Consider the following 53,486-nt stretch of genomic DNA (forward strand, 5'->3'; position numbering starts at 1 on the left):
AGTGGGAAGTCGGCCGGTCCGACTTCCCACTCCACCGCTCCGGCGTTCCGGCGGGAGCCGTCAGCGGGCGAGCAGGGTGCGGGCGACCCGGGTGCGCTGCGGGGCGAGCTCGGCGGCGATCACGGCGGACTCGGCGGCGGTGGTGGTGACGGCCGCCGGTACCGCCGGGGCGCGGTCGAGCAGGGCCAGCCGCAGGTGGGTGGGCGGATGGGTGGTGTCCACGGCGGTGCGCTCCCGGGCGCTGTGCCGCAGCAGCCGCTCGCGCTCGCGTTCGTCCGTCCGTCTGCCCAGGCCAGGACGGCCTGGAACGGTTGGAACGGCCTGGAACGTGTTCTAGTCCCGTCCTGCGGGCCGTGCCAGAATCGGCCCGACCGCGGATCCGAGGCCGCGGGTCCGAGGCACCGAGGAACACCGGGAGCAGCCCATGCGCGCAGCCGTCCTGCACAAGACCGGCCAGGACACCCTCGACGTCCGGGAGGACGTCACGGCGGTCGGGTTCGGACCGGGCGCCGTACGGGTCCGGATGCGGGCGGCCAGCCTCTGCCACTCCGACCTCTCCGCGATGAACGGCGTCCTGCCGCAGCCCGCGCCGTTCGTCCCGGGGCACGAGGGCGCCGGGGACGTCGTCGAGGTCGGCGAGGGCGTCACCGGCCTCGCCCCCGGGGACCGCGTGGTGCTCTGCTGGATGGCCCCCTGCGGGCGCTGCGCGCACTGCGAGCGCGGCCGGGGCCACCTGTGCGTCGCCAGCCTGCGGCGGCTGGGCGCGCCCGGCTTCCGGTTCGAGGAGGGTGGCGTGGCGGTCGAGGCCTCCGGCTTCTACGGCACCGGGGCGTTCGCCGAGGAGGTCGTGGTCGCCGCCGACGCCGTCATCAAGGTGCCCGCCGACCTGCCGTACGAGGCCGCCGCGCTGATCGGCTGCGGGGTCACCACCGGCGTCGGCGCCGCCGTCAACACGGCCCGGGTCGAGCCCGGCGCCTCCGTCGCGGTGATCGGCGCCGGCGGGGTCGGGATCGCCACCGTGCAGGGCGCCCGGGTCTGCGGGGCCGCCCGGATCACCGTCGTCGACCCGGTCGCCTCCCGCCGGGAGCGGGCGCTCGCCTTCGGCGCGACCGAGGCCCTCGCCCCCGAGGAGCTGAAGGCCGTCGCGAAGGGCCTGCCGGGCGGCGGGTTCGACTACGTCTTCGAGGCGGTCGGCCGGGCCGCCACCGTCCGGGCCGGCTACGACGCGGCCCGCCGCGGCGGCGCCGTCGTGGTGATCGGCGCGGGCGCGCAGGACGACCTCGCGCAGTTCACCATGGGCGAGCTGTTCTTCAACGAGAAGCGCCTGCTGCCCTCGCTGTACGGCGGGGCGACGGTCTCCCGCACCATCGGCCTCGTGGTGGACCTCTGGCGGGCCGGGCGGATCGACCTGGACGGCATGGTCACCCACCGGGTCGGCCTGGCGGACGTCAACGAGGCGATCGCCCAGATGCGCAGCGGCGAGGCGCTGCGGACGGTCGTGACGCTGGGCTGAGCCCGGCACGGGTCGGGCCCGCCGGGGATCACCCCGGCGGGCCCGTTCACGCTTTGGCGCAGGTGCTCAGTTGTGGCCCGCGGCGCCACGGTGGCGACCGTGCGGGTCGGCCTCGGGGGTGTCGTCGGCGGCGGAGCGACCGCGGTGCCGGCCGTGCGACGCGGTGTCCTCGGCCGTGATCTCGTCGGCGTCGGTCCCGTAGCCGGTGGGGCCGGTGGTGTCGGTGAGGGTGTCGGACATCAGAAATCGTCTTTTCCGTGCGGAGGGTGCAGGTCATCGGCGCCCGGCCGGCGCTGTCGGCGCGCGGTCGGGTCCCCGATCGGGCGCTCGGTACGCGCCACAGCCGGTGATCGCGGCCCGTGCCCCGGCCACCCTAACGGCCGGAACGGACGAGATCCTATCGAGATCACGCCGGGCCTCCCGCGCGCGGCAGGGCCCGGCGCACGGCCGCCCGGGGCCCGGCGGCTCAGCCCGGGCGACCGGTGCGCAGGAACGCCGCGAGCAGTTCGTGCAGGACGGCGCCGCCCTCCTCGGCCAGCACCTCGTGGCCGGAGCCGGCCGCCTCGACGTACCGGAAGTCCGCGCCCTCGACCCGGCCGATCCGCAGCAACTCGTGCCGCAGCGAACGGGACTGGCCCACCGGCACCACCTCGTCCCGGTTGCCGTGCACCATCAGCAGCGGGGCGCTCAGCCGGTGCGCGAGTTGCAGGACGTCACGCGGGCCGCGGGCGTCGGCGATCGGCTCGCCGCCGCCCAGCCGGGTGGCCAGGGCCCGGACCGGGGCGGCCGCTTCGGCCAGCAGTCGGGCGCCGGACAGGAAGGGGGCGACGACCGCGCAGCGGGACACCTGCTCGGCCGGCGCGTGTGCGGCCGCCAGCAGGGCCAGGAACGCGCCGTAGCTGACCCCGAACAGGGCGGGCGGCTCCAGGCCGAGCGCCGAGCGCTGGCCCGCGAGGCCCTCCAGCAGGTGCAGCACGTCGTCCAGGTCGGGCCCGCCCCAGGCGCCCCGGATGGCCATCGCGTGCGCCACCCCGTAGCCGGTGGAGCCGCGCTGGTTCGGGGCGACCACGGCCAGGCCCTCGGCGGCCATCCGTTGCAGGGCCGGGTCGAACTCCAGCCGCCAGGCGTCCGCCGGGCCGCCGTGCAGCGCCAGGACGAGGTGCGGGCTGCTCAGCCAGGCGTCCCCGCCGTACACCACGGCCTCCAACGGCCCGGCCGGGCCGGCGAGTTCGAGGCTCTGCGCGGAATGCCAGCGGCCGCCGTCACCGGGCCGGGTGCTGCCGTCCAGCCGCCAACCGGGCGGCGGCGTACGGGAGGCGCGCGGACCGCCGGGCTGCCACGGCAGCACGGTGTCCCGCCACGGGCCGGGCAACCCCGAACCCAGCGGCGCCAGTTGGAGCGGCAGCGGCATCGGGCCGGAGGTGGCCGCGGCCGGGCCGTGCGCCGCCAGGGCGTCCACGTCCAGCCGGGCCAGCGCCGGCGGTTGGTCGGGGGAGGAGTACGGCAGCCACAGCCCGGCCGCCCCCCAGTGCCCGACCGCGCCGAACCGGCCGGGCGGTACCGGCAGCGGGTCGAGCCGGCCCGGCCGGCCGGGCGCGGGCCGCCAGAGCGCGAGCGTGGAGCCGGCCCCGTGGTCGATCTGCACGGCCACCCGGGGGCCGTCCGCCGCCTGCCGCAGCGCGACCGGCCGCAGCAGCATGCCCGCGACGTGCAGGCACTCGGGGAACCGCAGCGGCTCGCCACCGCCCAGCACGCCCCAGCCGAGCCGGTCGGTGCCCGGTGCGTCGCTGCGCACCATCGCGAACCGGCTGTCCGGGTCGAAGAGCACCAGCCGGTCGTTGCTCTGCTCGCCGATCTCCAGCAGCGGGGTGACCGCCCCGCTGCGCAGGTCCAGCACCACACTGCGGACCAGCCCCGCGCTCACCCGGTCCAGCGCCAGCAGCGTGCCGGTGTGGTCCAGCCAGACGCCGCCGCCGTGCAGGCCGGGGAGCTCGGCGACCTGTTCGGGCGCGCTGCCGTCCGCCCGGACCAGCCAGGCGGTGGTGACCGGGCGGCTGTCGGTGCCGAGCGCGAGCGCCACCGGCGCGCGCGGGCTGGCACCGGGGGTGGCCGGCAGCGGCAGCAGCCGCAGGCCGGGCAGCTGGATGGTGGCCAACGGCTGTTCCACGGTGGCGGGTTCACCGCCGGTGGGCTGGGCGGGGCCGGGGGCGAGCCGGACCAGGTCGTGCCGGTCGCCGTCGTGCCGACAGGCCAGCACCGAGCCGTCCGGCAGCGCGACCAGCTGCGAGCGAAGGCTCTCCGACCGGTTGCCGGGCAGCGGCAGTGCGACGGGCGCGGCCGGTCCGCCGTCCGGCGGCAGGCGCCAGCTCTCCGCGTACCAGCCGCCGTCGGCGGCCGAGGCCAGGCAGGCGGCGTGGCCGCCGTCGGCGGCGAAGGCGAAGCCCAGTCGCCGCAGCGCGTGCGTCACGGTCCGGGTGGCGACGTTCACGAGGCGCTCACCCCGTTGGGGTCGGTGCGGCGGATCCTGCCGGGCGCGCAGCTCGCGGAGTGGCCGTCGGTGGTGATTGGCTCCCAGCCTTCGGCCGGGAGGTGCCCCCATCGTGGTGGGCTCGCTCCTTCGCCTTGCGATGCCTGCGCCCTGACGCCGCGCGCGGATCCGACCAGGTCCGTGCCCTGGAGCCGGCGGACGGCCGGGGGCGGCAGCGGATCCCGCCGGAGCCGGGGGCAGCCGGGGCGGCGTCTGGAGGGCGGGGCGTTGCCGGGCGCGTCCTCGGGGCGACGGGTCGGCCCCCGGTGCGCGGTGGGCATGCCCCCGGGCTGCCGGGGGAGACCGTGCAGCAGCGGGGTGACGACGGGGGTGACGCCGGCCGGACCGGCGCTACCCGCAGCGGGGCCTCCGGGTTCCGGGCCACCTTCATCCGCGCCGCCCGGTTCGGTGCCACCTACATAGGTGCCGCCCACAGCAGGACCACCCGGTTCCGCGCCGCCCGGTTCGGCGCCGCCCGCATCCGCGCCACCGGCGAGGTGGGCCCGGACCTGCCGGAGGGCCCAGCGCCGTTCGGGCTGTTCGGCGCGCAGGCCGAGGACGGCGGGGGCGAGCCGGTGGGCGGTGGTGCCGGTGCGGGCGGCCAGGGCGAGCCAGCGGCCGAGGCGTTCGGGGACGGGCCGGGCCCGGGGGAGGTCTTCCGCGAGCAGCGGGTCGTGGCCGGTGGCGAGCAGGAAGAGGAGCCCGCCGAGGGCGTAGTGGTCGGCGGCGGGGGTGGCGGCGCGGGCGCCGGCCAGGGCGAGGCGGCCCGGTCCGTGTTCGGGGGCGCGGTAGCCGGGGGTGCCGGGCGTGCGCGCCGGGTGGCCCGCTTGGGCGGCGCGCCCGAGGCCGACCAGGCGCAGGGTGCCGTCGGGGCGGACCAGCACCGTGCCGGGGGAGAGGTCCGGTAGGACGAGCCCGTGGGCGTGTACCCGCTCGACCAGGTCGACCAGTGCGTGGGTGAGCGGTCCGGCATCGGCCCAGTCGACGCCGACGTGCCCGCCGATGTGCCCGCCGCGCCGCACGCGGGCGCCGACCCAGCCGCCGAGCGGCCGTCCGGCGATTCGTTCCTGCACCAGGAGGACGGAGTCGTTCCGTTCGATCAATTCGATCGGCTGCGGCGCCAGCCCCTGCCCGTCGAGCCGGGTGAGCAGCGCGGCCTCGTGCCGGAGCAGGTCGCGGGCGTCGGCGCCGGCCCGGGCGGTCCCGAGGGGTGCGCGGGCCTGCTTGACCACCACCTCGGCGCCGTTCGCGCTGTCCTGCCCGTGGAAGACGCCGCCGTCGGCGCCCTGCCGGACGACGGCGGTGATCGCGTACCGCCCGGCGAGCAGCGCCCCACCCGGGCGCCTGGCCGGCCGCGCCGCACCCGCCCCGGGCCGGTCCCGCCGCAACGCCCCGGGCCCCTCGCCGGTCCGCCCGCCGGCCGGCCGGTCCCCAGCCCCGAACGCCCCGGCCGCGACCGCGCCGTACCGGTAGTGCACCCGACTGCCGGGCCGGTACGGCCGGCCGGCGGGCACCGTCGGCCCGGGCAGCCCGGCGGTGGCCCGGTCGAGAGCCGCCGCCAGCCGCCGGAACTGCGCGTCGTCCGCCGGGTGGACGGTGATGAACGCGCCCTGGACGGCACCGGACGCGCCCGCCGGACCGATGCCGCCGGGCCGGGAGCCGAGCTCGCGCAGCCGCTGCTCCCCGGCGGCGAACCGGAACGGGCACGGGTCCTCGCCGATCACCCGGACGACGGCCGCGAGCACCGCCTCACCCGCCGCCGGGGCCGCGCTCACGTCCAGCTGCCACCCCCGGGCCGGTAACGGACCCGACGCGGACGGCCTGGCCGTGCACCAGGAGCCCTCGACGGTGACGTCCCAGTCACCGCCGCCTCCCCGGCTCCCGGCGTCGGCCAGCGCCGCCCGCGTCGCGTCCGGCCACGGACCGACCGCATCCGGTCCGTGGCCCGCCGAATCCCCCGCCCCGGCCGCACCCGGTGATGTGCCCGCACCCACTCGCCACCACATCCCCTTCGTCGTGGCCGCCGCCCACGGGTGCCCGACTGCTCCGGCACCCGGGCGTACGACCCGGCCCGATCGGTTTCCTCGGAAGGAACGGGAGCCCGGGGCGGGAGCGCCACACTCCCGCCCCGCCGCACTCCGACCGCACCCGCCTCCGCCAGCCGGCCTGCCACCCACCGGGGGCGAACGCGAGGCGAACATCGGGGCAACTCCCCTTCGCAGGAGTGAAGTTACTTTCGGGACAGGGGTGGCTCAACGCAGCGCCGGTCACTTCACTCATACGGGTGATCCGGAACCGGTTTCGCATTCCTCCGTGCGCCCCGGTGTGAGCAACGGGCGCCCGGCGCACGGACCGTGGCCCGCCCGCGGTAGCCCGCCCGGGCGCCCCCCGCCGCAGGTTGACGCGCACCCGTGCGCCGACGACACCCGCGTCCGAACCCGCACCACCGGGCCGGTGGCCGGATCCCGCCGAACGGCCGAGGCCCGACCGGCCCCGCGCGCACGGTAGTCTCGACAGGTGCCGAAACTGTCCGACGTCATCACCGCGCTCGAAGAGGTCTACCCGCCGCAGTGGGCGGAGTCCTGGGACGCCGTCGGCCTGGTCTGCGGGGACCCTCAGGCCGAGGTCGGCCGTGTGCTGTTCGCCGTCGACCCCGTGCAGACGGTCGTCGACGAGGCCGTCGAGTGGGGCGCCGACCTGGTCGTCACCCACCACCCCCTCTACCTGCGCGGCACCACCAGCGTCGCCGCCACCACCTTCAAGGGCCGGGTGGTGCACACGCTGATCAGCAACGGCATCGCCCTGCACGTCGCGCACACCAACGCCGACCACGCCGACCCGGGCGTCTCGGACGCGCTGGCCGAGGCGGTCGGCGTCCGGGTGACCGGCCCGCTGGTGCCGGACCCGACCGACCCGCTGGGCCGTCGCGGCGGCGGCCGGATCGGCCTGCTGGAGCCCCCGCTGCCGCTGTCCGCCTTCGCCGCGCAGGTGGCCCAGGGCCTGCCCGCGACCGCCACCGGGGTCCGGGTCTCCGGCGACCCGAACCGGCTGATCAGCCGGGTCGCGGTGTGCGGCGGCTCGGGCGACTCCTTCTTCGCCGAGGTGCGGGCGGCCGGTGTGGACGCCTACCTGACCGCCGACCTGCGCCACCACCCGGCGTCCGAGGCCGCCGAGGCGGCGCCGGTCGCGCTGGTCGACGCCGCGCACTGGGCCACCGAGTGGCCCTGGCTCGCCCTGGCCGAGCGGGCCTTGCAGGCCGTCGCCGACAAGCGCGGCTGGGCCGTGGAGACCAAGGTCTCCCACCGGGTCACCGACCCGTGGACCGCGCACGCCCCCATGTCCTTCCCCGCCTGACCCGATTCACAGGAGCCTTCCGCTTGAACGCCGCGCCCGCCGACCAGATCCGCCTGCTCGACCTCCAGGCCTTCGACTCGAAGCTCGACCAGCTGGCCCACCGGCGCCGGAGCCTGCCCGAGCACGCCGAGATCGACAAGGCCTCCGCCGACCACACCGCGCTCAAGGACCTCGTGGTCGCCGCCGAGGCCCAGAAGGGCGACACCGCCCGCGAGCTGACCAAGGCCGAGCAGGACGTCGAGCAGGTTCGCTCCCGTGCCGCCCGCAACCAGCAGCGCCTGGACTCCGGCGCGATCACCTCGCCGAGGGACCTGGAGAACCTCCAGCACGAGATCGGCTCGCTGGCCAAGCGCCAGGGCGACCTCGAGGACGTCGTGCTGGAGATCATGGAGCGCCAGGAGAGCGCCAAGAGCCGGGTCGAGGAGCTGTCCGCCCGCCTGGAGCACTCCACCGTCGTCCTGACCGAGGCCGAGTCCCGCCGGGACGCCGCCTTCGCCGAGATCGACGGCGAGGCCGAGAAGGTCAAGCGGGACCGCGAGACGGTGGCCGCCGTCGTCCCGGCCGACCTGCTCAAGCTCTACACCAAGCTGCGCGAGTCGCAGGGCGGCGTCGGCGCGGCCCGCCTCTACCAGCGCCGCTGCGAGGGCTGCCGCACCGAGTTCTCGATCACCGAGCTGAACGCCATCAAGGCCGAGCCGGCCGACAAGGTCGTCCGCTGCGAGAACTGCTCGCGGATCCTGGTCCGTACCGCCGACTCGGGCGTCTGAGCCGGTGGCGGCGCGCTTCATCGTCGAGGCGGACGGCGGGTCCCGGGGCAACCCGGGGCCGGCCGGCTACGGCGCGGTGGTCCGGGACGGCGACACCGGGCAGATCATCGCCGAGGCCGCCGAGTTCATCGGCCACGCCACCAACAACGTGGCCGAGTACAAGGGCCTGATCGCGGGTCTCAAGGCGGCCCGGGAGCTCGACCCGGACGCCTCGGTGGACGTCCGGATGGACTCCAAGCTGGTCGTCGAGCAGATGTCCGGGCGCTGGAAGATCAAGCACCCCGACATGCAGCCGCTCGCCGCCGAGGCGCGCACCATCCTGCCGCGCGGCCGGGTCACGTACACCTGGATCCCGCGCGAGCGGAACAAGGACGCCGACCGGCTGGCCAACGAGGCGATGGACGCGGGCAAGGCCGGGCGCCAGTGGGAGCCGCGCAAGCCCGCGGCGGCCAAGGCCGTCGCCACCGCCGTCGTGGCGGAGCCGCCGCTGGAGACGGCCGCCCCCAAGGCCGGCTGGGCGGCCGAGGCCGACCTCGGCACCCCGACCACCTTCGTGCTGCTGCGCCACGGCGAGACCCCGCTGACCCCGCAGAAGCGGTTCTCCGGCAGCGGCGGCACCGACCCGGAGCTGTCCGAGCGGGGCCGCTGGCAGGCCGAGCGGGCCGCCGAGGCGCTGGCCGCCCGCGGCAGCATCCAGGCCGTGGTCGCCTCCCCGATGCGCCGCACCCGGCAGACCGCCGAGATCGTCGCCGCCCGGCTCGGCCTGGAGGTCCGGTACGAGGACGGGCTGCGCGAGGTCGACTTCGGTGCCTGGGAGGGCCTGACCTTCGCCGAGGTGCAGGAACGCCACCCGGACGACCTGGCGGCCTGGCTCGGCTCGGCCAAGGCCAAGCCCACCGGCAGCACCGAGAGCTTCACCACGCTCACCCACCGGGCGGGCGTGGCCCGGGACAAGATCCTCGCCCGGTACCCCGGCAAGACGGTGCTCGTGGTCTCCCACGTCAGCCCGATCAAGACGCTGGTCCGGCTGGCGCTCGGCGCCCCGCCGGACGCGCTGTACCGGATGGAGCTGTCCGCCGCCGCGCTGTGCGCCGTCCAGTACTACGCGGACGGCAACGCCTCGCTGCGGCTGCTCAACGACACCTCGCACCTGCGCTGACCCCGTTCCCCGGGGGCGGGCCACCGCCCCCGGGGAACGGTTCAGTGCACATCTGTGACGATCACGTCCAGCTGCCAGGCCTTGCGCGCCGTGCCCTCGGCTGCGACCTCCACCCGGTGGCCCAGCTCCAGCAGCGCGTCCACCAGCTCCCCGGGCGTCTTCGGCTCGGCCCCCGCGACCAGCAGGTCGCGCACCAGCCGGCCCTTGGTCGCCTTGTTGAAGTGGCTGACCACCGTGCGCTTGCCGTTGCGCTCCTGGAGCACCCGGACGGTCGCCGTGCGCGAGGCCACCTCGCCGGCCGGCTTCCACGCCGCGGCGTACGCCGAACTGCGCAGGTCCAGCACCAGCCCGTCCGCCACCTCCGGCAGCACGGACACCATCGCGCCCCGCCAGTACGCCCCGAGCGCCCCCAGACCGGGCAGTTTCACGCCCATCGAGCAGCGGTACGGCGGGATCCGGTCGTCGATCCGCACCGCGCCCCACAGACCCGAGAACACCAGCAGCGAACGCTCGGCCCGGTCGTACGCGGCGGCGTCCAGCGTGGCCAGGCCCAGGTTGTCGAACAGCACCCCGGTGTACACCTCGCCCGCGGGCCGCGCGCCGGCCGTCGGCAGCCCCGCGTTGCGGGCGATCTCCCCGCGCAGACCGGGGCTGAGCCCCAGCACCTCGGCGGCGGTGTCCTCCGCGCCCCGGCAGAGCCCGACCAGCGCCTCCAGCACCGCGCCGCGCGCCGCCGTCAGCCCCGGCAGCGACAGCCGGTCGAGCGCCACCGGCACGCCGTCCCCGGACGCGGCCTTGCCCTCCGAGGGCGGCAACAGCACCAGCACAGCGGACTCCTCAACACTTTGTGGCGGATGAACCCCGCCACCCTACGCAAAACCCGCCCACCCCGGCGCCCCGTCCACCCACCGGGCCGCCCGGCCCGGCCCGCCCGCCGGTATTTCGGTGGACCGACGACAACGGCGAGCCGTACACCGACCCGCACCCGGACGACGCCGTGGCCTTCATGCTGCGGCTGGCCACCGGTGGCTACGACGACGCCGTCGCGCCGGCGGCCAAGGACCTCAAGTCCCTGCTGGGCCGCTGAGATCCGGGCGCCGTCCGGCGCGCCGCCACCCAGCCACCTGCGGCCGGAATCACCCGATTCGCCCTACGCTGCCTGCATGCCTCGCCGAAAACTGCGCGTCAAGGCCGCCGACTCCGCCCGGATCAACACCGAACTGGCCGAGCTCCGCGCCCACTTGGAGATCCACACCGAGTGGCCGGAGGTCGTGCTGGCCGAGGCGGAGGAGGCGGCCGAGAGCCCCCGGCTGCCCGAGTACGACGCCACCGACCTCCCGCTGTTCACGGTCGACCCGCCCGGCTCCCGCGACCTCGACCAGGCCATGCACCTCACCCACCGGGCCGGCGGCGGCTACCGGGTGTACTACGCGATCGCCGACGTCGCCGCCTTCGTCCGCCCCGGCGGCGCGATCGACGCCGAGGCCCGCCGCCGCGTCGAGACCCTGTACTTCCCGGACCACCGCGTCCCGCTGCACCCCGCCCGGATCTCCGAGGACGTCGCCAGCCTGCTGCCCGGCGAGCCCCGGCCCGCCCTGCTCTGGCAGCTGGACCTGGACGCCGACGGCGCCGTCGTGCTGGCCGACCTGCGCCGCGCCATGGTCCGCTCGCACCGCCGCCTGGACTACGCCGCCGTCGAGCGCGCCGTCGACCTGGGCGGCGCCGACGAACAGCTCGGCCTGCTGGCCACCGTCGGCCGGCTGCGCGAGGAGCAGGAGCGCGCCCGGGGCGGGATCAGCCTGCCGGTGCCCGAGCAGGAGATCGAGGAGACCCTGCACGGTTACGTCCTCGGCTACCGCGCGCCCGGCCCCGCCGACGGCTGGAACGCGCAGATCTCCCTGCTCACCGGCATGGCCGCGGCCGAGCTGATGCTCGACGCCGGCGTCGGCCTGCTGCGCACCCTGCCGGCCGCGCCCGCCGCCGCGTACGAGCGGCTGCGCCGGATCGCCGGTGCGCTGGACGTCGACTGGCCGCAGGCGCTGCCGTACCCGGAGCTGATCCGCTCCCTCGACCCGGACGTGCCGCTGAACGCCGCCTTCCTCAACGCCTGCACCGGGCTGCTGCGCGGCGCCGGCTACCACGCCTTCGACGAGTCCCGCGGCCTGCCCGCCCCGGCCGACCCGGGCCACGCCGCGCTGGCCGCGCCGTACGCGCACTGCACCGCGCCGCTGCGCCGGCTCGGCGACCGCTTCGCGCAGGAGGTGTGCGCCGCGGTGGCCGCCGGGGAGGACGTGCCGGACTGGGCACGCGAGGCGCTGCCCGCCGTGCCGGCGCTGATGGCGGGCGGGGACCGGCGCTCGGGCGAGGTCGAACGGGCCTGCGTGGACCTGGTGGAGGCGGAGCTGCTGGCCGGCCGGGAGGGCGAGGACTTCACCGCCGTGGTGATCGACGTGGACGGGAAGCGGCCCGGCTCGGGCACCGTGCAGCTGCGCGAGCCCGCAGTCCGGGCCCGCTGCGACGGCACCGGCGGCGCGGACCACGGCGGACCGGCGGTGGCGGCCCTGCCGCTCGGCGGGCTGATCCGGGTCCGGCTGACCCGGGCCGACCCGGCCACCCGGACGGTCCGCTTCGCCGCCGTCTGAGCACCGTCTGCCCGCCGCCTGCCCGCCGCCTGCCCGCCGTCCGAGCCCCGTCTCACCGCCGTCCGAGCCCCGCCTCACCGCCGACCGACCGTCATCCGACCGTCGCGGCGCCCGCCGATCCCGCCACCCGGACGGTCCGTTCCGCCGCCGCGGCCCGCCGCCGGGGTGGGAGGATCGGTCCGTGCCCGAAGCCCACACCCCCGCCGCCCCCGGGCGGCGCCGCCGTCTGCTCGTCCTGGCGATCTGCTGCCTGAGCCTGTTCATCGTCGGCCTCGACAACACCGTGGTGAACATCGCCCTGCCGTCGATCCAGCGGGACCTGGACGCCCCCGCGTCCGGACTCCAGTGGATCATCGACGCCTACACCCTGGTGCTGGCCTCGCTGCTGATGCTGTTCGGCTCGGTGGCCGACCGCTTCGGCCGCCGCCGGGTGTTCCAGACCGGGCTGGTCTGCTTCGCGCTCGGCTCGCTGCTGTGCAGCCTGGCGCCGAGCCTGGAGTGGTTGGTGGTGTTCCGCGCACTCCAGGCGGTCGGCGGTTCGATGATGAACCCGGTGGCGATGTCGATCATCACCAACACCTTCACCGACCCGCGGGAGCGGGCCCAGGCGATCGGCGTCTGGGGCGGCGTGGTCGGCATCTCGATGGCGCTCGGCCCGCTGCTCGGCGGCTTCCTGGTGGACGGCGCCGGCTGGCAGTCGATCTTCCTGATCAACGTCCCGGTCGGCCTGGTCGCCGTCGCGCTGACCGCCCGTTACGTCCCGGAGTCCCGCGCGCCCCGACCGCGCCGGCTGGACCCGGTCGGGCAGCTGCTGATGATCGTCCTGCTGGGCTGCGGCACCGCCGCCATCATCGAGGGCCCGGGCAACGGCTGGACGTCCCCGCTGATCCTCGCCCTGGCCGGCAGCGCCCTGGCCGCCCTGGTGGCCTTCCCGCTCTGGGAGCGCCGGGTGGCCGAGCCGCTGGTGGACCCGCGCTTCTTCGCCAGCGCGCCGTTCTCCGGGGCCACCCTCACCGCGGTCTGCGCCTTCGCCGCACTGGGCGGCTTCCTCTTCCTCAACACCCTCTACCTCCAGGACGTCCGGCACTACGGCCCGGTCGAGGCCGGGCTGTGGACGCTCCCGATGGCCGGGATGATGCTGGTCTGCGCGCCGGTGTCCGGCCGGATCGTCGGCGTCCGGGGCCCGCGCGGCCCGCTGCTCGCGGCCGGGGCGGGCATCGCCGCCAGCGGCGTGCTGCTCACCCGGCTGACCGCGGACTCCCCGCCCGGGCTGCTGCTGGTCGCGTACGCGCTGTTCGGCTTCGGCTTCGGCATGGTGAACTCGCCGATCACCAACGCGGCGGTCTCCGGCATGCCGCGCGCCCAGGCCGGGGTGGCCGCGGCGGTGGCCTCGACCAGCCGTCAGGTCGGCCAGTCGCTGGGCGTCGCGGTGATCGGCACGGTGGTCACCTCGGCCGTGGTCGGCCCGGTCGCGACGGGCTTCGCCGCGGCCAGCCACGCCGGCTGGTGGATCCTGGCCGGGCTGGGCTGCGCCGTCCTGGTCCTCGGCCTGGTCACCACCACCCCGTGGGCCACCGCCACCGCCGCCCGGGTGGCCGCCCGCCTCGGCGCCGAGCCGCCCGCCGTCCGGTCCGGTGTACGGGAGGCACCGCCCGAGCGGCTACCATGACCACTACGGCGGAAGAGCCGGCCGGGCGGTCGCGACGGGTCTCACGACCCGCCGAGGAACGTCCGGGCTCCACAGAGCAGGGTGGTGGGTAACGCCCACCCGGGGTGACCCGCGGGACAGTGCCACAGAAAACAGACCGCCCACCGCTTCGGCGATGGGTAAGGGTGAAACGGTGGTGTAAGAGACCACCAGCGACCGGGGTGACCCGGCCGGCTCGGTAAACCCCACCTGGAGCAAGGTCAAGATCGGTGCCCTCGGGCGCCGTGCGCGGACGACTGACGGCTGCTCGCCCTAGTCCGCGGGTGGACCGCACGAGGCTGTCGGCAACGGCAGCCCTAGATGGATGGCCGCCTCCCCGGGCCGCGCGAGCAACCCGGGAGACAGAACCCGGCGTACAGGCCGACTCTTCCGTCCCTGGTTCGTACGAGGGCCCTCCGACCTGCGGAAACGCGGGGCGGGGGGCCCTTCGTCGTTCCGGATGCGGGGGGTGGTGGGGCGGCGGGACGATGGGGAGGAGCGGGTAAGCCCGGATCCGAGTAGGAAGGGGGCGGGACCATGGCTCCTCTGCCACCCGACCCGTGCAGTCGCATGCGGACCTGGATCGCCAGCGCCGAGGACGCGGTGAGCCATGATCACCGGCGGGTCGACCACGACGTGGCCGGTCTCGACCAGTTGCGGGCGCAGCCGAACCCGGATCCGGTGCGGATCGCGGCGGCCGAGGCCGGGCTGGAGGCGGATCGCGCGCGGCTGTCGCACGACGAGCACCAGCTGTCGGACCTCCAGCGCAAGTACGACCTCGAATGCGGGCGTCCGCTCCCGGCCCCCTAGTCGGGGCCGTGGACCCGAACACATGCCGACGCCCGCCCGTTCAGCACGGGCGGGCGTCGGCATGTGGTGACGCGGAGTGGTCAGGCGGGATGGGCGCCGACGGCGTCGCGGATCTGCTCGCCGAGGCCGCCGTTGACGCGGGCGCAGTTGGCGCAGCAGAAGAACATGCCCGCCACTTCGACGCCGTGGCCCACGATCCGGACGCTGCACTGTTCGCACCGCGGCGCGAGCTTCTCCATCGCGCACTCGAAGCTGTCGAAGGTGTAGGTGTCGCCGGAGACCGTCTTGATCTCGAAGGCGAGCCAGTAGTCGTTGCCGCAGGTGACGCAGATGGCCATGGCGGCCGTCTCCTTCCGGTGGGGGGCCGCCCGGTCGGGCGGCCCTTTCCAGTGTCGGAGCGTCGTCCGGGGGCGGCCACCCGGCGCCACCGTCAGGCGGACCTGCGCTAGGCGGACCGGGCCGACAGCTCCTCCAGCGCGCGGACGGCGCGTTCGGCGTCGTCCGCGCCGACGAACAGGTGGTCGTGGTGGAACCCGGCGACCACGTTGCAGCTGATGCCCTCCTCGGCGAGCCGGTCGGCGACCGCCGCGGTCAGTCCGACGGCTTCCAGGGCCGAGTGGATCTGGAGGGTGATCCAGGCCGCCACGTACTCGTAGCGCAGCCCGAGCGCGTCGGCCTCCTCCTGGGCGACCACGAAGGTCACCCCTTCGGGTTCGGCGACGGTGACCACCGGGCGGATGCCGGTGGGCACCTTCGCGGGGAGCGTGCAGTAGACGTACCGCCCCGGGTTGAGCACCGGGCGCATCCCGCCCAGCAGCGTCGCAAGATCTCGTTCACCGGCCATGCCCGCCACCGTAGCCGCTGCGCCGCGGCGCGTCCCGGGACAGGCGGGCCGTGTCGGAAAGCGTTGACGAGCGACAGTCACCGATATATCGTCGAACTATCGAGACAGTAACTCGACTGGCTCGGCAACGAGGAGGTGGGCGTCATGCGCCCTGGGATGCGATTTCGTGGGGAGGGCCCGCGCGGCGGACGGCGCCGCGGTCCGGGTCCGGAGTTCGAGGGGATGCCCGGTGAGGGCTACGAGCGGCGGGAGGCGTTCGGCGGTTTCGGTCCGCCGTTCGGCGGCGGCCCCGGCCGACCGCTGGGCGGCCCGTTCGGGCACGGTTACGGCGGGCGCGGCGGACGCCGTGGCGGCCCGCACGGTCGGCGGGGCGGCCGCGCCCGGCGCGGGGACGTCCGCGCCTCGCTGCTGGCGCTGCTCAAGGAGCGGCCGATGCACGGCTACGAGATGATCGCCGAGATCACCGAGCGGACCGGCGGCGCCTGGCGGCCAAGCCCGGGCTCGATCTACCCCAACCTCCAGCTGCTGGAGGAGGAGGGCCTGATCACGGCCGAGGAGGTCGGCGGCAAGCGGCTGGTCTCGCTCACCGAGGCGGGCCGGGCCGAGGCCGAGGCCGGGCCGGCCGAGCCGTGGGCGGAGGCCGGCCGGGAGGTCGACTGGGAGGCCGTGCAGGAGGTCGGTCAGGCGCTCGCCGCCGTGGACCAGGCGATCCGGCAGGTCATGGCGACCGGCACCGACGTGCAGCGCACCAAGGGCCTGGCAGTGCTCAACGAGGCCCGCAAGAAGCTGTACCTGATCCTCGCCGAGGATGACTGACCGGCGCGGGGGGACCGCCGACCGGCCGACGGGCGGTGCGGCTGCTCAGGGGTGGACCAGGAACAGGGCCACGCAGGCGAGCAGCAGCACCGTCCAGCCGAACCAGAGCCAGCCGTTCGGGCCGATCGTCACGCTGTAGACGGACACCACCACCAGCAGCGCCGCGGTCACCCCGGCGACCTGCCGGTTGTGGTGCGCGACCGCCTGGGAGCGGGTCCTGGGGTGCCGAACCGTTCTCGCCATGGCCGTCCTCCCGGGAAGGCAGAGGCAGGGGCTGCCGAAAAGGGCTGCGAAGCGGTCGGGTGTCCGTCAGCCGGAGGCGCGGGCGGTGGCCGCCTCGTCGTACTCGTAGCGCCAGAACCAGCTGAGGCCCCGCACCTGCTTGGAGCGGACGTAGACCAGTGTGCGCGCGGGAACGTCGCCCTGCGCGGGGACCGGCACCTTGTACGTCTTGGGCACGCCGAGCATCGGCCCCAGCGGGATGGGGAGGATCCGGCCGTCCAGGGGGCCGCCGACGAATTCCGTGTCCGTGCTCTTCACCCCACCAGGGTCTCACCTCCGCGCGGTGGACCGCGGTGCCGGACCACGGGCGGGTAAACCGCCCACCGAGGAGCCACGTCAGAGCCATGGGGGAGCCGCGCGGGGAGCCGCGGGGGAGCCGCGCGGGGGTCCGGCGCAGGCCGTGTGTCGGCCGCGTGCCGGGAGTGTGACCGGAGAGGCACCGCCCCCGGTCATCCGAAGGCCCCGCGCACCCTTATCCTTCCTGTTACGCCCTCGGGGTTCACCCGGGTCAGCGGGCCCCGTACGGGCCGGGCGAGGCGCGGTACCGGTGTGCCCTCCGGGTCGTCGGGCCGCAGCCTGAGCGCTGCCGTGACTCCGTACCGTGACCCGGGCGTCGGCCGTCCGGTGACCCCGGCTCCGGCCGGCAGGGCGTGGACAGCAGGGCCGAGCACCGCCCCGGGAAGCAGCGGGGGGCGCTGTGCGTTGCGTCGGATGGTACGTCGAACGCTGTGTCGCACCAGGCACGGCAGTGCGCGGAAGGGGCCCGATGGAAGCCGGCAGCAGGTGGACGACCCGGTGGTTGAAGCGTGAACGTCAGCGGGCCCGCCCGGGCGACGCGGACGGTCCGGCCGCCGGACTGGATCAGCTGCTCGGCGCGGTGCGCGCCGGATTCCCGCTCGCGCCCGCCGCCCACCCGGCCGGCTACCGCTGTTCCTGCGACCGGGTCGCTTGTCCGGCCCCCGCCCAGCACCCGGTGTCCTTCGCCTGGCAGACCCAGGCCACCACCGACGCCGAACAGCTCGCCCGCTGGCTCTCCCGCGATCCGCAGGCCAACTTCATCACCGCCACCGGGCGGGTCCACGACGTGCTGGACGTCCCGGCCGAGGCCGGGCGGCTGGCGCTGGAGCGGCTGACCGCTGCCGGCGTGGAGGGCCCGGTCGCCGCCGTCGGCGACGACCGGTACCTGTTCTTCACCGCCACCCGCGGCACCCCGCAGGACGAGGACGAGTGGTGGCCGAGCGCGCTCGACTCCACCCCCGACACCATGTCCGAGCACCCGGGCCTGCGCTGGCACTGCCGCGGCTCGTACACCCTGCTCCCGCCGGCCGCGCTGCCGGACGGCTCCCGGGTGCGGTGGCTGCGCGGGCCCGAGCAGCCGCTGCCGGACCCGCTGCGCGTCCTGGACGTGCTCACCGACGCCTGCACCGAGGTGGGCGCGGTCGCCGAGGAGCAGTGGCTCATCGGCTAGCGCGCCCCACCGACGGGGCCGGGGTCACGGCAGGGTGAGGACCTCCGCGCCGTCCGCCGTGACCACCAGGGTGTGCTCGAACTGGGCGGTGCGCTTGCGGTCCTTGGTGACGACCGTCCAGCCGTCCGCCCAGATCTCGTAGTCGTAGGTGCCCAGGGTCAGCATCGGCTCGATGGTGAAGGTCATGCCCGGCTTGATCACCTCGGTGGCCCGCTCGCTGTCGTAGTGCGGGATGATCAGGCCGGAGTGGAACGACGTGTTGATGCCGTGCCCGGTGAAGTCCCGCACCACGCCGTAGTCGAAGCGCTTGGCGTAGGACTCGATGACCCGTCCGATCACGTTGATCTGACGGCCCGGCTTGACCGCCTTGATCGCCCGGTTGAGGGCCTCCCGGGTCCGCTCGACCAGCAGCCGGGACTCCTCGTCCACATCGCCGACCAGGTAGGTGGCGTTGAGGTCGCCGTGCACCCCGTGGATGTACGCGGTGGCGTCGATGTTGACGATGTCGCCGTCCTGGAGCACGGTCGAGTCCGGAATGCCGTGGCAGATCACCTCGTTGACGGAGGTGCAGATCGACTTGGGGAAGCCGCGGTAGCCGAGGTCGGACGGGTAGGCGCCGTGGTCGCACATGTACTCGTGGGCGACGACGTCCAGCGCGTCCGTGGTGACGCCGGGGGCGATCAGCTTGGCCGCCTCGGCCATCGCCCGGGCGGCGATCCGGCTCGCGATCCGCATCTTCTCGATCGTCTCGGCGGTCTGCACCTCGGGCCCGGTGTACGGCGCCGGCGCGGGCCGGCCGACGTACTCGGGGCGCGCGATGTGCGCCGGGACCTTGCGGGTGGGGGACTGGATGCCGGGTACGAGAGCCATGGCGGCGAGTCTATCGGCCGGGCCCCGCGGTACCCCGGCGGTCCTGGCCCGTCCCGGTGGCCACCGCGGTGTGCGGAGGGGCCCGGGCCGGGGAATGATCGGTACCGACCCATCCGTCCGCACGGGAGCTGAACGGGAGAGCACCATGGCCCTCGGATTCCACCGCAAGCCGACCGGGAAGCCCGGTGAGTGGTTCTACTGCATCAAGCACGGCAAGGTCGAGGAGGGGCCGGAGTGCCCGGCCAAGGACCGCCTCGGGCCGTACGCCAGCCGCGAGGAGGCCGCCCACGCGCTGGAGATCGCGGACGAGCGCAACCGCGAGTGGCAGAACGACCCGCGCTGGAGCGACAAGCCGAAGGGCGACGCCGCCGGGTAGCCGGTGACGGTCACTGCGGTCTGGGGCCGGTGAGGTACGTCTCCTCCACCACGATCTCGACGAGGTGCCGCCCGCTGCCGAACGCCTGGGCGGTGGCCCGGTCCAGCGGTATCGCGGGCCGGGACTCCCGGTCGGCCCAGGCGGCCTGGCCGTCCTTCAGCGGGTACGTCCCCCCGAGGACGTGGGCGCCGGGGCTGGGGGAGGTGCCGGGTACCGGCCGCTCGTGGGGGGCCATCCGGATCCGCAGCGGGTCGCCCCCGCCACTGCGGGGGAAGCTGTAGATCAGCCAGTCCCCTTGCTGGGGCGAGTCGTTGCCGGCGTACGCTTGGGCGCCCTGGGTGGTCAGTGCCCGCTCCCAGTGCGACTTCGCCGCCCGCAGATCACCGGTCACGGCCAGGTACTTGACCACCTGTCGCCGGCACTGCGGGGCCGGGAACCGGGACCCGAAGCCGTCGGACTCGCTCGGCCCGACGCCGCAGCCGTCCTCGACGCCCGCACCGATCACCTCGGTGCCCGGGATCGCCGGGATCAGCGCGCCCAGCCGCTGGTCGATGTCCGCGCTCATGGCCCGGTCGGCCGCGACCGCCTCGCGGGACCGGGCCAGCTCCGCCACGTTCGGCGGGGTGGGGCTGAGCGCCTTTCCGACCGCGTGCTGGACCTGCCCGAGCAGCAGGCCGCCCTGCCAGGCCGCCCACCCCGTCGCGCCGACCACGGCCGTCCCCAGGACGAGCCCGATGACCAGCCACTTCTTCCGCCGGACCCCCGTTGTCATGGCCGGGAGTCTGTCACAGCGCCGCCGCCGACTCCTTCGCGGCCTCGGCGCGGTCGTGTGCCGCGCGGACGGCGGCGGTGTGCGGGTCGGTGCGGTCGTCGTAGGCGAGCAGCCGGGGCAGCGCGGCGGCGACCGCGAGGACGGCGACGACGCAGGCCAGGCCGCCGCTCCAGACGGCGGCGCGCACGCCGACCAGGCCGGCCATGGTGCCGGCCCGGACCTGGCCGAGCTGGGGGCCGACGGAGTAGCTGAGCAGTTCGACGCCGGCCATCCGGCCGCGGACCTCGTCCGGGATGGACTGGTTCCACATGGTCGCGCGGGCGATCCCGCTGACCTGGTCGGCGCCGCCGGCCAGCACCAGGCCGAGCAGCACCAGCCAGATGCTGCCGGACAGACCCGCGAGCGTCATCGCCGCGCCCCAGCCGAGGGCGGCGGCCACCAGCAGGCGGCCGTGCCGGTGGACCCGGGACGTCCAGCCGCTGGTCGCGCCGACCAGCAGGGCCCCGGCCGCGGAGGCCGCGTACATCGGGCCGAGCGCCCAGTCGGCGCCCAACTCCGAGGCCAGGAAGGGGAAGACGGCGACCGGGAAGGCGAACAGCATCGCGATGGTGTCGATCGCGTAGGTGCCGAGCAGGTCCTTGCGGCTCCAGGCGTACCGGACGCCGGTGAGGACGGCCCGGACCGACGGCCGTTCGGCGCCGGTGGACGGCGGCACCGCCCGGATCCGGGCGAGCAGCGTCAGCGAGACGACGAAGGTGAGCACGTCCAGCGCGTACGCGGTCTGCACCCCGGAGAACGCCACGATGACACCGGCCAGGGCCGGCCCGGCCACCGAAGCGGCGTTGCGGTACAGGGAATTGAGGGCGAACGCGGCCGCCAGGTGCTGGTGCGGGACGATCCGCGGGGTGAGCGAGTCCAGGGCCGGGCGCTGGAGGCCGTCGGCGGCCGCGACCAGGGCGGCGACCAGGTAGAGCGGCCAGAGCAGCGGCGTGGGCAGCAGCGCGTTGAGCAGCAGCACACCGGCGAGCAGGCCCAGCAGGGCCTCGGAGCGCAGCACCAGCTTGCGGCGGTCCAGGGCGTCGGCGAGCGCGCCGCCCCAGAGGCCGAAGAAGATCAGCGGGACGAGCTCGAACGCGCCGACCAGACCGACCGCGAAGGAGGAGTCGGTGAGGTCCTTGATCTGCATCGGGACGGCGACGTAGGTGAGGTAGCTGCCGAAGCCGGTCACGCAGCCGGACATCCAGAGCAGCCGGAAGTCCCGGGAGGCGTGCCAGGGCGCCAGGTCGGGGCGGACCGAACGCAGCAGCGTCCGCAGCCGCCCGGCGGTGCTATGTGGTGGTTCGTCGTCGTTCACGAACGACCATCCTGCGACGGCCGCTCCGGCTCCCGCAAAGGGTTTTCCGCGGGTGCGCGGGAGTCACCAGCGGCTGATCGCGGGCGGCGCGGTCAGCCGGCCGGCCAGGTCGGTCAGCCGGCCGAGGGCGGAGCGGCGGGCCGGGGGCTGCCCGGCGGCGGCGCTGACCAGGTGCTGGGCGAGGTCGAAGGCCGCCTCGGCGGCGGTGCCGACGGCGAGGCGTTCGTGCGCGAGCCCGCCGAGGTCGCCCGGCTCGGCGGGGGTGGCGCCGTCCAGCGCGAGGACGGTCGCGCCGTGCCGGCGGGCGTCGTGGACGCGTTCCAGCAGCGGGGTGCCGGCCGCGTCGGGGGCGATCACCAGGACGGTGACGCCGCGTCCGGCCTCGGTGAGCCGGCGCAGGCCCTGCGCCAGGTGCGCGGGGGCGCCCGGCGGCTCGGGGTGGTGGCGCAGCAGGGTGGGCGCCAGCCGGGGGAGGGCCGACCAGGCGGCCTCGTCGTCCAGGTGGGCGGCCAGGTGCCAGGGCTCGTACGCCTCGGTGCCGACCAGCAGCAGCTCGCCCGCCCCGCGCCGGGAGACCGAGCGCCGCAACGAGCCGGCGAAGCCGCCGACCGCCTCCAGCCAGCCGCTGCCCGTCAGGTGCTCCCGGAGTGCCGAAACTCTCACCGCGTCCATGCGGGCCAGAATGTCGCGCCGGGCCCGGGATTTGGCAGGATCGGCCCATGACTTCCCTCGATTCAGCGACAAACCCGGCCCACGAACTGCCGGACGTCTCGCAGCTGGTGGTCGGTGTGCTCGGCGGCACCGGCGACCAGGGGCGGGGCCTGGCCCTGCGGCTGGCCAAGGCCGGCCAGCAGGTGATCATCGGCTCGCGCGACGCGGCCCGGGCCGAGGCCTCGGCGGCCGAGCTGGGCCTCGGCGTGCGCGGCGCCGACAACGCCACCGCCGCGCGGGAGAGCGACGTCGTGATCGTCGCGGTGCCCTGGGACGGGCACGCCGCCACCCTGACCGCGCTGCGCGGGGAGCTGGCCGGAAAGATCGTCGTCGACTGCGTCAACCCGCTCGGCTTCGACAAGCAGGGTGCGTACGCGCTGAAGCCGGAGGAGGGCAGCGCCGCCCAGCAGGCCGCCGCGCTGCTGCCGGACTCCCGGGTCACCGCCGCCTTCCACCACCTCTCGGCGGTGCTGCTCCAGGACGAGTCGGTGGAGCGGATCGACACCGACGTGATGGTGCTCGGCGAGGAGCGGGCCGCGACCGACGTCGTGCAGGCGCTGGCGGCCCGGATCCCGGGCATGCGGGGGGTCTTCGCCGGCCGGCTGCGCAACGCCCACCAGGTGGAGGCGCTGGTGGCCAACCTGATCTCGGTCAACCGCCGCTACAAGGCCCACGCGGGCCTGCGGGTCACGGACATCTGACGCCGCCCGCCGTGTCGGCCTCACCCCTGGACCCGCTCCGGAGGTGAGGTCGGCGACAATGGGGGCCGGCCGCCACCCGGCCGTCCGACCCTAGGAGCCCCCCGTCATGCCCCGCACGTCCCTCTTCGCCCTGATCGTCGTCGTCCTCGCGCTGGCCGCCGCCGTTGTCTCGCTCGTCCAGGGCTTCTGGCTGGGCCTGATCTGGCTGCCGATGGCGGGCGTGGCGAGCAACGTGCTGTGGCTGAACCGGCGCCGGGCGAAGCTCGCCGAGGCCGCCGAGGCCGCCGCCCAGCAGGGCTGACCGGCGGCCGGCCGGGCCGGTCGGTCAGTCCTCGGTCAGTCCTTCCAGAACATGAACAGCTCGTGGCCGAGCTGGGAGTACAGCCGGTCGACGCCGAGCAGGTCCATCACGCCGTAGACGGCCTCGAAGAACCAGTGGTTGATCTCGGGCTGCCACAGCAGGGCGAACACCGCGAGCATCCCGTACGGGGCGAAGGGCTCGACCGCGCGCCGGGTCTTGTACGGGAGCCAGGGCTCGATGATCCCGTAGCCGTCCAGGCCCGGGATCGGCAGCAGGTTCAGCAGGGTCGCGCTCAGCTCCAGCATCCCGAGGAAGCCCAGCGCCAGGGCGAGCGGCGAGACCTGGAGCTCGTAGCCGTTCCAGACCGCGTGCACCTTGGGGTTGTCCAGCCAGCCCGCGCCGACCGGGACCAGGATCAGCACCGCGCCGACCAGGTTCACCAGCGGGCCGGCCGCCGAGATCAGGCTGTGCTTGAGCCGGCCCTGGATCCGGTGCCGTTCGATCCAGACCGCGCCGCCGGGCAGGCCGATGCCGCCGAGCAGCACGAAGATGATCGGCAGCACGAAGCTCAGCAGCGCGTTGGTGTACTTGAGCGGGTTGAGCGTGAGGTAGCCCTTGGCGCCGACGGTGAGGTCGCCGCCGTGCAGCGCGGTGCGCGCGTGGGCGTACTCGTGCAGGCAGAGCGAGACCATCCAGCCCGCCACCACGAACAGGAAGATCCCGAACCGCGGGTTGCCGTAGCCGGCGTACACCGCCCAGCCGGAGGTGGCGAGGACGGCGAGGAGCACCCAGAACACCGGGCTGATCCGGCGGTCCTCGCTGCGTGAGCGCGGCGTGGCGGCGAAGGTCATGGTGGGGATGCTCCGGTGGTGAAGGGGAGGGGCAGGGGATCGATCATGCCGGGCGGGCCGGGGACGGACAAGCCGTCCCGGGTGAACGTCCGGCGGCCCCGCCGGGGTTCCGGGCCGCCGCGACGGGGCCACGGGTACGGCCACGGCTCCGGGCTACGGCTCGGGGCCGCCGAGCCGGGCCGCGGTGGGACCGGCCGTGGGGGCCTGGACAATTGTGCGGCCGCATCCCCGGGGATCGACCAGAATGGTCCGGTGCACTACGGCATCCTCGGGACCACCACGGCTCACCACGACGACGGCACACCGGTACCGCTCGGCGGCGCCCGGCTGCGGGCGCTGCTCACCGCGCTGGCCCTGCGGCAGGGCCGCCCGGTCCCGGCCGAGCTGCTGGTCGACGAGGTGTGGGACACCGAACCGCCGCAGGACTCCTCCGCGGCGTTGCAGACCCTGGTCGGCCGGCTGCGCCGCACCATCGGGCGCGCGGAGGTCGGTTCGGGCCCGGCCGGGTACTGGCTGACCGGCCCGGCGACGGACCTCGCCGAGTTCCAGCGGCTCGGCGCCGAGGGCCGCGCCGCCCTGGACGCCGGCGACCACACGGTGGCCGCCGAACGGCTGCGGGCCGCCCTGGCGCTGTGGCGCGGCCCCGCGCTGGCCGACCTGCCGGACCGGGCCGGCCCGGCCGCCCGGCTGGAGGCCCAGCGCGAGGAGGCCCGCCGGCACCGGATCACCGCCGACCTCGGACTCGGCCGGGCCGCCGAGCTGGTCGCCGAACTCGCCGAGCTGTGCGAACGGCAGCCGCTGGACGAGCCGTTGCAGCACCTGATGCTCCGGGCGCTGCACGAGAGCGGTCGGACGGCCGAGGCGCTGCGGCACTACGAGCGGACCAGGCGGGCCCTGGCGGACGAGCTCGGGGTCGATCCTGGCCGTCAACTCCAAACCCTGTACGCCTCGTTGCTCGCACCGCCAGCGGAACCGGTCGTGGCGCCCGTCGCGCCGCCGGCCCCGCCCGCGCCGTCGGCTCCGTCCGGGCCGCCCGCCGGTCGGGCCGGGGCGCCCCAACCCCCGCGCACCGGCGGCAATCTGCGCGGCCGGCTGACCAGCTTCGTCGGCCGCGAGACCGATCTGGCCGCGCTGCGCGCCACCCTGACGGCCAGTCGGCTGGTCACCCTGACCGGCGCCGGCGGCTCCGGCAAGACCCGGCTCTCGATCGAGGCCGGCCGGGCCGAACAGTCCGCCGGGCACTGGCCGGACGGCGTCTGGGTGGCCGAACTCGCCCCGCTGGAGAGCCCGGACGCGGTGCCCGCCGCGGTGGTCTCGGCGCTCGGCCTGCGCGAGATCGTCCTGCACACCGGCGGCATGGTCGCCGAGGTGATGGAGAAGCGGGTCGAGGACCCGCTGCGCCGGCTGGTCGAGCACTGCGGCCACCGCCGGATGCTGCTGGTCCTGGACAACTGCGAGCACCTGATCCAGGCCGCCGCCGACCTCGCCGACGTGCTGCTCGCCGAGTGCCCCGGCCTGACCGTGCTCGCCACCAGCCGGGAGCCGCTCGGCGTACCCGGCGAGACGGTGCTGCCGGTCGAGCCGCTGCCCGACCCGGTGGCGCTGCGGCTGCTCGCCGAGCGCGCCGCCGCCGCCCGTCCCGGCTTCGACCCGCAGGTCGACCCGGCGGCCTGCGCCGAGATCTGCCAACGGCTGGACGGCCTGCCGCTGGCCATCGAACTGGCCGCCGCCCGGCTGCGGGTGATGACGGCCCGCCAGATAGCCGACCGGCTGGACGGCCGCTTCGCCCTGCTCACCGCCGGCAGCCGGACCCTGCTGCCGCGGCAGCAGACCCTGCGCGCGGTGGTCGACTGGAGCTGGGACCTGCTCGGCAAACGCGAACGGGCGGTGCTGCGCCGGCTGTCGGTGTTCGCCGGCGGCTGGCAGCTGGAGGACGCCGAGGCGATCTGCGCGGACGGCACCGAGGTGGTCGGCGAGGAGGTCGCCGACCTGCTGCTCTCGCTGGTGGACAAGTCCCTCCTGGTGGCCGACCTCGACGGCGAGGGGCTGCCGCGCTACCGGATGCTGGAGACGATCCACGAGTACGCGACCGAGCGGCTGGCCGAGGCCGACGGTGACCGGGACGCCACCGGGGGCCGCCACCTGGCGCACTTCCGCAGGCTGGTCGTCGAGGCCGACCTGAACGTCCACGGCTCCCGGCAGTTGCAGTGGCTGGCGGTGCTGGAACGGGAGCAGGACAACATCCGGGCCGCGCTGCGCCGCGCGATCGACCTCCGGGACGAGGAGCAGGCGCTGGTCCTGGCCCTGGGCATGAGCTGGTACTGGTCGCTGCGCGGCTACAGCATGGAGGCCCGCGGCTGGTACAACGCGATCGCCGCGCTGGGCCCCGAGCCGTTCGGCCCGGGCGTCCCGCCGCCGGTGCCGCTGGAGCACAGCGTGCTCGTGTACGGCCTGCCGATGCCCGAGGGGGTGGTCGAGGAGGCCCGCCGGCTGCTCGCGATGTACCGGCTGATCGGGCTGTTCGAGGGGAACCTGGAGGTGCTCGGCGATCCGGTCGCGGTCGCGGTCGCCCAGGACCTGTTGGACGTCTACACCCCGGACCTGCCGCAGTCCTACCGGTTCCCGGGCCTGATGCGGGTGTTCGGGGCCTTCCTGGCCGGCCGCCTGGAGCTGATGAAGGACCTGCTGGACGACGCGGTCCACGGCTGCGAGCAGCACGGCAACGCGAACGACCTGGCGTTCATCCTCCAGGTCCGGGCCAAGATGATGAACGACTGGCCGGGCGGCAACGATCAGGGGATCGTGGACGGCGAGCGCTCCCTGGAGCTGTTCCGGCAGGCCGGCAACCTCTGGGGGATGTCCCAGGCGCTGGCGGCCCGCGGCGAGTCGCTGGCCAACCGGGGCGAGTCCGAGGCGGCCGCCGCGGCGTACGGGCGGGCGATCGAGCTGGCCGTGGAGCTGGGCGCGCCGCAGGAGATTCCGATCCTCCAGGTGAACCTCGGCAGCGCCGTGCTGGAGCACGACCTGGAGCGCGGCGAGCAGATCATCCGGGACGCGCTGGCCACGCTCGACCACCCGATCGTCAACCAGTCCAACACCGGCGCGCTGGTGTTCGGGCGCCTGGCGCTGTGCGGCATCCACGCCCAGCGCGGCGAGTACCGGCAGGCCCTGGCCGAGCTGGACGAACTGGACGCGTCCAACATCGGCGGCTTCGCGCCGGGCGTCGTGGCCGGGCTGCTGAAGAGCGCCCGGGGCTGGATCGCCGCCCGGGGCGGTGACCCGGAGCAGGGGCTCGCCCTGCTGCGCGAGGGCCGGCGCCTGCTGCTGTCGATGACCGCCGCGAGCGGGTTCGCCGAGCAGATGACGGTCATGGTGGTGCCGGCCGTGGCCGGGGTGCTGCGCGCCTTCGCGGAGCGCGACGGGGACCTGGAGCGGGCCCGGGTGGCGGCCGTCCTGCTCGGCGCGTTCAACGGGCTGAACGGTCCGAAGGGCGGCTACCTGGAGCGTGTCGAGCGCGAGCGGTCGGCGGCCGCCCTGCGGATCCTGCTGGGCGACGCCGACTTCGAGGCGGCCGAGGCCGTCGGCGACGGCATGACCCGGGACCAGACCCGGGCCCTGCTGGAGGAACTGATCGGCTAGGGCTGCCGGCGGGATCCGCCGGACGGGCTTTGGCCGGCCGGTGCCCGTCCCCTGGGTTCACCGGCCGGCCCGCCTGGTTCGCCGGCCGACGCCTGTCCCTGGTCGTCGGCCGGCCGCCCGTGGGTCCCACCCCCGAAGGGGGCCCACGGTCGTTCTCGGGTGTCCGCTCAGCCCGCTCAGGTGCGCTTGCGGAAGCGCGCCACCGCCAGCGGGGCGAAGATCGCGGTCACGGCCGCCGACCAGATCAGCACGATCATCACCGGATGGGCCACCGCGCCCTCGCCGTTGAGCAGGGCGCGGGAGGCGTCGGCGGACGCGGAGAGCGGGTTGATCTTGGTGAAGGACTGCAGCCAGCCCGGCATGGTGTCGGTCCGGGCGAAGATCGAGCTGCCGAACTGCATCGGCATCAGGACCAGCATGGCCACGCCCTGGACGGCCTGGGCGCTGCGCATCGCCATGCCGAGCAGCATCGAGATCCAGACGATCGACATGCCGAACACCAGGGACAGGCCGACCGAGGCGGCCACCTCCAGCGGACCGGTCTTCACCTCGAAGCCGATGCACATCGCGAAGCCGATCAGGATCGTGAAGGAGACCAGCGCCCGGAAGGTCTCCGCCATGATCTTGGAGAGCAGGACGGAGGCCCGCCCGATCGGCAGGGTGCGGAACCGGTCCATCACCCCGGTCTGGAAGTCGGTGTTCAGGCCGGTGCCGACGGCCATCGCGAGGGTGAGGCCGGTCTGCCCGAGCAGGCCGGGGATCAGGTACTGCTTGTAGACGTCCTGGTCGCCGTTGGCCATGGCGCCGCCGAAGACGTAGACGAACAGCACGGTGAAGATGACCGGCATCAGCACGGCGTCGAACATCGACTCCGGGTCGGCCTTGATCCGCATCAGGTTGCGCCGGGTCAGCGCGCCGATGTGGCGCAGGTTCCCGGCCAGGCCGATCCGGGTGTCCTCGACCCGGGTGTTCTCGACCCGGGCGGGGGCGAGCGTGGCGGTGGTCATGCGACGGGCTCCTTGGCGAGGGTGGGGACGGTGTCCGCGGCGGCCGCGGGCCTGCCGGTGATGGCGAGGAAGACCTCGTCGAGGCTGGGCACCTTGGTGTCGATGCCGGCGATCGCGAAGCCGCGGGTGCCGAGCACCCCGATCACGGCGGTCAGCTGCTCCTCGCCGTGGATCGGCACCGCGAGCAGCCCGGTGTCGGTGGAGACGGTGGCGGTGGTGATGCCGCTGTCGTGCAGGCAGCGGGCCATCTCGGGCAGCTCGGCCGGGTGGACCGGGCGGACCTGGAGGGTCTGGCCGCCGACCCTGGCCTTGAGCTCGGCCACGCCGCCGTTGGCGATCACCCGGCCGCGGTCGATGACGGTCAGCTCGTCGGCGAGCTGCTCCGCCTCCTCCATGTACTGGGTGGTGAGCAGCACCGTGCTGCCCTCGGCGACCATCCGCTGCACCTCGTCCCAGACCTCGTTGCGGGTGCGCGGGTCCAGACCGGTGGTGGGCTCGTCCAGGTAGAGCACCCGGGGGCGGCCGATCATGCTGGCGGCCAGGTCGAGGCGGCGGCGCATGCCGCCGGAGTAGGTCTTGGCGGGCCGCTTGGCGGCCTCGGTGAGCGAGAAGCGCTCCAGCAGTTCGGTGGCCCGGGCCTTGGCGTCGCGGCTGGACAGGTCGAGCAGCCGGCCGATCAGGTACAGGTTCTCGTAGCCGGAGAGGAGTTCGTCGACGGAGGCGTACTGGCCGGTGAGGCCGATGGTCCGGCGCAGTTGCTTGGGCTGGCGCAGGACGTCGTAGCCGCCGACGTACGCGGTGCCGGCGTCCGGCTTGATCAGCGTGGACAGGATCCGGACCAGCGTGGTCTTGCCGGCGCCGTTGGGGCCGAGCACGCCGAGGACGGTGCCCTCGCGGACGGTGAGGTCGACCCCGTCGAGGGCCTTGGTGTCGCCGTAGTGCTTGACGATGCCGTGGACCTCGACGGCGTTGCCAGCGGCGGTTCCCCGGTCGTTCGGGGCGGTGGCGATTCGTGTCATGCCCCCAGGCTGTCCGGTCGGACTGTCAGCGGGCTGTCACCCGGGTGGCGGCCCCGGCAGGCCGCTGTCACCCCGCTGTCATCCGCGTCCGGGCATGACAGCGGCCCCGTTCCCAGCTGCGGGAACGGGGCCGCTGTCATGCCGACGACCGGTCAGTGGAAGGTGTGCTCCTCCGCCGGGAAGGAGGCCTCGCGGACGTCCTCGGCGAACGCGCGGGCGGCCTCGCCGAGGACGGCCCGCAGGTTGGCGTACTGCTTGACGAACTTGGGCACCCGGCCCGCCGTCATGCCGGCCATGTCGGTCCAGACCAGCACCTGGGCGTCGCAGTCGACCCCGGCGCCGATGCCGACGGTCGGGATCGCCAGCTGCTCGGTGACCTGGGCGGCCAGCTCGGCCGGGACGGCCTCCAGGACGACCGAGAAGGCGCCCGCCTGCTGGACGGCCTTGGCGTCGCGCAGCAGCTGGTGCGCCGCCTCGTCGCCGCGGCCCTGGACCGGGTAGCCGCCGAAGGCGTGCACGGACTGCGGGGTGAGGCCGATGTGCGCCATCACCGGGATGCCGGCCTCGACCAGCAGCTCGATCGAGCGGGCGCTGCGCTCCCCGCCCTCCAGCTTGACCGCGCCGACCCCGGCCTCCTTCATCAGCCGGGCCGCGTTGTGCATGGCCTGCGCGGGGGACTCCTGGTACGAGCCGAACGGCAGGTCGGCGACGATCATCGCCCGCTTGGTGCCGCGGACGACGGCGGCGGAGAGCATCACCATCTGATCCATGGTCACCGGCACGGTGGTCTCGTAGCCGAGGTGGCAGTTGCCGGCCGAGTCGCCGACCAGCAGCACCGGGGTGCCGGCCTCGTCGAACACCCCGGCGGTGAGGGCGTCGTAGGCGGTGAGCATCGACCACTTCTCGCCGCGCTGCTTGGCGGCGGCGAGGTCGCGGACGGTGATGCGGCGGTTGGTGACCCCGCCGTAGAGGGTGGCGGTCGACGCCTGGTTCTGGGCAGGCGAAGGCGAAGCAGCGTTCATCGAACGGACTCCTGAAGGGTTGTCGTCTCGTGGCGCCGTGCGGCGTCCCCGGATCACCTCCATGCTTGCACGCCCCGGCGTGCGCGCAAAGGGGCGTGCGGTGAGCCCGGTGCGATCTTGGGCACACCGGGCGCGGGACACGGGCGCGGGGCGCGGGCGCGGGCGTGCGACGGCCGGCCGGCGCGGGGCTTTGCCCTCATTTTACGAAACGGACTCGTCTCGTATCGTAAATCGCGCTACCGTGGGTCGGGGGGTTACGAGACGTCCGCGACTCGGAATTGCCCGAAAGTGCCACACCACCACGGACGGGAAGACCAATGACCACCGCAGCCGCGCCACCCCGTGTGCCGGAAGCCATCCACCGCCGGCGCTGGGCGATCCTCTCCACCCTCGTGCTCGCCCTGCTCGTCGTCGTGCTCGACAACTCGATCCTCAACGTCGCGATGAAGACCATCGCGACCCCGGCGCCGGTCGGCCTCGGCGCCACCCAGAGCGACCTGGAATGGTCGATCAACTCCTACACCCTGGTCTTCGCCGGGCTGCTCTTCACCTCGGGCCTGCTCGGCGACCGCTTCGGCCGCAAGCGCGCGCTGCTCGCCGGCATGGTCGTCTTCGGCATCGCCTCGCTGCTCTCCGCACTGGCCGGCTCGCCCGGCGAACTCGTCGGCTACCGCGCCCTGATGGGCGTCGGCGCCGCGCTCGCGATGCCCGCCACGCTGGCCATCATCATGAACGTCTTCGAGCGCTCCGAGCAGCCCAAGGCGATCGGGATCTGGGCCGGCGCGGTCGGCCTGGCGATCGCCGTCGGCCCGATCACCGGCGGCCTGCTGATCGAGCACTTCTGGTGGGGCTCGGTCTTCCTGATCAACGTCCCGATCGTGATCGTCGCGGTGATCGCGATGCTGGTGCTCGTCCCCGAGTCCAAGGACCCGAACCCGGGCAAGCTCGACCCGGTCGGCGTGGGGCTGTCGATCATCGGCCTGGTCGCACTGATCTACGGCATCATCAAGGGCGGCGAGCTCGCCGACTTCACCGCCGTCGAGGCCTGGGCGCCGATGCTGGTCGGCGTGGCCGCCCTGCTCACCTTCGTCTGGTTCGAGAAGCGCACCCCGTTCCCCGCGCTGGATGTCACCTGGTTCCGCAACAAGGTGTTCAGCGCCTCCGTGGTGGTCGTCGGTGTGGTCTTCTTCGCGCTGATGGGCGTCTCGTTCTTCGGCGTCTTCTACATCCAGAGCGTGCGCGGCTACAGCGCGCTCCAGGCCGGTGCGATGATGCTGCCGCTGGCCGTCGGTCAGCTGATCTTCGCGCCCCGGGCCCGGCTGGTGGTCGACCGCTTCGGCGTCGCCGCCACCTGCGCCGCCGGCATGCTGCTGATCGCGGTCGGCTTCGTCGGCTACGTCCTGCTGACCGCCACCACCCCGATCTGGGTGCTGAACGTGCTCGGCCTGCTGATGGGCATCGGCATGGCGCACGTGATGCCGCCGGTGACCGTCGCGATCATGGGCTCGCTGCCCCGGGAGAAGGCCGGCGCGGGCTCGGCCGTCAACAACACCTTCCGGCAGGTCGGCGGTTCGCTCGGGGTCGCGGTGCTCGGCGCGGTGCTCTCCACCGTCTACCGCGACGGCATGTCCGACACCCTGAACCAGCTGCCGGACGGGCTGCGCGACAAGGCCGGGGAGTCCCTGGAGGCCACCCTGGCGATCGCCGACCGGATGGGCCCCAAGGGCGCCGCACTGATCGGCCCGGCGCACGACTCCTTCATCAGCGCCATGCACGTGGTCGCCGCGCTCTCCGCGGGCATCACCGTGGCTGGCGCCCTGCTCGCCTGGTTCCTGCTCCCGCGCCGGACGGCCGCGCCCGGTGGCCCGGCCGCCGCCGCGACCGCCGCCGACCAGCCCGGACCGGCCCGGGAAACCGCGGCCGCGGACGCCTGACCAGCGGTCGTACTGAGCAAGAATGGGCCCTGCCGTCCGGGCGCACCGGACGGCAGGGCCGTGGTCCCGGCCCCGCGCAGTACCGCTGGCCGGGCCCCACGGACGACAATCGGAGACGGAACGGCGCCCGCGCGCCCGCGCACACCGAGGGAGAACAGCGGGGATGAAGACGGACATCCCGACCGCCGGGGCCGCGGAGGCCTGCCCGGCCGCCCGCCGCGGCCGGCCGCGCAGCGAGGCCGCCGAACTGGCCATCTTCACCGCCGTCGAGGAGCTGATGGCGGGCGGCACCACGCTGTCCGAACTCACCATCGAGGGCATCGCCACCGCCGCCGGCGTCGGCAAGGCCACCATCTACCGGCGCTGGCCCAACAAGGAGGCCCTGCTGGTCGACGTGGTCAGCCGGCTGGAGGTCCCGATGCCGGAGCCGACCGGCGGCACCGCCCGGGACGACCTGGTCGAGATGGTCGACTACATGCGCCGGCGCGGCCTGGCCAAACGCACCCGCTGGGTGCTCAAGGTCGCCTTCGGCCAGATGACCGGCCTCCCCGAGCTGTACGCGGCGTACCGCGAGCGGGTCGTCCGGCCGCGCCGGGCGGCGGCGCTCGACCTGATCCGCCGGGCCGTCGACGAGGGCGTGCTCCGCTCCGACCTGGACATCGAGCTGCTCGGCGACATGCTGATGGGCCCGATCCTGTACCGCAGCATCCTCTGGGACGAATCCGACCTGGAGGACCCGCAGCTGGCCGTCACCATGGTCGACTCGCTGCTGGAGGGCCTGGCCCCGCCCGCCGCCCGGTGAACGCCGCCCGCCGCGCGCTGAGCTCCGCTTGACGTGGCCCGGACGTGTCCTGGCTCACCAAACCGGGCCACGCCGGAACCCTGCTCCGCCGACCCCGCGTCTGTCCCGGCATAGGCTGAGCCGGGTATCCGATCAAACCGGCACCAGTCCGGCACTTCGTCCGCGCACCACGCGGACGGGCGCGCCGGACCGGCAGGCGGCACGGACGACGGGAGTCACGGATGACGCAGGCGGACAGGGCGGACCGGACCACGGCCCCGGAGCGGGGCGAGGAGAGCGGTCCCGCCACCGCCGGGCGTCCGGGCGGCTTCCTGGGCCTGCGTGACTGGGGCCGGGACGGCCGCGGCAGCACCACCTGGCGGCGCGGCCTGGTGGTCGCCGCGCTGGCCGTGCTCACCACCGCCCTGCTGGCCTTCCACGCCGAGGCCCCCAACAGCGTCGGCAACCTCGGCAGCCTGCTGGAGACCTTCCTGCCCTGGCTGGGCCTGGCCGTCCCGGTGCTGCTGGTGCCCGCGCTGCTGCGCCGCTCCGCCACCGCGCTGATCGCCCTGCTGCTGCCGGTCGCGGTCTGGCTCAACCTGTTCGGCGGCCTGCTCACCGACAAGAGCGGCGGCTCCGGCGACTTCACGGTGGTCAGCCACAACGTGGCCGCCGCCAACACCGACGTGCCGGGCACCATCCGCGGCCTGGTCGACTCCGGCGCGCAGATCGTCGCCCTCCAGGAGCTGGCCGGCAAGCCGCTGCGCGCGTACGAGACCGGGCTCGCCGGGGCGTACCCGTACCACGCGGTGGAGGGGACGGTCGGCCTGTGGTCCAAGTACCCGATCGACGGCGTCTCGCCGGTGGACCTCAAGATGGGCTGGACCAGGGCCTTCCGCGCCCAGGTGACCACCCCGCAGGGCCCGGTCGCGGTGTACGTGGCGCACCTGCCCTCCGTCCGGCTGAAGGCCGAGGGCGGCTTCACCGTCGCCCAGCGGGACGTCAGCGCCCAGGCGCTCGGCGACGCGATCGAGGCCGAGCGGGTGAAGAAGGTGCTGCTGCTCGGCGACCTGAACGGCACCATGAACGACCGCAGCCTGGCGCCGGTCACCTCGCAGATGCGCTCCGCCCAGGGCGCCGCCGGGGACGGCTTCGGCTTCAGCTGGCCGGCGTCGTTCCCGATGGCCCGGATCGACCAGATCATGAGCAAGGGCGGCCTCAAGCCGGTCGACTCGCGCACCCTGTCCCGGGACGGCAGCGACCACCTCGCGGTGGCCGCCACCTACCGGTACTCCTCCTGAACTGCTGATCGGCTGAACGGCCGGACCGCTGATCGGCGGATCGGCTGATCAGCCCCGGCGCCAGCGGTTGGTGATCGGCAGGCGGCGGTCCCGGCCGAAGTTCTTGACCGAGACCTTGGGGCCCGGCGGGTACTGCCGCCGCTTGTACTCGGCGGTGTCGACCAGCCGGACCACCCGGTCCACCACCGCCGGGTCGAAGCCGGCCGCCACGATCGCGTCCCGGCCCTGGTCGCCCTCGATGTAGCGGTCGAGGACGCTGTCCAGCAGGTCGTAGTCGGGCAGCGAGTCGCTGTCGACCTGGTCGGGCCGCAGCTCGGCGGACGGCGGCTTGGAGATGGTGTTCTCCGGGATCGGCGGGACCTCGCCGCGCCGCTCGGCCTCCTCGTTGCGCCAGCGGGCCAGCCGGAAGATCAGCGACTTGTAGACGTCCTTGATCGGGCCGAACGCACCCACCGAGTCGCCGTACAGGGTCGAGTAGCCGACCGCCAGCTCGCTCTTGTTGCCGGGCGCGAGCACGATGTGCCCCTCCTGGTTGGAGATCGCCATCAGCAGGGTGCCGCGCAGCCGGGACTGCAGGTTCTCCTCGGCCAGGCCGGTCAGCTCGGTCGCCGCCAGGTAGGCGTCGAACATCGGGGCGATCGGGACGGTCCGGAAGTGCAGCCCGGTGCGGCGGGCTAGCTCGGCCGCGTCGTCCTTGGAGTGCTCGGAGGAGTAGCGGCTGGGCATCGAGACGCAGTGCACGTTCTCGGCGCCGATCGCGTCCACCGCGATCGAGGCCACCAGCGCCGAGTCGATGCCGCCGGACAGGCCGATCAGCACCGAGCGGAAGTTGTTCTTCGCCACGTACGCCCGGGTGCCGGAGACCAGGGCGGCCCAGATCTCCGCCTCGTCGGACAGCCGCGGCGCCACCTCGGCCCGGGTCGGTTCGGCGGGCGCGGCCTGGGGCTCACCGCCCAGCTCGGCGCGGACCAGGTGCAGCCCGTCGATCAGCAGCAGGCCGTCGGTGTGGTCGCTGCTGGCGGCCGGCAGGTCGAGGTCCAGCACCAGCAGGTGCTCCTCGAACTGCGGGGAGCGGGCCAGCACCGCGCCGTCCGCGCCGACCACGATCGAGTCGCCGTCGAAGACCAGCTCGTCCTGGCCGCCGACCATGTTGACGTACGCCAGGGTGCAGCCGGCCTCGGCGGCCCGGCGCTGGACCAGCTCCAGCCGCTGGTCGTCCTTGTTCCGCTCGTACGGCGAGCCGTTGATCACCAGCAGTAGCCCGGCCTCGGCCTCGCGGGCCGCGGTGACCCGGCCGCCGTCCTGCCAGATGTCCTCGCAGATCGCCAGCGCGACGTCCACCCCGTGCAGCCGCAGCACCGGCAGCTGGTCGCCCGGGACGAACCAGCGGTACTCGTCGAACACGCCGTAGTTGGGCAGGTGGTGCTTGGCGAAGCGGGTCACCACCTCACCCCGGTGGAGCACGGCGGCGCAGTTCTGCGGGGACCCGGCCGGGCGCCCGAACCGCGGCGAGGCGTGCTCGGACCGCCCGAGGTAGCCGACCACCACCGGCACCTCGCCCAGCCCGTCGGCGGCCAGCCGCCCGGCCAGCTCGACCAGCGCGGCGCGGGACGCCTCGACGAACGAACGGCGCAGCGCGAGGTCCTCGACCGGGTACCCGGTCAGGGCCATCTCGGGGAAGGCGACCAGCTGGGCACCGGCCTCCACGGCCTGCTTGGTCCAGCGCACCACCTCATCGCTGTTGCGGGCGAGGTCACCGACCCAGGGGTCGATCTGGCTCAGGGCGAGACGGAGATTGGGCATGGCTCAAAGTGTAATCGTCTATCTGACGCAATGTCCCGACCGGGGTAGCATGGATGGTAGGTCTGGACAGTCTGGACAGAACTGGGGGATGGTCCGATGAGATGGCAAGTGCAGGAAGCGAAGCAGAAATTCAGCGAGGTGCTGCGGCTCGCGGAGTCCGAGGGGCCGCAGGTGGTCACCCGCCACGGCGACGAGGTCGCGGTCGTCATCGACATAAGGGAGTACCGGCGGCTGCGGGGCCAGGAGCTTCCCTTCGAGGAGTTCCTGCTCCGCCGGGAGGAGCCGTACATGGACGATTCGATGGCGGAGATCCTGGACGAGATCGTCGCCAGGCGGGCCGACCACATGCCGCGACCGCTGCCGTTCGGGGAGGGCGAGTGACCGGCTTCATGTTGGACACCAATGTGCTCTCGGAGCTGCGCAGGCGTGAGCCGGATCCGGCGGTCGAAGCCTGGATGGCCGAACATCGCAGCGGCCCGATGTTCACCAGCGCGCTGGTCGTCGGCGAGATCCGGCAGGGGGTGGAGCAGATTCGGCGGCGGGACCACGTCCAGGCCGAGCGGCTCGCCGAATGGTTGGCGACGGTCAAGCGCAGCTATGCCGACCGAATTCTGCCGGTGACGACGGAGATCGCCGAGGCCTGGGCGCGGCTGAACGTGCCCGACCCGCTCCCCCTGATCGACGGCCTGCTCGCCGCCACCGCGAAGGTCCACGGGCTGACCCTGGTCACCCGCAACACCAAGGACGTCGCCCGGGCCGGGGTGGAGGTGGTGAACCCGTTCGACGCGGATCGGTGACCGCCCCCGGACTGGACTCCGGGCGGTGATCAGCCATGATGGGGGCAGTCGCTTCACGGGCTCTTTCCGGGGGCCTTCGGGGCGTAACACGAGCGTAAAGAGCAGAGGTGAGACTGTCCCCATGGGCAAGCAGCAGCAGTTCGTGCTTCGGACGCTCGAAGAGCGTGACATCCGGTTCGTCCGACTGTGGTTCACCGACGTGCTCGGGTTCCTGAAGTCGGTCGCGGTGGCGCCGGCCGAGCTGGAGCAGGCGTTCGAGGAGGGCATCGGCTTCGACGGCTCGGCGATCGAGGGGTTCGCCCGGGTCTACGAGTCCGACATGATCGCCAAGCCGGACCCGACCACCTTCCAGATCCTGCCGTGGCGTTCCGAGACCCCGGGCACCGCCCGGATGTTCTGCGACATCCTGATGCCCGACGGCTCGCCGTCCTTCGCCGATCCCCGGTTCGTGCTCAAGCGCACCCTGGAGAAGGCCTCCAACCAGGGCTTCACCTTCTACACCCACCCCGAGATCGAGTTCTTCCTGCTGAAGAACCTCCCGGGCGACGGCACCCCGCCGATCCCGGCCGACCAGTCCGGCTACTTCGACCACACCCCGCGCGGGGTGGGCCACGACTTCCGGCGCCAGGCGATCACCATGCTGGAGTCGATGGGCATCTCGGTCGAGTTCTCGCACCACGAGGGCGCTCCCGGCCAGCAGGAGATCGACCTGCGCTACGCCGACGCGCTCTCCACGGCCGACAACATCATGACCTTCCGGCTGGTCATGAAGGAGGTCGCGCTGGAGCAGGGCGTGCACGCCAGCTTCATGCCCAAGCCCTTCTCCGACCACCCCGGCTCGGGCATGCACACCCACCTCTCGCTGTTCGAGGGCGACCGCAACGCCTTCCACGAGTCCGGTGCCGAGTACCAGCTGTCCAAGGTCGGCCGCTCCTTCATCGCCGGCCTGCTGCGGCACGCCGCCGAGACCGCCGCCGTCACCAACCAGTGGGTGAACTCCTACAAGCGCATCTGGGGCGGCTCCCAGCGCACCGCCGGCGCCGGCGGCGAGGCCCCGTCCTACATCTGCTGGGGCCACAACAACCGCTCCGCGCTGATCCGCGTCCCGATGTACAAGCCCGGCAAGCAGGGCTCCACCCGGGTCGAGGTCCGTTCCCTCGACACCGGCTGCAACCCCTACCTCGCCTACGCCGTCACCCTCGCGGCCGGCCTCAAGGGCATCGAGGAGGGCTACGAGCTCCCGCCCGGCGCCGACGACGACGTCTGGGCCCTGTCCGACTCCGAGCGCCGCGCCCTCGGCATCCAGCCGATGCCGCAGAACCTCGGCGAGGCCATCGACCTGATGCAGCGCAGCGAACTGGTCGCCGAGACCCTCGGCGAGCACGTGTTCGACTTCTTCCTGCGCAACAAGCGCCAGGAGTGGGAGGAGTACCGCTCCGAGGTCACGCCGTTCGAGCTGCGGAAGAATCTTCAGGTTCTCTGACGGTACGTCAATCATCCAGCGGGCCCGCTCCGGTCGGAGCGGGCCCGTTCCGTTCGTGCGGGCGGCGTCCCCCGCGCACGCTAATTCGTTGAGCCGATGTGATTACTCTGCAGCGGTGCGAACCGTGACCGTGTGATGCGGGGGCGTATTCAGAAGATCCGTTTTGCGGATCATCCTGGAGTGTCATGCGTACTCGAATCACCACCCTGGTCCTGTCCGGACTGGCCTCGGCCGCCCTCGTGCTGGGCGCCGGTCACGCGGCCTACGCTTCGCCCCTCGTCGATCACGGCGCAGCCTCCGAGTCGGCAGAGGCCCAGGGCGAATGGGTCGACAACCTCCTGCGGTTGGCCGGGGAGGACACCGGCACCGCCGGCACCACCTGGACCTTCACCAGTCGCACCGTCACGCAGTCGGACGTCCCGGAGCAGACCGTCGTCACCGCCGAGCAGGGCGGCTCGGGCCAGGCCCGCGAGGGCGGCCCCGAGCGCGGGATGCCGATGGGGCAGCCGTCGGAGCTCGGGCTCTCCGAGGGCCGCTGGGCCGAGGGCGGTGAGTCCTGCGACGAGGACATGTACGGCCATATGGACCACTACGAGTTCCCGGAGTGCATCTGCCTCCCCGGCGAGCACGGTGGTCACGGCGAGCACGGTGGTCACGGCGGCCACGAGACCTACGGCGGTCACGAGGGCCACGGCAGCCACGAGGAGCACGGTGGCCATGAGGGTCACGGTGGTCACGAGGAGCACGGTGGTCACGGCGGCCATGAGGAGCACGGCGGCCACGGCGGGCACGAGGAGCACGGTGGCCATGAGGGTCACGGTGGTCACGAGGAGCACGGTGGTCACGGCGGCCATGAGGAGCACGGCGGCCACGGCGGGCACGGCGGACAGGCGCAGGGTCAGAACGGCGAGCAGAACCAGGCTCAGGACCAGGCTCAGGGTCAGGACCAGGCGCAGAACCAGGACCAGAACGTCCAGCAGAGCCAGAACGGTCAGCAGGCCCAGGACCAGCACGTCGACGTGACCGTCATCGTGCAGAACAGCGTCACCAACAACCTCAACAACAGCGCGAACAACAGCGCCGCCAGCACCTCGAACAACAGCTCCACCAGCAATTCCAGCAACGCCGCGAACAACTCGGCGCAGAACAACGCGCAGAACAACCAGTCGCAGACCAACAGCCTGGCCAACCAGCAGTCCGCGCACAATCTGAACAAGGTCAAGTTCGTCACGGAGGCGCCGCACAAGACGGTCCACCACGGCGGCTACGGGCACGAGGTGAAGCCCGGGCACCACGGTGCGGGCGAGGAGCACCAGGGCGGGCACCACCACGGGGAGCTGGCCCAGACGGGCAGCCAGGGGACGACGATCCTGCTCGGCCTCTCGGCCGCGTTCCTCGCGGCGGGTGTCGCGGCGATGCGGCTCGGCCGACGGCGCGCATGACCGGACCCCGTCCCCGGGGTGCTGGTAGGTGCTGTACGCGCCGTACTGCGTGGCAACAGACGGGTGACGCCCCGGCCGGTCAGCGGCCGGGGCGTCACCCGTTCGGCGGTTCCCGCCTCCGCAGCTCGGGGGGCGGCGTCCGGCCCGGGTCCACCGGCTGTTCCCGGACCAGGCTGCCCCAGACGGCCATCCGGTACAGCGACGTGTAGACCGGCGTGCAGGTCGTCAGGGTGATGTAGCGGCCCGGCGCGGTGTACGGGGAGCCGGTGGGCACCGGGGCGATGACGCCGGTGTCGTCCTTGGAGGTCTCGGGCAGCGTGGCGTCGACGCGGTAGACGTACCAGCGGTCGCGGGTCTCCACGACCAGCGGGTCGCCCGGCTTGAGCAGGTCCAGGTCGTGGAACATCGCGCCGTGGCCGTCGCGGTGGGCGGCGAGGGCGAAGTTGCCCTCCGGCTCCCAGGGCATCGCCGCGGGGTACGGCGTCGTGTAGACCCCGGCGACCCCCTCCGCGAGGGTCTCCTCGTCGGTGCCGATCCTGATCAGCACCTGGTAGTCGGCGCCCAGCGCGGGCACGTGCAGGAAGCCGATGCCGTCGCCCGGGCCGACGGGCGGCGGGGCGGCGGGGCCAGTTGGGTCGGCCGGACCGGCCGGGGCCGTCGGGCCGGCCGGAGGGGCTGCGGGGGCCGCCGCCGACCAGCTCCGGCGCAGCTGCTCGGCGGCGACGCCCGCGTGCCGGGTGGCCGTGAGGTCGGTCCACCAGAGCGAGTACGCGACCAGCAGGGCGAGCAGCACGCCCGCGGTGAACAGCAGGTCGCCGAGCGCGCCGACCGCGACCCGGAGGGGACGTCGGCGCGGGGAGGCGGTGGGGGAGCCCTCGCCGAGGGCGTCCTGGCGGGTCATGCGGGTACTCCACCGCGTGCGGGAGCCGGCGGGCAAGCCGACACGCCACGTCCGGCGTCCGGGCGGGTCCGGTCCGGTCCGCGGTTACGTCCGGCGCCGCGGCGCGCGGGCGCGTACGCTGCTGAGCGGATGGAGGGGCGATGACGGTGGAGGAGCAGCGGGCCGGCAGCCGGGTCAGCCGGCCGGAGATCAGACTGGTCCGGCGCGGTTTCACCGATCCGGCGCGGGCGGTGCGGCTGCTGGAGGGCCCCGCCCTGGAAGGGCTCGCCGATGACCCGGTGGTGCTGGACGCGCTCGGTGCCACCGCCGACCCCGACCTCGCCCTGCTCGGCCTGGCCCGGCTGCTGGAGGCCGCCGACGAGGCCGACCGGCACACCTTGCGGGACACCCTCACCACCTCCAAGCCGCTGCGCGACCGGCTGCTCGGGGTGCTCGGCGCCTCCACCGCGCTCGGCGACCACCTGGCCCGGCACCCGCACGACTGGCACGTCCTGGTCACCTTCGAGCTGCGCGACATGCACCCCGGCCCGGAGGACTTCCGGCGGGCGCTCGCCGAGGGCGTGCGCGGCGCCGGCCAGCAGGGCGCGCGCGGCCCGGCGGACGCGCTGCGGGTCGCCTACCGGCGTTGCCTGCTCGCCATCGCCGCCCGCGACCTCACCGGCACCACCGACCTGTCGCAGACCGCCGCCGAGCTCGCCGACCTGGCCGGCGCCACCCTGCAGACCGCCCTGGAGCTCGCCGTCGAGCAGGACCCGGAGGCCGCGGCGGCCTGCCGGCTGGCCGTGATCGGCATGGGCAAGTGCGGCGGCCGCGAACTCAACTACGTCTCCGACGTGGACGTCATCTACGTCGCCGAGCCGCGCGAGGGCGTCGACGAGCACGAGGCGGTCAAGGCCGCCACCCGGCTGGCGGCCGCCCTCACCCGGCTCTGCTCGGACACCACCGGCGAGGGCACCATCTGGCCGGTGGACGCCAACCTGCGCCCCGAGGGCCGCAACGGGCCGCTGGTGCGCACCCTGGCCAGCCACCTCGCGTACTACCAGCGCTGGGCCAAGACCTGGGAGTTCCAGGCGCTGCTCAAGGCCCGCCCGGTGGCCGGGGACGCCGAGCTCGGCGCGGCGTACGTCGAGTCGCTGGCCCCGATGGTCTGGCAGGCCGCCGCCCGGGAGAACTTCGTCGCCGACGTGCAGCAGATGCGCCGCCGGGTGATCGACTCCATCCCGGCCACCGAGCTGGACCGCCAGCTCAAGCTCGGCCCGGGCGGGCTGCGCGACGTCGAGTTCTCCGTCCAGCTGCTCCAGCTGGTGCACGGCCGCACCGACCCGGCGCTGCGCAGCGGCAACACCCTGGAGGCGCTGGCCGCGCTCTCCCGGGGCGGCTACGTCGGCCGGGCGGACGCCGCCTCGCTGGCCGCCGCGTACCGCTTCCTGCGTTCGCTGGAGCACCGGATCCAGCTGCACCGGCTGCGCCGCACCCACCTGATGCCCACCGGCGAGGAGGACCAGCGCCGGCTGGCCCGTTCACTGGCCGCGCTGATCAACGACGACACCCGCGCCGACCCGGTCGCCGCGTTGCAGCGCGAGTGGAAGCGGCACGCGGTCGAGGTCCGGCGGCTGCACGAGAAGCTGTTCTACCGGCCGCTGCTCGACGCCGTGGCCGAACTGCCGCCCGGCGCGGCCGGGCTGACCCCGGACGCGGCCCGGGCCCGGCTGGAGGCGCTCGGGTACGCCGACCCGGCGGCGGCGCTGCGGCACCTCAGCGCGCTCGCCTCCGGGGTGAGCCGCAAGGCGGCGATCCAGCGCACCCTGCTGCCGGTGCTGCTCGGCTGGTTCGCCGACTCGGCCGACCCGGACGCCGGGTTGCTCAACTTCCGCCAGGTCTCGGACGCGCTCGGCCGCACCCCCTGGTACCTGCGGCTGCTGCGGGACGAGAGCGCCGCCGCCGAGCAGCTGGCCCGGGTGTTGTCGGCCGGCCGGCTCGCCCCCGACCTGCTGCTGCGGGCGCCCGAGGCGGTCGCCATGCTGGGCGACCCGCAGGGCCTGGAGCCGCGCGGCCGGGCGGCCCTGGAGCAGGAGATACTGGCCGCCGTCGGCCGGGCCGGGTCCACCGCCGCGGCCGTCGCCGCGGCCCGCTCGGTGCGCCGCCGGGAGCTGTTCCGGACGGCCGCCGCGGACGTCCTCGGGCGGCTCGGCGAGGAGCCGGCCGAGGCCCTGGACGCGGCCGGGGAGGCGCTGACCGCGCTCAACGCGGCCACCCTGCAAGGGGCGCTGCGCGCCTGCACGGCCGGCTGGGAGGCCGAGCACGGGGACCTGCCGACCCGGATCGCGGTGATCGCGATGGGCCGCTTCGGCGGCCGGGAGCTCGGGTACGGCTCCGACGCGGACGTGCTCTTCGTCCACGAGCCGCTGCTGGGCTCGCTGGAGCAGGACGCGGCCCGGGCCGCCCAGGCGGTCTGCCACGAGCTGCGCACGCTGCTGGGCGCGCCGTCCACCGAGCCGCCGCTGCTGGTCGACGCCGACCTGCGGCCGGAGGGGCGCAGCGGTCCGCTGGTGCGCACCCTCGCCTCGTACGCGGCGTACTACCGGCGCTGGTCGCACGCCTGGGAGAGCCAGGCGCTGTTGCGGGCCGAGCCGGTGGCCGGGGACGAGGAGCTGGGCGCGCGGTTCCGCCAGCTGATCGACCCGCTGCGCTACCCGGGCGTCGGGGTGCCGGAGCGGGACCTGATGGAGATCCGCCGGATCAAGGCGCGGATCGAGGCCGAGCGGCTGCCACGCGGTGCCGACCCGACCACCCACACCAAGATCGGCCGGGGCGGGCTGGCCGACGTCGAGTGGACCGTCCAGCTGCTCCAGCTCCAGCACGGGCACGAGCTGCCGGACCTGCGGACCACCCGGACCAGGGCCGCGCTGGCGGCGGCCACCGCGGCCGGGCTGGTCGGGCGGGCCGACGCGCAGGTGCTGGACGCGGCCTGGGTGCTGGCCTCCCGGGTGCGTTCGGCGGTGATGCTGGTCCGCGGCCGGCCCGGGGACAGCTTCCCCGGGGAGGCCCGGGAGCTGGCCGGGGTGGCCCGCTACCTCGGGTACGGCGCCGGGCACAGCGGGGAGCTGGTGGACGACTACCGGCGCACCACCCGGCGGGCCCGGGCGGTGGTGGAGCGGCTGTTCTACGGGTGAGCGCAAAGAGGAGAGGGGCCCCGGTCGGGGCCCCTCTCCTCGTGCGGTCGGTGCGGTCAGCGGCGGGCGCTGCTGGCGGCGGGTTCGCTCCATTGCTCCGGGACGGTGATCGGCTCCTCGGCACGCTCCCGGGCCGGCACCTGGGGCAGCTGGAACACCCAGGAGTGGTAGAGCCAGCGGGCGGCGAGGAAGCCCGCCAGCAGGCAGATCTCGCCGCCGACGGCGTCCATCCAGAAGTGGTTGGCGGTGGAGACGATGACCACCAGGGTGGCCAGCGGGTAGAGCAGGCCGAGCACCCGGACCCAGGTGCGGCGGGCCAGGAAGAAGATCGCCAGGCCGCACCACATCGACCAGCCGATGTGCATCGAGGGCATCGCCGCGAACTGGTTGGAGACGTGCTTGGCCGGCCCGGAGGCCATCGAGCCCCAGGTGTGGTGGACGGCCACGGTGTCGATGAACCCGCCGTCGGTCATCAGCCGGGGCGGTGCCAGCGGGAAGAAGTAGAAGCCGACCAGGGCGATCGCGGTGGTGACGAACAGCACCGTGCGGGCCGCCACGTAGCGGCCGGGGTGGCGGCGGTAGAGCCAGACCAGCACGCCGATGGTCACGATGAAGTGCAGCGTCGCGTAGTAGTAGTTCATCCCGACGATGAGCCACCCGACACCGTCCACGGTGTGGTTGACCGAGCGCTCGACGGCGATGCCGAGCCACTGTTCGAGGTCCCAGATCCAGCTCGCGTGCTTCTGGGCTATCGAGGCCTGTTCGGGGACGGCGTTGCGGACGATCGAGTAGATCCAGTAGCTGATCCCGATCAGGGCGAGCTCGAACCAGATCCGCGGCCGGGCCGGCGAGCGGCGCTGGTCCCGGACGCGGTTGCGCAGCGCCGCGGAGCGGGACTGGGCGCCACGGGTGGCGCCGTCCGGCTGCGGGCCGGCCGTGGCCGGGCGTGCTCCGGAACCGCCGCCGCGGGACGCGTCGGTGGACGCTGCGTCGCCGTGCTGGATCTCGATCGGTTCCCCCATGGACGAGAAGTCTGCCAGACCTCTCGTAGCCGTCCGCTCATCCTCTGGAAGTGGATTCTTCACCGGCTGTCCCCCTTGAGGGCTAGGGGGCGGCTCCCACCGGGGTAGGGGGTGCTGACAGGTCTGGTGCTTACCGGTGGGACGGGCATACGTCCCATTGTCACGCCGACCGCGCCGGCGAGCGCAATCGGGGTGGCCGGGACGGCCGCGGGCCTGGATTTTCCCGGCACGAAACGGTTTCTGCATCTTGCTGAAACATATTGCAGCCCGCTAGCTTCCTGGCAACTCGACCGTCCCTTCCCCTTAAGGGAGCCCCCAGTGGCCGACAAGCCGCCGCCCCGCCCCCGACGCAGACCCGGCCGCACGGCCGTCCTGCTGGCCTCCGCGCTGACCGCCGCCACCCTCGGCGGCGCCCCCGCGGCCCTGGCCGCCGCCCCGCCCCCGCCGCCCTCCGACGCCGCGCTGGCGGCCACCGCCGGGCGGCACGACCTCACCCGCGAGCAGTTCTACTTCGTCCTGCCGGACCGCTTCGCCAACGGCGACGCCGCCAACGACACCGGAGGCATCACCGGCGGGCGGCTGGAGCACGGCTTCGACCCCGCGGACAAGGGCTTCTACCACGGCGGCGACCTGGCCGGGCTGATCCAGAAGCTCGACTACGTCCAGAACCTCGGCACCACCGCGATCTGGATGGCGCCGATCTTCAAGAACAAGCCGGTGCAGGGCAGCGGCGACCAGGCCTCGGCCGGCTACCACGGCTACTGGATCACCGACTTCACCCAGGTCGACCCGCACTTCGGCACCAACGAGCAGCTCAAGGAGCTGATAGCCAAGGCGCACGCCCGCGGCATCAAGGTCTTCTTCGACGTCATCACCAACCACACCGCCGACGTCGTCGACTACGCCGAGGGCCAGCACGCCTACCGCTCCACCGGGGCGTACCCGACGCTCGACGCGGACGGCAACCCGGTGGACGAGACCGCGGCCGCCGACGCTCCCCCAGCCTCCGGCCGGGAGGTACCCCCAGCGCCTGCCTGGCCGAAGCTGACCAAGGATTCCTTCCCCTACAGCCCGGTCTTCCGCAACCCCGCCGACGCGAACGCCAAGACCCCGGCCTGGCTCAACGACCCCTCGCTCTACCACAACCGGGGCGACTCGACCTTCGTCGGCGAGTCCGCCACCGAGGGCGACTTCAGCGGCCTGGACGACCTCGACACCCAGAACCCCCGGGTGGAGAAGGGCTTCGAGAAGGTCTACCAGCAGTGGGTCAAGGACGCCGGCGTGGACGGCTTCCGGATCGACACCGTCAAGCACGTCAACATGGCGTTCTGGCAGCAGTGGGCGCCCGCGCTCAAGGACTTCGCCGCCAGGCAGGGGAACAAGAAGTTCTTCATGTTCGGCGAGGTCTACTCCGGCGACCCGGCGATCACCTCGCCGTACGTCACCAAGGGCCGGCTCCAGGCCACCCTGGACTTCCCGTTCCAGGGCGCCGCCCGCAGCTACGTCTCGCAGGGCGGCTCGGCGCGGAACCTCGCCGACGTCTACGGCCAGGACTACCGCTACACCGGCGCCGACACCGACGCGTACGAGCTGCCGACCTTCCTCGGCAACCACGACATGGGCCGCTTCGGCTCCTTCCTGCTCGCCGACAACCCCGGCGCCGACGAGGCGACCCTGCTGAAGAAGGACCGGCTCGGCAACGAGCTGCAGTTCCTCACCCGCGGCCAGCCCGTCGTCTACTACGGCGACGAGCAGGGCTTCACCGGCGCGGGCGGCGACAAGGACGCCCGGCAGGACCTGTTCGCCTCGAAGACCCCCTCGTACAACACCGACCGGGTGCTCGGCGGCACCGCCGGGGCGGCCGACCGGTACGGGCAGGACGGCGGGCTCTACCAGGGCATCGCCGGGCTGGCCAAGCTGCGCCGGGAGCACCCGGCGCTGGCCGACGGCGCCCAGATCGAGCGCTACGCCGCCGACGGCGCGGGCGTGTACGCCTTCTCCCGGATCGACGCCGGGCAGCAGGTCGAGTACCTGGTGGCGGTCAACAACGCGGCCGAGGCGAAGACCGTCACGCTGGACACCTTCTCCGCCGGGACGGGCTTCGACCGGATCTACCCGTCCACGGGGGAGCAGTTGACCTCCGGGGCCGACCGCAAGGTCACCGTCACCGTGCCCGCGCTCTCCTCGGTGGTGTTCAAGGCGGGCGCCAAGCTCGCCGCCGTCACGGCCGCGCCGCAGCTCTCGCTGCGACCGCCGGCGGACGGTTCGACCGGCCTGGTCACGGTCGGTGCCACGGTGGACGGCGGCGGGTTCGACCGGGTCACCTTCGCCGCCCAGATCGGCGACGGGCCCTGGCGGACCCTGGGCACCGCCGACACCGGGAAGTACCTCGTCACCCAGGACCTGGGCGGCGTCGCCCCCGGCACGGTCGTCCGCTACAAGGCCGTCGTGCAGGACTCCAGCGGCCACCTGCGCTCCGCCACCGGCTCCTTCACCACCGGCACCCCTGCGCCCAAGCCGGTGCCCACCGCCGGCGCCCGCCCGTACGCGGTGGTGCACTACAACCGACCGGACGGCGACTACGACGGCTGGAACCTCTACGCCTGGGGCGACCTCGCCGACGGCGAGTCCACCCAGTGGCCCGCCGGGCACGGCTTCACCGGCCGGGACGCGTACGGCGCCTTCGCGTACGTGCGGCTCAAGCCCGGCGCCTCGGACCTCGGGTTCATCGTTGAGAAGAACGGCGTCAAGGACGTGGACGCCGACCGGCACGTCGACCTCGGCAGCACCGGCGAGGTCTGGGTGAAGCAGGGCGACCCGACCGTCCGCACCGCCAACCCCGGCCCGGGCACCACCCCGCCGGCCGGCACCGCCGTCATCCACTACAACCGGGCGGACGGCAACTACGACGGCTGGGGCCTGCACGACTGGACCGGCGCGGCCAACCCCACCGACTGGGGCCGACCGCTGCTGCCGGTGCGCCGCGACGCCTTCGGCGCCGTCTTCGAGGTGCCGCTGGCCCCCGGCGCGACCAGCCTCAGCTACATCCTGCACAACGGCAACGACAAGGACCTGCCCGCCGACCAGTCGCTGGACTTCGCGGTCAACGGCCGGGAGGTCTGGATCCTCGGCGGCCGCGAGGGCTACCTGCTGCCGCAGAACCCCGCCGCCTCCTCGCAGTTGGACCTCGGCACCGCCAAGGCCCAGTGGATCGACGCGAAGACCGTCGTCGTCCCGGCGAACTACGGCGCGGGCGACGCCGCCCTGGCCGGCGGCACCAGCGCCCAGCTGGTGTACGACCCCGAGGGCGGCATCCGCGCCGACAAGGGCGTGCTGAGCAAGCCCGGCCGGTGGATCCGGCTCACCCCCGTGCAGGGCGGGCTGACCGACGCGCAGAAGGCCAAGTACCCGCACCTGGCGGGCTACCGGGCCTTCACCGTGGACGCCCGGGACACCGCCCGCGTCCCGGCCGCGCTGCGCAGCCAGCTGCTGTTCACCGAACACCTGCCGAGCGGCGCCGTGCTGGCCGGGACCGGGGTGCAGACCCCCGGGGTGCTGGACGACCGCTACGCCCGTCGCACCGGCAAGGTCGACTTCGGTCCGGCGTACTACGACGGCAAGGTCGCGCTCTCGCTCTGGGCGCCGACCGCCCAGGAGGTGTCCGTCCAGGTCTTCGACAGCGCGACCGGGGGCACCCCGAGGACGCTGCCGCTCACCCTGGACGACGAGACCGGGGTGTGGGAAGTCGTCCGCGACAAGGCCGAGTTGGACGGCAAGTACTACTTGTACCAGGTGAAGGTCTGGGCGCCCTCGGTGCAGCAGGTGGTGGTCAACAGCGTCACCGACCCGTACTCGGTCGCGCTCTCCACCGACTCCCGGCGCAGCCTGGTCGCCGACCTCGCGGCCAAGGAGCTCAAGCCGGCGGGCTGGGAGGAGCACGCCCGCCCGAAGGCCGTCCCGCTCGCGCAGCAGCAGATCCAGGAACTGCACGTCCGGGACTTCTCGGTGGAGGACGAGACCGTCCCGGCCGCCGAGCGCGGCACCTACCTGGCGTTCACCGAGTCCCGCTCGGCCGGGATGCAGCACCTGCGCGAGCTCGCCAAGGCCGGGGTGACCACCGTCCACCTGCTGCCGACCTTCGACATCGCCACCATCAGGGAGAACCGGGCCGAGCAGAAGCTGCCCGCCTGCGACCTCAAGTCCCTTCCCCCGGACGGGCCGAAGCAGCAGGAGTGCGTGGCCGCGGTCGCCGCCGACGACGCCTACAACTGGGGCTACGACCCGCTGCACTACAACGTGCCGGAGGGCTCGTACGCGACCGACCCGACCGGGACGGCGCGGACGGTGCAGTTCCGGCAGATGGTGCAGGCGCTGCACGAGGCCGGGCTGCGGGTGGTGCTGGACGTGGTCTACAACCACACCGCCGCCAGCGGCCAGGCCGAGCACTCGGTGCTGGACAAGGTCGTCCCCGGCTACTACCAGCGGCTCGACGCCAACGGCAAGGTCACCGCGGACAGTTGCTGCGCCGACACCGCGCCCGAGCACGCCATGATGAACCGGCTGGTGGTCGACTCGGTGACCACCTGGGCCCGCGAGTACCAGGTGGACGGCTTCCGCTTCGACCTGATGGGCCTTGACCCGAAGTCCACCATGCTGGACGTACAGGCGGCGCTGGGCCGGATGACGCCGGACTCGGACGGGGTGGACGGGAAGAACATCCTGCTCTACGGCGAGGGCTGGAACTTCGGGGTCGTCGCCAACAACGCCCGCTTCGAGCAGGCCACCCAGCTCAACATGGCCGGCACCGGCATCGCCACCTTCGACGACCGGCTCCGGGACGCCGCCCGCGGCGGCAACTTCATGCTGAACTCCGCGCCGCAGCAGGGCTTCGCCTCTGGCCTGGCCTCCGACCCGAACGGCTCGCCCGCCAACGGCAGCCCGGAGGAGCAGAAGGCCCGGCTGCTGCACCAGATGGACCAGCTGAAGGTGGGGCTCACCGGAAACCTGGCCGGGTACTCCTTCACCGACAGCTCCGGACGGACCGTCACCGGCGCCCAGGTCGACTACAACGGCTCCCCGACCGGGTACGCGGCCCGGCCGGGCGAGGCGGTGGAGTACCTGGACGCCCACGACAACACCGACCTGTTCGACGCGCTCGCGTACAAGCTGCCGACCGGCACCGCGCCCGCCGACCGGGCCCGGATGCAGGCGCTCGGGCTCTCGCTCACCGCGCTCACCCAGGGCGCGGGCTTCGCCCAGGCCGGCAGCGACCTGCTGCGCTCCAAGTCGCTGGACGCCAACGCCTACGACTCCGGCGACTGGTTCAACGCGATCCACTGGGACGCCGCGCAGGGCAACGGCTGGGGCCGGGGCCTGCCGATGGCGGCCGACAACAAGGAGATGTGGCCGACCGCGCAGTCCCTGCTCGCCAACCCGAGGCTGACGGTCGGGGCGGCGGAGATCCGCGCCACCAGCGCGCAGTACCAGGGGTTCGTGCGGATCAAGCAGTCCTCGCCGCTGTTCTCGCTGCCCACCCTGGCGGCCGTCCAGCAGCGGCTCTCCTACCCGCTGTCCGGCACGGCGGGGGAGACGCCGGGCGTGATCACCCTGCACCTGGACGGCACCGGGCTGCCGGGCGCCGAGAAGGGCGTCACCGTGGTGTTCAATGCCACGCCCACCGCGCAGGGGCAGACCGTGGCGGCCCTGAAGGGGACGAGCCAGGCGCTGCACCCGGTCCAGGCGGGCGGGGCCGACCCGGTGGTCAAGCAGGCCGGCTTCGACGCCACGACCGGCACCTTCACCGTGCCGGGCCGGACGGTGGCGGTGTTCGTCCAGGGCTGATCCGGGCCCCGAACCGGAACTCACGGGTCCCGCACCGCCGTTGGGGTGGTGTGGGACCCGTGGTGTTTTCGGCCTGCGGATGGCCGGAAACCGCTGTTGGCACGGCTGGAAGTGTGACGTGCCGCCTCTGCCGGGCGCTGTCGGGCGCCGCCGGGGGTGGGCCGCTGCCGGGAGTGCTGGTCAATGCCCTCCGGCGGTGACCGAACGTTCGGGGGTCATGAAAACCGTGTTCACGAGTTGTCAAAGCCGTAACACAACTGACGATCCGTCCTGCATACGGTTTCGGTATTTAATCGGCCAATCAGTGGCATGCATCTGTCATTAACGACTCGTTTGCTGCCACGATTCCTCCGGCTGCAGACGAGGGGGCCCCACCCCCCGGTGCAGCGGTCCCAGTTCAGGTGCAGCGCATCCCAACTCTGCAACGGCTTCTGAGCACCACCACCGCACCCCCGTCGCACACCGAGGGCGGGGGCCCCCACTGCGCCGCAACCCTGCGGCCCAGGTTCTCTCCACCGCGTGCGAACCCGCACCGGTCGGAAAAGGAGTCCGCATGTCCCGTTACGCTCACGCCCGGAAGGCGGCGGTTGTCATGGCCGCCACCACCGCGCTGCTGGTGACCGGCATCCCGGTCATCGCGCAGGCGGCCACCACCGACGCCCCGGCCGCCGTCGCGGCCCAGCAGTCGACCCGGGCCGCGCTGATCTCGTCCGCGAACCAGCAGTCCGCCTCCCTGGCCCAGACCCTCGGCCTGAGCACCCAGGAGAAGCTGGTCACCAAGGACGTCGTGCAGGACGCCAACGGCGCCCGCCACCTGCGCTACGAGCGCACGTACGCCGGACTCCCGGTGCTCGGCGGCGACCTGATCGTCCACCAGGACGCGGCCGGCGCGACCACGAGCGTGACCAAGGCCAGCGAGGCCAACCTCAGCGGTGTGAACACCACCCCGTCGCTGGCCGCGCCGAAGGCGCAGGAGGCCGCGCTCGCCGCCGAGTCGGGCTCCGCCCTCGACACCGCCCCGCGCCTGGTGGTCTTCGCCGGCAAGGGCGCCCCGAAGCTCGCCTACGAGACCGTCGTCTCCGGCAAGGAGTCGGACGGCACCCCGAGCCGCCTGCACATCGTCACCGACGCCGCGACCGGCGAGGTGCTCGCCAAGACCGAGGGCCTCCAGAAGGGCTCCGGCACCGGTGTGTTCGTCGGCAACGTGTCGCTGACCACCACCCAGAGCGGCTCGCAGTACCAGCTCAAGGACGGCACGCGCGGTGGGCAGTACACCACCGACATGCACAACGGGACCAGCGGGAACGGCACGCTGTTCGCCAAGTCCACCGACACCTGGGGCAACGGCCAGGCCAGCAACCGCGAGTCGGCCGCCGTCGACGCCCAGTACGGTGCCGCCGCCACCTGGGACTTCTACAAGAACACCTTCGGCCGCAGCGGCATCCGCAACGACGGCGTCGGCGCCATGAGCCGGGTGCACTACGACACCGGCTACGTCAACGCGTTCTGGGACGACGGCTGCTTCTGCATGACCTACGGCGACGGCTCGGGCGACACCCACCCGCTGACCGAGCTGGACGTCTCCGGCCACGAGATGACCCACGGCGTCACCTCGGCCACCGCGAACCTGACCTACTCGGGCGAGTCCGGCGGCCTCAACGAGGCCACCTCGGACATCTTCGGCAGCATGGTCGAGTTCTACGCCAACCTGCCCGCCGACAACCCGGACTACCTCATCGGCGAGCTCATCGACATCAACGGCAACGGCACGCCGCTGCGCTACATGGACAAGCCCTCCAAGGACGGCGGCTCGGCCGACTCCTGGTACTCGGGCGTCGGCAACCTGGACGTGCACTACTCGTCCGGTGTCGCCAACCACTTCTTCTACCTGCTGGCCGAGGGCAGCGGCGCCAAGGTGATCAACGGCGTCAGCTACAACAGCCCGACGGTCAACAACATCACCGTCTCCGGCATCGGTCGGGACAAGGCCTCGCAGATCTGGTACAAGGCGCTCACCGCGCACATGACCTCCAGCACCGACTACGCCGGCGCCCGCACCGCCACCCTGGACGCGGCCACCGACCTGTACGGCGCCAACAGCGCCGAGTGGAACGCGGTCGCCACCGCCTGGGCCGCCGTCAACGTCGGCTCGCTGCCCAACCCGGGCACCGTCACCGTCACCAACCCGGGCAACCAGTCCACCACGGTGGGCGGTTCGGTCAACCTGGCGATCAAGGCCACCGGTGGCACCGCGCCGCTGTCCTACAGCGCCACGGGCCTGCCGGCCGGCCTGGCCATCAACTCCTCCACCGGCGTGATCACGGGCACCGCGACCACCGCGGGGACCTCCAACGTGACCGTCACGGTGAAGGACTCGGCCGGCAAGAGCGGGAGCACCAGCTTCAGCTGGACCGTCTCCACCACCGGCGGCAACTGCACCCCGGCCCAGCTGCTGGGCAACCAGGGCTTCGAGACCGGCTCCGCCGCCCCGTGGACGGCCACCAGCGGCGTCGTCG

The 53,486-nt window shown here is 73.8% G+C and carries 44 protein-coding genes and 1 other RNA gene; 25 read left to right on the forward strand and 20 right to left on the reverse strand.

Annotated features, from left to right (window positions below; genetic code table 11):
* Window positions 1-60 precede the first annotated feature (60 nt).
* A complete protein-coding gene (locus tag ABTY15_RS31875) occupies window positions 61-222 on the reverse strand; it encodes a hypothetical protein (protein WP_350602999.1) in 162 nt (53 codons plus the stop codon).
* Between the two features lie 202 nt (window positions 223-424).
* Here ABTY15_RS31875 and ABTY15_RS31880 point away from each other — a divergent pair, with 202 nt between their 5' ends.
* Window positions 425-1,513 (forward strand): Zn-dependent alcohol dehydrogenase, encoded by a 1,089-nt coding sequence (locus ABTY15_RS31880; RefSeq protein WP_350603002.1) that lies wholly within the window; start codon window positions 425-427, stop codon window positions 1,511-1,513.
* A 66-nt stretch (window positions 1,514-1,579) separates the two neighbouring features.
* On the opposite strand, the gene ABTY15_RS31885 is transcribed toward ABTY15_RS31880, so the two are convergent.
* From ABTY15_RS31885 to ABTY15_RS31895, 3 genes are all read right to left on the reverse strand, one after another.
* On the reverse strand, window positions 1,580-1,753 hold the full coding sequence (locus tag ABTY15_RS31885; RefSeq protein ID WP_350603005.1) for a hypothetical protein: 174 nt from the start codon (window positions 1,751-1,753) through the stop codon (window positions 1,580-1,582).
* 226 nt (window positions 1,754-1,979) lie between these two features.
* Complete coding sequence (locus tag ABTY15_RS31890) at window positions 1,980-4,001, reverse strand: alpha/beta hydrolase family protein (protein WP_350603011.1); 2,022 nt, start codon at window positions 3,999-4,001, stop codon at window positions 1,980-1,982.
* The gene (locus ABTY15_RS31895) at window positions 3,998-6,241 is read right to left on the reverse strand and encodes a class III lanthionine synthetase LanKC N-terminal domain-containing protein (protein ID WP_502893643.1); all 2,244 of its coding nucleotides are present in this window, start codon (window positions 6,239-6,241) and stop codon (window positions 3,998-4,000) included. The genes ABTY15_RS31890 and ABTY15_RS31895 overlap by 4 nt, the downstream gene beginning before the upstream one ends.
* 316 nt (window positions 6,242-6,557) lie before the next feature.
* Between ABTY15_RS31895 and ABTY15_RS31900 the strand changes: the two genes are divergently transcribed.
* Genes ABTY15_RS31900 through ABTY15_RS31910 form a run of 3 tightly spaced genes read left to right on the forward strand, consistent with a single transcriptional unit; the run spans window position 6,558 to window position 9,320 of the window.
* Window positions 6,558-7,394, forward strand: a complete 837-nt coding sequence (locus ABTY15_RS31900) for a Nif3-like dinuclear metal center hexameric protein (protein WP_350603019.1) — start codon at window positions 6,558-6,560, stop codon at window positions 7,392-7,394.
* A gap of 23 nt (window positions 7,395-7,417) precedes the next feature.
* Entirely contained in the window at window positions 7,418-8,161 is a 744-nt protein-coding gene (locus tag ABTY15_RS31905; protein ID WP_350603022.1) for a zinc ribbon domain-containing protein, read from the forward strand.
* 4 nt (window positions 8,162-8,165) lie between these two features.
* Window positions 8,166-9,320 (forward strand): bifunctional RNase H/acid phosphatase, encoded by a 1,155-nt coding sequence (locus tag ABTY15_RS31910; RefSeq protein ID WP_350603026.1) that lies wholly within the window; start codon window positions 8,166-8,168, stop codon window positions 9,318-9,320.
* Window positions 9,321-9,361: 41 nt separating this feature from the next.
* Here ABTY15_RS31910 and yaaA read toward each other — a convergent pair whose 3' ends face one another.
* Complete coding sequence (yaaA, locus tag ABTY15_RS31915; RefSeq protein WP_350603029.1) at window positions 9,362-10,147, reverse strand: peroxide stress protein YaaA; 786 nt, start codon at window positions 10,145-10,147, stop codon at window positions 9,362-9,364.
* 20 nt (window positions 10,148-10,167) lie between these two features.
* Here yaaA and ABTY15_RS31920 point away from each other — a divergent pair, with 20 nt between their 5' ends.
* From ABTY15_RS31920 to ABTY15_RS31940, 5 genes are all read left to right on the forward strand, one after another.
* On the forward strand, window positions 10,168-10,407 hold the full coding sequence (locus tag ABTY15_RS31920; protein ID WP_350603034.1) for a hypothetical protein: 240 nt from the start codon (window positions 10,168-10,170) through the stop codon (window positions 10,405-10,407).
* Between the two features lie 76 nt (window positions 10,408-10,483).
* Window positions 10,484-11,962 carry an RNB domain-containing ribonuclease gene (locus tag ABTY15_RS31925; protein WP_350603038.1) on the forward strand — a complete coding sequence of 493 codons (1,479 nt, stop codon included), beginning with the start codon at window positions 10,484-10,486 and terminating at the stop codon, window positions 11,960-11,962.
* 181 nt (window positions 11,963-12,143) lie between these two features.
* Entirely contained in the window at window positions 12,144-13,631 is a 1,488-nt protein-coding gene (locus tag ABTY15_RS31930) for an MFS transporter (protein ID WP_350603040.1), read from the forward strand.
* Between the two features lie 13 nt (window positions 13,632-13,644).
* Window positions 13,645-14,042: RNase P RNA component class A (gene rnpB, locus ABTY15_RS31935), an RNA gene on the forward strand.
* A 144-nt stretch (window positions 14,043-14,186) separates the two neighbouring features.
* The gene (locus ABTY15_RS31940; RefSeq protein ID WP_350603043.1) at window positions 14,187-14,459 is read left to right on the forward strand and encodes a hypothetical protein; all 273 of its coding nucleotides are present in this window, start codon (window positions 14,187-14,189) and stop codon (window positions 14,457-14,459) included.
* Window positions 14,460-14,539: 80 nt separating this feature from the next.
* On the opposite strand, the gene ABTY15_RS31945 is transcribed toward ABTY15_RS31940, so the two are convergent.
* Both ABTY15_RS31945 and ABTY15_RS31950 read right to left on the reverse strand, forming a co-directional pair.
* The gene (locus ABTY15_RS31945) at window positions 14,540-14,797 is read right to left on the reverse strand and encodes a metallothionein (protein WP_350603046.1); all 258 of its coding nucleotides are present in this window, start codon (window positions 14,795-14,797) and stop codon (window positions 14,540-14,542) included.
* Between the two features lie 107 nt (window positions 14,798-14,904).
* The gene (locus ABTY15_RS31950; RefSeq protein ID WP_350603049.1) at window positions 14,905-15,303 is read right to left on the reverse strand and encodes an ACT domain-containing protein; all 399 of its coding nucleotides are present in this window, start codon (window positions 15,301-15,303) and stop codon (window positions 14,905-14,907) included.
* 144 nt (window positions 15,304-15,447) lie between these two features.
* Here ABTY15_RS31950 and ABTY15_RS31955 point away from each other — a divergent pair, with 144 nt between their 5' ends.
* Window positions 15,448-16,119: a PadR family transcriptional regulator gene (locus tag ABTY15_RS31955; RefSeq protein ID WP_502893644.1), complete on the forward strand. Its 672-nt coding sequence runs from the start codon at window positions 15,448-15,450 to the stop codon at window positions 16,117-16,119.
* A 45-nt stretch (window positions 16,120-16,164) separates the two neighbouring features.
* Here ABTY15_RS31955 and ABTY15_RS31960 read toward each other — a convergent pair whose 3' ends face one another.
* Window positions 16,165-16,362, reverse strand: coding sequence for a hypothetical protein (locus ABTY15_RS31960; protein WP_350603051.1), 198 nt, complete (start codon window positions 16,360-16,362; stop codon window positions 16,165-16,167).
* A 66-nt stretch (window positions 16,363-16,428) separates the two neighbouring features.
* Window positions 16,429-16,659: a DUF8847 domain-containing protein gene (locus ABTY15_RS31965; protein ID WP_350603054.1), complete on the reverse strand. Its 231-nt coding sequence runs from the start codon at window positions 16,657-16,659 to the stop codon at window positions 16,429-16,431.
* Window positions 16,660-17,167: 508 nt separating this feature from the next.
* On the opposite strand from ABTY15_RS31965, the gene ABTY15_RS31970 reads away from it, so the two are divergent.
* Window positions 17,168-17,869, forward strand: coding sequence for a bifunctional DNA primase/polymerase (locus ABTY15_RS31970; RefSeq protein WP_350603056.1), 702 nt, complete (start codon window positions 17,168-17,170; stop codon window positions 17,867-17,869).
* Between the two features lie 24 nt (window positions 17,870-17,893).
* On the opposite strand, the gene map is transcribed toward ABTY15_RS31970, so the two are convergent.
* A complete protein-coding gene (map, locus tag ABTY15_RS31975) occupies window positions 17,894-18,739 on the reverse strand; it encodes a type I methionyl aminopeptidase (protein ID WP_350603060.1) in 846 nt (281 codons plus the stop codon).
* Window positions 18,740-18,884: 145 nt separating this feature from the next.
* On the opposite strand from map, the gene ABTY15_RS31980 reads away from it, so the two are divergent.
* The gene (locus ABTY15_RS31980) at window positions 18,885-19,115 is read left to right on the forward strand and encodes a hypothetical protein (protein ID WP_350603064.1); all 231 of its coding nucleotides are present in this window, start codon (window positions 18,885-18,887) and stop codon (window positions 19,113-19,115) included.
* Between the two features lie 10 nt (window positions 19,116-19,125).
* Here ABTY15_RS31980 and ABTY15_RS31985 read toward each other — a convergent pair whose 3' ends face one another.
* From ABTY15_RS31985 to ABTY15_RS31995, 3 genes are all read right to left on the reverse strand, one after another.
* On the reverse strand, window positions 19,126-19,887 hold the full coding sequence (locus ABTY15_RS31985) for a hypothetical protein (protein WP_350603067.1): 762 nt from the start codon (window positions 19,885-19,887) through the stop codon (window positions 19,126-19,128).
* A gap of 13 nt (window positions 19,888-19,900) precedes the next feature.
* Complete coding sequence (locus ABTY15_RS31990) at window positions 19,901-21,241, reverse strand: MFS transporter (protein WP_502893645.1); 1,341 nt, start codon at window positions 21,239-21,241, stop codon at window positions 19,901-19,903.
* 63 nt (window positions 21,242-21,304) lie between these two features.
* On the reverse strand, window positions 21,305-21,913 hold the full coding sequence (locus tag ABTY15_RS31995; RefSeq protein ID WP_350603072.1) for a hypothetical protein: 609 nt from the start codon (window positions 21,911-21,913) through the stop codon (window positions 21,305-21,307).
* A gap of 47 nt (window positions 21,914-21,960) precedes the next feature.
* On the opposite strand from ABTY15_RS31995, the gene npdG reads away from it, so the two are divergent.
* Both npdG and ABTY15_RS32005 read left to right on the forward strand, forming a co-directional pair.
* Window positions 21,961-22,653 carry an NADPH-dependent F420 reductase gene (gene npdG, locus ABTY15_RS32000; protein ID WP_350603075.1) on the forward strand — a complete coding sequence of 231 codons (693 nt, stop codon included), beginning with the start codon at window positions 21,961-21,963 and terminating at the stop codon, window positions 22,651-22,653.
* 106 nt (window positions 22,654-22,759) lie between these two features.
* Window positions 22,760-22,954: a hypothetical protein gene (locus ABTY15_RS32005; protein ID WP_350603078.1), complete on the forward strand. Its 195-nt coding sequence runs from the start codon at window positions 22,760-22,762 to the stop codon at window positions 22,952-22,954.
* Window positions 22,955-22,989: 35 nt separating this feature from the next.
* Here the strand turns inward: ABTY15_RS32005 and ABTY15_RS32010 are convergent, their stop codons facing one another.
* A complete protein-coding gene (locus ABTY15_RS32010) occupies window positions 22,990-23,805 on the reverse strand; it encodes a site-2 protease family protein (protein WP_350603082.1) in 816 nt (271 codons plus the stop codon).
* 252 nt (window positions 23,806-24,057) lie between these two features.
* Here ABTY15_RS32010 and ABTY15_RS32015 point away from each other — a divergent pair, with 252 nt between their 5' ends.
* Window positions 24,058-27,444, forward strand: coding sequence for an AfsR/SARP family transcriptional regulator (locus ABTY15_RS32015; RefSeq protein ID WP_350603085.1), 3,387 nt, complete (start codon window positions 24,058-24,060; stop codon window positions 27,442-27,444).
* 176 nt (window positions 27,445-27,620) lie between these two features.
* Here ABTY15_RS32015 and ABTY15_RS32020 read toward each other — a convergent pair whose 3' ends face one another.
* The 3 genes from ABTY15_RS32020 to panB form a co-directional block, all read right to left on the reverse strand.
* Window positions 27,621-28,451 carry an ABC transporter permease gene (locus ABTY15_RS32020; RefSeq protein WP_350603087.1) on the reverse strand — a complete coding sequence of 277 codons (831 nt, stop codon included), beginning with the start codon at window positions 28,449-28,451 and terminating at the stop codon, window positions 27,621-27,623.
* Complete coding sequence (locus ABTY15_RS32025) at window positions 28,448-29,470, reverse strand: ATP-binding cassette domain-containing protein (protein WP_350603090.1); 1,023 nt, start codon at window positions 29,468-29,470, stop codon at window positions 28,448-28,450. Before ABTY15_RS32025 ends, ABTY15_RS32020 begins: the two co-directional genes overlap by 4 nt.
* A 152-nt stretch (window positions 29,471-29,622) precedes the next feature.
* Window positions 29,623-30,492 carry a 3-methyl-2-oxobutanoate hydroxymethyltransferase gene (gene panB, locus ABTY15_RS32030; RefSeq protein WP_350603091.1) on the reverse strand — a complete coding sequence of 290 codons (870 nt, stop codon included), beginning with the start codon at window positions 30,490-30,492 and terminating at the stop codon, window positions 29,623-29,625.
* A gap of 317 nt (window positions 30,493-30,809) precedes the next feature.
* Here panB and ABTY15_RS32035 point away from each other — a divergent pair, with 317 nt between their 5' ends.
* The 3 genes from ABTY15_RS32035 to ABTY15_RS32045 all read left to right on the forward strand — a co-directional run bounded on the left by ABTY15_RS32035 (window position 30,810) and on the right by ABTY15_RS32045 (window position 34,508).
* Entirely contained in the window at window positions 30,810-32,426 is a 1,617-nt protein-coding gene (locus ABTY15_RS32035; RefSeq protein WP_350603094.1) for an MFS transporter, read from the forward strand.
* Window positions 32,427-32,589: 163 nt separating this feature from the next.
* Complete coding sequence (locus ABTY15_RS32040; protein WP_350603096.1) at window positions 32,590-33,228, forward strand: TetR/AcrR family transcriptional regulator; 639 nt, start codon at window positions 32,590-32,592, stop codon at window positions 33,226-33,228.
* 221 nt (window positions 33,229-33,449) lie between these two features.
* Window positions 33,450-34,508: an endonuclease/exonuclease/phosphatase family protein gene (locus ABTY15_RS32045; protein WP_350603097.1), complete on the forward strand. Its 1,059-nt coding sequence runs from the start codon at window positions 33,450-33,452 to the stop codon at window positions 34,506-34,508.
* Between the two features lie 48 nt (window positions 34,509-34,556).
* Here the strand turns inward: ABTY15_RS32045 and ABTY15_RS32050 are convergent, their stop codons facing one another.
* Entirely contained in the window at window positions 34,557-36,311 is a 1,755-nt protein-coding gene (locus ABTY15_RS32050; RefSeq protein WP_350603100.1) for an NAD+ synthase, read from the reverse strand.
* 96 nt (window positions 36,312-36,407) lie between these two features.
* Between ABTY15_RS32050 and ABTY15_RS32055 the strand changes: the two genes are divergently transcribed.
* The 4 genes from ABTY15_RS32055 to ABTY15_RS32070 all read left to right on the forward strand — a co-directional run bounded on the left by ABTY15_RS32055 (window position 36,408) and on the right by ABTY15_RS32070 (window position 40,033).
* Window positions 36,408-36,692, forward strand: coding sequence for a type II toxin-antitoxin system Phd/YefM family antitoxin (locus tag ABTY15_RS32055; protein ID WP_350603102.1), 285 nt, complete (start codon window positions 36,408-36,410; stop codon window positions 36,690-36,692).
* Window positions 36,689-37,108, forward strand: coding sequence for a type II toxin-antitoxin system VapC family toxin (locus ABTY15_RS32060; RefSeq protein WP_350603105.1), 420 nt, complete (start codon window positions 36,689-36,691; stop codon window positions 37,106-37,108). The genes ABTY15_RS32055 and ABTY15_RS32060 overlap by 4 nt, the downstream gene beginning before the upstream one ends.
* Window positions 37,109-37,229: 121 nt before the next feature.
* On the forward strand, window positions 37,230-38,591 hold the full coding sequence (gene glnA2, locus ABTY15_RS32065) for a gamma-glutamylpolyamine synthetase GlnA2 (RefSeq protein WP_350603108.1): 1,362 nt from the start codon (window positions 37,230-37,232) through the stop codon (window positions 38,589-38,591).
* Window positions 38,592-38,776: 185 nt separating this feature from the next.
* Window positions 38,777-40,033, forward strand: a complete 1,257-nt coding sequence (locus ABTY15_RS32070) for a hypothetical protein (RefSeq protein ID WP_350603111.1) — start codon at window positions 38,777-38,779, stop codon at window positions 40,031-40,033.
* A gap of 94 nt (window positions 40,034-40,127) precedes the next feature.
* On the opposite strand, the gene ABTY15_RS32075 is transcribed toward ABTY15_RS32070, so the two are convergent.
* The gene (locus ABTY15_RS32075) at window positions 40,128-40,934 is read right to left on the reverse strand and encodes a class E sortase (protein ID WP_350603113.1); all 807 of its coding nucleotides are present in this window, start codon (window positions 40,932-40,934) and stop codon (window positions 40,128-40,130) included.
* Window positions 40,935-41,074: 140 nt separating this feature from the next.
* On the opposite strand from ABTY15_RS32075, the gene ABTY15_RS32080 reads away from it, so the two are divergent.
* Window positions 41,075-44,107, forward strand: a complete 3,033-nt coding sequence (locus tag ABTY15_RS32080) for a bifunctional [glutamine synthetase] adenylyltransferase/[glutamine synthetase]-adenylyl-L-tyrosine phosphorylase (protein WP_350603114.1) — start codon at window positions 41,075-41,077, stop codon at window positions 44,105-44,107.
* A 56-nt stretch (window positions 44,108-44,163) separates the two neighbouring features.
* Here the strand turns inward: ABTY15_RS32080 and ABTY15_RS32085 are convergent, their stop codons facing one another.
* Window positions 44,164-45,129, reverse strand: coding sequence for a phosphatase PAP2 family protein (locus ABTY15_RS32085; RefSeq protein ID WP_350603116.1), 966 nt, complete (start codon window positions 45,127-45,129; stop codon window positions 44,164-44,166).
* A gap of 318 nt (window positions 45,130-45,447) precedes the next feature.
* On the opposite strand from ABTY15_RS32085, the gene pulA reads away from it, so the two are divergent.
* Both pulA and ABTY15_RS32095 read left to right on the forward strand, forming a co-directional pair.
* Window positions 45,448-50,970 (forward strand): pullulanase-type alpha-1,6-glucosidase, encoded by a 5,523-nt coding sequence (gene pulA, locus ABTY15_RS32090; protein WP_350603120.1) that lies wholly within the window; start codon window positions 45,448-45,450, stop codon window positions 50,968-50,970.
* A 553-nt stretch (window positions 50,971-51,523) separates the two neighbouring features.
* A partial coding sequence (locus tag ABTY15_RS32095; RefSeq protein ID WP_350603121.1) for a M4 family metallopeptidase occupies window positions 51,524-53,486 on the forward strand: 1,963 nt, incomplete at its 3' end.

This window comes from Kitasatospora sp. NPDC097643, from assembly GCF_040302625.1.
Taxonomy (GTDB): Bacteria; Actinomycetota; Actinomycetes; order Streptomycetales; family Streptomycetaceae; genus Kitasatospora.

Excerpts from the sequence above, each read along its gene's own strand:
- ABTY15_RS31980 (WP_350603064.1), top strand. The coding sequence starts at position 18,885 with ATGGCCCTCGGATTCCACCGCAAGCCGACCGGGAAGCCCGGTGAGTGG.
- ABTY15_RS31995 (WP_350603072.1), bottom strand. The coding sequence starts at position 21,913 with ATGGACGCGGTGAGAGTTTCGGCACTCCGGGAGCACCTGACGGGCAGC.
- ABTY15_RS32055 (WP_350603102.1), top strand. The coding sequence starts at position 36,408 with ATGAGATGGCAAGTGCAGGAAGCGAAGCAGAAATTCAGCGAGGTGCTG.
- ABTY15_RS31895 (WP_502893643.1), bottom strand. The coding sequence starts at position 6,241 with ATGTTCGCCTCGCGTTCGCCCCCGGTGGGTGGCAGGCCGGCTGGCGGA.
- panB (WP_350603091.1), bottom strand. The coding sequence starts at position 30,492 with ATGAACGCTGCTTCGCCTTCGCCTGCCCAGAACCAGGCGTCGACCGCC.
- ABTY15_RS32035 (WP_350603094.1), top strand. The coding sequence starts at position 30,810 with ATGACCACCGCAGCCGCGCCACCCCGTGTGCCGGAAGCCATCCACCGC.
- ABTY15_RS31950 (WP_350603049.1), bottom strand. The coding sequence starts at position 15,303 with ATGGCCGGTGAACGAGATCTTGCGACGCTGCTGGGCGGGATGCGCCCG.
- ABTY15_RS31885 (WP_350603005.1), bottom strand. The coding sequence starts at position 1,753 with ATGTCCGACACCCTCACCGACACCACCGGCCCCACCGGCTACGGGACC.
- ABTY15_RS32070 (WP_350603111.1), top strand. The coding sequence starts at position 38,777 with ATGCGTACTCGAATCACCACCCTGGTCCTGTCCGGACTGGCCTCGGCC.
- ABTY15_RS31960 (WP_350603051.1), bottom strand. The coding sequence starts at position 16,362 with ATGGCGAGAACGGTTCGGCACCCCAGGACCCGCTCCCAGGCGGTCGCG.
- npdG (WP_350603075.1), top strand. The coding sequence starts at position 21,961 with ATGACTTCCCTCGATTCAGCGACAAACCCGGCCCACGAACTGCCGGAC.
- ABTY15_RS32075 (WP_350603113.1), bottom strand. The coding sequence starts at position 40,934 with ATGACCCGCCAGGACGCCCTCGGCGAGGGCTCCCCCACCGCCTCCCCG.
- ABTY15_RS32085 (WP_350603116.1), bottom strand. The coding sequence starts at position 45,129 with ATGGGGGAACCGATCGAGATCCAGCACGGCGACGCAGCGTCCACCGAC.
- ABTY15_RS32050 (WP_350603100.1), bottom strand. The coding sequence starts at position 36,311 with ATGCCCAATCTCCGTCTCGCCCTGAGCCAGATCGACCCCTGGGTCGGT.
- ABTY15_RS32080 (WP_350603114.1), top strand. The coding sequence starts at position 41,075 with ATGACGGTGGAGGAGCAGCGGGCCGGCAGCCGGGTCAGCCGGCCGGAG.
- glnA2 (WP_350603108.1), top strand. The coding sequence starts at position 37,230 with ATGGGCAAGCAGCAGCAGTTCGTGCTTCGGACGCTCGAAGAGCGTGAC.
- ABTY15_RS31985 (WP_350603067.1), bottom strand. The coding sequence starts at position 19,887 with ATGACAACGGGGGTCCGGCGGAAGAAGTGGCTGGTCATCGGGCTCGTC.
- ABTY15_RS32025 (WP_350603090.1), bottom strand. The coding sequence starts at position 29,470 with ATGACACGAATCGCCACCGCCCCGAACGACCGGGGAACCGCCGCTGGC.
- ABTY15_RS31970 (WP_350603056.1), top strand. The coding sequence starts at position 17,168 with ATGGAAGCCGGCAGCAGGTGGACGACCCGGTGGTTGAAGCGTGAACGT.
- ABTY15_RS32010 (WP_350603082.1), bottom strand. The coding sequence starts at position 23,805 with ATGACCTTCGCCGCCACGCCGCGCTCACGCAGCGAGGACCGCCGGATC.
- ABTY15_RS31940 (WP_350603043.1), top strand. The coding sequence starts at position 14,187 with ATGGCTCCTCTGCCACCCGACCCGTGCAGTCGCATGCGGACCTGGATC.
- ABTY15_RS31955 (WP_502893644.1), top strand. The coding sequence starts at position 15,448 with ATGCGCCCTGGGATGCGATTTCGTGGGGAGGGCCCGCGCGGCGGACGG.
- ABTY15_RS31880 (WP_350603002.1), top strand. The coding sequence starts at position 425 with ATGCGCGCAGCCGTCCTGCACAAGACCGGCCAGGACACCCTCGACGTC.
- ABTY15_RS32040 (WP_350603096.1), top strand. The coding sequence starts at position 32,590 with ATGAAGACGGACATCCCGACCGCCGGGGCCGCGGAGGCCTGCCCGGCC.
- ABTY15_RS31925 (WP_350603038.1), top strand. The coding sequence starts at position 10,484 with ATGCCTCGCCGAAAACTGCGCGTCAAGGCCGCCGACTCCGCCCGGATC.
- ABTY15_RS32045 (WP_350603097.1), top strand. The coding sequence starts at position 33,450 with ATGACGCAGGCGGACAGGGCGGACCGGACCACGGCCCCGGAGCGGGGC.
- ABTY15_RS31945 (WP_350603046.1), bottom strand. The coding sequence starts at position 14,797 with ATGGCCATCTGCGTCACCTGCGGCAACGACTACTGGCTCGCCTTCGAG.
- map (WP_350603060.1), bottom strand. The coding sequence starts at position 18,739 with ATGGCTCTCGTACCCGGCATCCAGTCCCCCACCCGCAAGGTCCCGGCG.
- ABTY15_RS32005 (WP_350603078.1), top strand. The coding sequence starts at position 22,760 with ATGCCCCGCACGTCCCTCTTCGCCCTGATCGTCGTCGTCCTCGCGCTG.
- ABTY15_RS32020 (WP_350603087.1), bottom strand. The coding sequence starts at position 28,451 with ATGACCACCGCCACGCTCGCCCCCGCCCGGGTCGAGAACACCCGGGTC.